Here is a 54,336-nt window from a genome sequence, read left to right on the forward strand (position 1 = left end):
ACAAGCAGTCCTCAACGCAATCCGGAACCCGCGGGCAAGGCACTAAACCAAATGACCGAAGTCAGGTCTTACAACTCAGTTCGAGACCCTCCGAATATATCGCGCAGTGGATTGCTCGGCGAGACACGCGATACGGACATCTCGGACAACCACCCAGCTGACAGGTGCTACAGGTAGCCCTTCACGCTGGCGCGAAGAGCGTCAGCGTGTTCGTAAATGTCTTCAAGGGAGTCGATGGGAACACGCCGCTCCTCTTTGTGTTCGTCGAAGAGCCCGATGTACTTCTGTGTTCGGTTGAAATGCAGGCGCGCTATCGGCCTGCGGTTATTGTCATCTAGGAGTACGGCGAAGTACGACTTGGCGTCGCGCTGGAAGACCCTTGAGGGCTTTACGTCGCTGCAAACGATCGCCCGGACAATCTGGTAGCCCTCGATTTCTTCGAGTGTGGTCTCAATACCATCGGCCTCGGCGAGGTCGGATTCAACCACCGGCTCACTCGTCACCTTCGGAAGAATTGCCGAATCGTCGATCTGCGTAAAGGTCTGAGAGCCGAGGGCTTTCTTAAGACGTTCATTGGCCTGATCGTTGAGAAACTGCTTCGATGCCTTTTTGACTAGCGAAGTGAACTGCTCGCGCACACGCTGCGTATATGGGCCGGTGTACACACGTGTTGTCAAGAACTTGACCCACTCGTCTTCAGGCTCGCGGAACTGGGCGGCCAGTGTCCGTTTCAGCTCGCCGATGTATTTCAGTTCGCCAGCTGCGTTGATGATCGAGTCAAGATCGAAGACATCTTTTGAGAGTTTCTGGAGTTCCGGCAGGAGCGAATCATCAATGTCATTGAGATCCAGCACCAAGAACGGCTTTTCGTCCATACGGTTCGGAGCATCGAGATCAGTGAAGAACTGATACACCTCGCCGTTGGTGAGTATGGCAATCCGCGCATTTGTGACTGCAAAGTAGCGGAATAGTTGGGAAGCGTGTTCGATCCTTACCGGTCCAATGGACTTCTTGCACTCGATGAGGATCTGTATCTCGCCATCCTTCACGATGGCATAGTCGATCTTCTCGCCTTTCTTGATCCCCACATCCGCTGTGAACTCCGGCACGACCTCAAGAGGGTTGAAAACGTCGTAGCCGAGGATCGTTGAGATGAACGGCATGACGAATGCGTTCTTCGTTGCTTCCTCGGTCTGAATAGCCTCGCGCTGCTGACGCACCTTTGCGGCAAGCGCCGAGAGCCGTTCCGCGAATTCCATGTGTCCCCCTTGACCAATCCGACATTGAGCCAACCGTAGCCCCGCGGCAGCAAGAGATCACGGAAGTCGGGCGTGTCTGTTTACATGCCACCTAAGCGCCCAAGGCCCTCCCCAATCTCCCGCCCGATCCCGCGCAACAGCTCCGCAGACAACACAGGATCCCTCGACGAGTCCAGATCCGTGTAGTCCGCCAGCGTGTAGACGTACGAAAGAGACATCTCGGACCACCGCTCCCGCCGCAGCAACGAACGGCCAGCGACGGCGATGATCGGCCGGGTGCCCGAGCGGCGCGCGACGGCGGCCGGCAGCTTCCCAGCCAAGGTCTGCTCGTCGATGCTCCCCTCGCCGGTCACCACAAGATCGCACCCTTCCTTGCGGGTGTCGAAGTCCAGGAGGTCGAGGAAATAGTCCGCTCCGGAGACCTGGGAAGCACCCAGCAGCATGCACGCGAAGCCGATCCCACCGGCGCTTCCAGCACCGGGATGCTCGGCAAAGGAAACTGCGTCCTCAAACGCGCCCGAAGCGAGCACAGAGACAAAATGCGCCAGACCGGCGTCGAGCGCTGCAACATCCGCAAGCGATGCGCCCTTCTGCGGACCGAACACCGCAGGTGCACCGTCCGCCCCGCACAGCGGGTTATGCACATCGCTCGCGACAATCAACTCCACACCAATCAGCCCAGGAGGCGCATCCGCAGAATGAACCCGGCCAAGATTCCGCCCGTTGCCCTCCAAAGAACGGCCGGAGGCATCCAGGAAGCGGAAGCCCAATGCGGTGAGCATGCCCATTCCGCCGTCTGTGCTCGCGCTGCCGCCGAGCGCCAGCACGATCCGAGCCGGCCTCAACGAAAGAGCAAAGACAACAGCCTCGCCGAACCCGCGGCTCGACGCATCGAGCGGCAAAAGCCGTCCGTTCGGCAACAGCCCCAGCCCGCAAGTGTTCGCGACCTCCACAACAGCAGTGACGCCGTCGAACGCGATGCTCGCCTGCACGGGCTGTCCGGTCGGGCCGGGGACTACGACAGCGTGGCGGACGAACCCGGAGGCGACGGCGGCATCGACGCTGCCGTCACCTCCGTCCGCCAGCGGCAGCAGCTCACAATGGACCGCTCCGGCGGAACGGAGCCCGATCGCCAGGGCGTCCGCCACCTCGCTGGCGGTGAGGCTGCCTTTGAACTTGTCGGGCGCGATGAGGACGGTCTTCGGGGCCATTGCGTTGGTCATGTCAGATGGATTCCGAGTAGGCGGGGTGGCGGTCGGCAGGCTGAAAAGGCTCGACGGCGGCAGCGGACGCCGGAAGGTCAGCCACCTGAATCGGCTCCACAACTTCGCCCGCGAAGACGCGGCGGACGCGGTCCGCGTCGAGGGTGCGGTCCCACCAGGCGATGAACAGCGTCGCGACAGCGTTGCCGGTGAAGTTCACGAGGGCGCGGCATTCAGACATGAACTTGTCGATGCCGAAGATGAGCATGATGCCCGCAGCCGGGATGGTGCCGATGGTGGCCAACGTTGCGGTGAGGGCGATGAAGCCGCCGCCTGCGACCCCGGCAGCACCCTTGGACGTGAGCAGCATGACGGCGATGAGGCCCAACTGCTGGCCGATGCTCAAGTGCGTGTTCGTCGCCTGGGCGATATATACGGCGGCCAAGGAAAGGTAGATCGCTGCGCCGTCGAGGTTGAAGCTGTAGCCGGTGGGGACAACGAGCCCCACAGTCTCTTTCTTGACGCCGGCGTGCTCGAGCTTCCGCATCAGACCCGGCAGCGCGGGCTCGGCGGTGGAGGTGCCCAGGATGATCAGGTATTCCTCTTTGAAGTGCCTGACCATCGTGAAGATATTCAGCTTCAGGAACGCCATGACGGAGCCGAGGACCACCACCACAAAGAGGATCGAGGTGATGTAGAAGAGCGCGATCAGCCCACCCATGCTGCTCAGCGAAGACACGCCGTACTTGCCGACTGCAAAGGCCATGGCACCGAAGGCGCCCAACGGCGCGGCTTTCATGATGAAGCCCAGGATCTTGAACATCACGCCGGTAAGCCGCTGCACGCCGTCGAGCACGGGGGCGCCGAGCTTACCCATCGCGTTCAACGCAATGCCGAAGACCACCGCGATGAAGATGATCTGGAGAATATCGCCCGCAATGAAGGGCTGGACGATGCTTGTGGGGATGATGTTGGTCAGGAACTGCCACCATTCCTGGTGCGCACCTGCGTCGATGAGCTTCGCGGCGGCATCAGTGGTCTTGATGGTGCCGGCAGAGGCATTGACGCCTTCGCCCAGCCGGAAGATGTTGATCGCTACAAGGCCGAACACGAGCGCAAGAATGGTGCCGAGCTGGAAGTACGTGAGGGCCTTCAGGCCCGTCATCCCGACCTTCTTCAGGTCCGCGACGCTCGCGATCCCGCCGACGATGGTCAGGAAGACGATCGGGCCAATGAGCATCCTCATCGCATTGACGAACGTGGTCCCGATCGGTTCCATGGCAATGCCCGCGGTCGGCGAGAGCCAGCCGAGCAGGATGCCAATGAGAATGGCGGTCAGAACCCAGAAATACAGTTGCCGGTACCAGCGTTTTTTGGGGGCCGGAGCTGCGCCGGCGGTCGATGTGTGTCCCATGTTTCCTACCTCATTGTGGAAAATCTCTGGAGAAAGCTGAAAGGGTAAGCGGCGTCCCGAGGGTCCCAACGCGAGCTCGCGAGTGTTGGGGAGGGACCTCCGCGTTAGACGGCGGCCGGGAAGCCGCCGTCGTACGTCACTGGATGCTAGACGGCGGCCAGGGTGTGGCTCAGGGCCTTGATGATCGCTTCGGTGACGTCGTCCGTGGTGGCTTCGCCGCCGACGTCGCGGGTCAAGAACCCGGCGGCGGTGGTCTGCTCGATGGCCGCCTCGACCAAGCGGGCTTCTTCGTGCAGGCCGAAGTGGTCCAGCATCAGGGCGGCGCTGGCGATGGCGCCGATCGGATTGCTGATGCCCTTGCCTGCGATGTCCGGCGCGGAACCGTGGACCGGCTCAAACATCGACGGGAAGCGGCGCTCCGGGTTCAGGTTGGCGCTCGCGGCGAGGCCGAGGCTGCCGGCGAGTGCCGAGCCGAGGTCTGAAAGGATGTCGGCGTTCAGGTTGGACGCGACCACCACCGACAGTTCCTCGGGGTGCAGGATGAACTTGGCGCTCATTGCGTCAACCAGCACGCTCTCGGTCTGGACATCCGGGTAGTCGAGGGCGACGCGATTGAAAGTTTCGTCCCAGAGGACCATGCCGTACTGCTGGGCGTTGGATTTGGTGACGGATGAAACCTTCTTGACCGTGCGGGTCCGGGCGAGGTCGAAGGCGAAGCGCATGATCCGCTCGCAGCCTTTCTCGGTGAATAGTGCAGTCTGGAGCGCGACCTCGTTGCCCGGCCCGCGACCGCTCAAGTTGCGACCGCCGAGACCGGCGTACTCGCCTTCGCTGTTTTCGCGGACAACGATCCAGTCGAGCTCCGTGTTGTCAGCCTTCCGGAGCGGGGACTCGATGCCAGGGAGGAACTTGACCGGCCGGATGTTGGCCCACTGATCGAAGTTCTGAGTAATGTTCAGGCGCAGGCCCCAGAGGCTGATGTGGTCCGGGACGTTCTCCCAGCCGACGGCTCCGAAGTAGATGGCGTCGAAGTCCTTGAGGGCATCGAGGCCCTTGGGGTCCATCATCTGGCCGGTCTTCTCGTAGTAGCCGCAGCCCCACGGGAATTCGGTCCATTCAAAGGCGAACTTGCCGTCGGAGTTCGCGGCCACGGCGTCCAGGACGCGGCGGCCTGCGGAGACAACTTCTTTGCCGACGCCATCGGCGGGGATCGATGCGATGCTGAATTTCTGGGTGGCGCTCATGCCTACCTCCTCGTTGAGTTTGTTAGCAGAGTCACACTGCCTTCCTCTTCAAGTAGACGAGCGGCAGGTAGGCGGCGTCCAAGACTTAGTTTCGATACGACTAATAGGTAGCGCCTATCCTTTTCTAGCTGTTGGTGCGCTCGGTGTGTTCCGCAGCGACATTCAAGAACGCTTTGGCTGCGGGGGTGAGGTTGTCCTTACGGCTGAGCACCGCGACGTCCAGATGGCTCACCGGTTCGATGAGCAGGGTGCGGAGCCCGGCTTTGTGCGCGGTGGGAGCCCACGACGACGGCATCACCGCGTGCCCGACGCCTGCCAGAACGAGGGGCAAGATGGAGGTCCGGTGGGCAACTTCGACGACGATCTCCACCTCGACCCCGTGCGCCAGGGCATCGTCGACGAGCCAACGCATGAGGGAGCCTCGCTGGCTCGCAATGATGCGCTGGCCTCCGAGATCCTCCCGTTGGATGGCCGTTTGCTCGGCGCCGAAGGTGTCGGCCTGCGGGTTGACGATGAGGATGAGCGGTTGTTTTTCGAGTTCGAGGACCTGGACGCCCGGTACCAGTATCGATGTGGGGGAGCCCGCCAGTCCGATCTCGGAGCTGCCATTCCGGACTGATTCGATCACTTCCTCGGGCGTGAAGGCAGCACTGACGTTGAGCCGGACTGCGGGGTAGACCTTGGTGAAGGCAGCGATCATGGACGTCAACGGCTCGATGCCGGGGGAAGGCATGGTGATGATGTCGAGCCGGCCACTCCTGATTCCACGCAGTGACTGGACGGCTGATTGCGCGGCGTCTAGATCCCGCATGACGAGGCGCGCCGGGCCGATCAGCTCCTTGCCGGCTTCGCTGAGGACTGCCCTGCGGCCGATGCGATGGAACAATGGAACGCCGAGCTCCTTCTCGAGGCTCGCGATGGTCTGCGAAAGCGAGGGCTGGGCGATCAGCAGATGCTCGGCGGCGCGGTTGAACCCGTCGTGGTCGACGACGGCGAGGAAGTACTTCAGTTTTCGCGTGTCCACGATGGGGCTCCTCTGGCTGGACTTCCGAATCGATCGATAGCCTACGCCTATCAGTGGCTTGAGTGAGGGCCGGGCTGTCTGGTGTCCTTCGCTGGCCCGCCCCAAAAAACCGGGCCTCTTCTCAAGATTTTTCGCCCGGGCGTGGTTCTCGGGCCCAATAATGTCAGACCCCTTTGCGAAGCTTTTCCTATGGACGGCAATCGGGGAACGCAGCTGATCGGAGCGGTCGCGCCTTCGGGCGGCGCGATTCCGGAGGCTGCTGGCCCGTGCGTCCAGGGGCCGCGCCTTCGGGTGGAGGATCTGGTCGACGCCGTGAGATCGCTTCGCCCGGCCGCTGCCTTTGCGCTGGTCGGCGGCACCGACCTCGCCGACCGTGCTGAACTGATAAACCAGTTGCGTGCCCTGGAGGATCTGAAGTCCGCGGCCGCGGCTGCACAGGCCCGGATCGCCGTCGCGTTCGATGCCGCCCAGCGCAGCGCCGACGCCGCGGCGGGCGTTCCGGCCGAGGAACAGGGACGCGGCGTCGGAGCGCAGGTGGCTTTGGCCCGGCGGGAGTCCCCGGCGCGCGGATCCCGGCTCTCCGGACTGGCGAAGGCGTTGGTCACAGAGATGCCGCGCACCCTGGCCGCCTTGGAATCGGGACGGTTGAACGAATGGCGGGCCACCCTGCTGGTGAAGGAAACGGCCTGCCTGTCCGCCGAGGACCGCTGCGCGGTGGATGAGGAGCTCGCAGCAGACACCGGAGTCTTCGACGGCGCCGGAGACAAGACCATCATCGCCGCGGCTCGAGCCGCGGCCTACCGTCGGGATCCCCGCTCGGTCACCCAACGTGCCAGCCACGCCGCCACGGAACGGCACGTCAGCCTGCGCCCGGCCCCGGACACCATGACCTATCTGACCGCCCTGCTCCCGGTCGCGCAGGGCGTGGCCGTGCACGCGGCCCTGTCCCGGCATGCAGACTCGCTGCGCTCCGGCGGGGACGCCCGCAGCAGGGGGCAGGTCATGGCCGATGCCCTGGTCGAACGCACCACCGGCACCCCAGGAGGGATCAGCGGGGTCGAGGTGCAGCTCGTCATGACCGACCGGACCCTGTTCCAGGGCGATGCCGAGCCGGCACGCCTTCCCGGCTACGGCATCGTGCCCGCGGGTTGGGCCAGGACACTACTCGCCGGGAACCAGAACCAAGCCGAGCCCGGGCAGGACCAGGACCAGGACCAGGACCTGAAGCTCTGGCTCCGGCGTCTCTTCACCGCCCCCGGGACCGGGGAGCTTGTCGCCACTGATTCCCGGGCGCGGCTCTTCCCGGCAGGGCTGCGGCGCTTCATCCAGGCCCGCGACGACACCTGCCGCACCCCGTACTGCGACGCGCCGATCAGGCATGTCGACCACATCGTCCCCTGGCACCATGGCGGCACGACGAGCCTGGCCAACGGCGCCGGCCTGTGCGAAGCCTGCAACCACACCAAAGAACTCACCGGCTGGACAGCAGCAACAACACGCCCCGGGACACGGCACGTCCTAGAAATCCGCACCCCCACCGGACACACCTACCGATCAACCGCCCCGCCGCTGCCCGGAACGCAACTGAACGGAGACCCGCCCGCCATGGCGGCACACTATTTCGGGGACCTGTTTCGCCGGCGCCAAGGACGCGAACTACGCCAGCCAGCCTAGGCAAACAAACCCGGCGGAAGGATCGTAGGCTCAAGCTATGGACAGCAAGAGCAGCCACAGCACCAGCTTGTCCCGCATGCTCGATTCGGGTGCAAACCTGACAGTGGATGGTGCACTCGCCACCGAGCTTGAAGCACGCGGCTGCGACTTGGACGATCCGCTATGGTCGGCCAAGGTCCTTTTGGAACAGCCTCAGTTGATCAAGCAGGTACATCGCGACTATTTCGACGCCGGCGCCGAAATCGCCATCACCTCGAGCTATCAAGCCTTGCCCCAGGGCTTTGCCCGGCGCGGCATTGCCGAGGCGGAAGCCTTGAAGCTGGTGGCGTTGAGCGTTCGCTTGGCCGATGAGGCCCGGGGAGAGTTCTTGGTGGAAAACCCGGATGCGGGGCCTTTGCTGATTGCCGGATCTGTTGGCCCCTATGGTGCCTATCTCGCGGACGGTTCCGAGTATCGGGGCGACTACCTCCTCACCCAGCGCGAGTTCAAGGAGTTCCACCGGCCGCGCATCGGGGCGCTCGCAGGGGCTGAGGTGGACCTGCTGGCCTGTGAGACGCTGCCCTCCTTCGCGGAGGCTGAGGCGCTTTTGGCGCTCGTGGAAGAGTTCGACGTCGAATCCTGGTTTTCCTTCACGCTTCGGGACGGCGGACACATCAGCGACGGCACGCCCCTTGCTCGGGTGGCGGCGCTTTGTGGAGCCCAGCCGCGTGTGGCGGCGATCGGCGTGAATTGCGTGCCGTTGAACTTGGTCTCCCCGGCGCTTGAGGCCCTGCGCTATGCCACGGACAAGCCGCTGCTCGCGTACCCGAACTCGGGCGAAAGCTACGATGCTGTCACCAAGACGTGGGGACCTGTCGCCGGGGCAAGGGCCGGAGGCCCGTCAAGCCTCGCCGAAGGGGCTCGCGCCTGGCACGACCTTGGGGCCCGGCTCATCGGGGGGTGCTGCCGGACAACGCCGCGGGATATCGCTGCCGTGGCAAGGCTGTCGATGAAGCACTAGCAGGCAGATCCACTCAGAACGTGGGTCCTCCCGTTTCGCCCAGTGGGTACTCCCGCTGGAGTTCGGCAACCTTGGGATCGTCCTCGTCCGCTCCGTAGTCCGAGTTTCGGGTGATGTCCAATCCGTCGGGGAGCTTCATCGCGCGGAAGACCAGCGACAGGACGGCGGCAACGATGAGGTTGATTGCGAAGGCCACGACGGCGATGTAGACCTGAACGTTGGTGCCGGGGATGGCGGCGATGGAGCCGCCGAAGTTGGCCTTGGTCACGGGGTTGACCACGTTGTACGCAGCGACGGTTCCGTAGATGATCCCGGCGACCCAGCCTGCGAACAGCGCCCAGCGGTGGAACCAGCGGGTGTAGAGTCCTGCCACGATCGCCGGGAAGGTCTGCAGGATCCAGATACCACCGAGAAGCTGCATATTGATGGCGGCCGACTGGTCCATCGCGATGACGAAGATCAGCGCCCCGAACTTCACCACGAGGGAGGCGATCTTGGAGACCTTCGCTTCCTGCCGCGGGTCGGCGTCGGGCCGGATCAGGTCGCGGTAAATGTTGCGGGTGAACAGGTTGGCGGCAGCGATCGACATGATGGCGGCGGGGACCAACGCGCCGATGGCGATAGCCGCCAAGGCGATCCCGGCAAACCATGCGGGGAAGTTGTCCAGGAACAGCTGCGGAACCACCAGTTGCGGATTGACGGTACCGTTCAGGTCAATGGGCTTGGTGCCCGCCGAGATGGCCGCGTAACCAAGAAGGGCAAGGAATCCCAGCATCAATGAGTACAGGGGAAGAACCGCGGCGTTCTTGCGGATGGTGTTCCTGCTCTTCGTCGCCAGGACCCCGGTGACCGAGTGCGGGTACATGAACAGCGCCATGGCCGAGCCAAGGGCCAGCGTCCAGTACGCCGAGTAGCTGGCGGCACCCGGGATGAAGACGCCGGCCGGCTTGCCTGTTGCCGGGCTGATGGCGTCGAGTTTCGTCTGGGCCGCACCGAAGATGTTGTCCCAGCCCCCGAACTTGATCGGCAGGTAGATCACAGCAACGATGACAGCGAGGTAGATCAGGAGATCCTTCACGACGGCGATGAGCGCCGGCGCCCGAAGGCCCGAGGTGTAGGTGTAGGCGGCCAGGACCACGAAGGCGATGATCAGCGGAAGGTCAGTCAGCAGCACATTCTGCGCGCTGCCCAGCCCCAACACCGTGAGCACGGCTTTGATGCCGACCAGTTGCAGCGCGATGTAGGGCATGGTGGCGACAATGCCGGTGAGGGCCACCGCAACCGTCAACGCCCTGCTTCCATAGCGCCCGCCAACGAAGTCAGCCGGCGTGACGAACCCATGCCGGTGCGAGACCGACCACAAACGGCTCATCAACAGGAACACGATCGGGTAGAGCACGATCGTGTATGGCACCGCGAAGAAACCGCTCACGGCGCCTGTGGCCCACATCGCCGCCGGCACCGCCACGAACGTGTAGGCCGTATAGAGGTCCCCGCCGAGGAGGAACCACGTCACCCAGGTTCCGAAACCGCGTCCGCCGAGTCCCCACTCATCGAGACTGTGCAAGCCTGTCTCCTTGCCCGCGCGCCAGCGTGCGGCGAAGAAGCCCAAGACCGCCACCAGGATAAAGAGGACGACGACGACGGTGAGCGCGACGCCGTTGACGGGCCGGTCCGCCGTGGTCGCCAGCGGGACGGCGAGCCCGCTCATTGTTCCTCCTCCCCAGTGCGTGCGCCCCGCGCGACCTCGCGGCGGCGGCGGTCCTCCTTGGTTACCAGCCGATAGGAGACGCCCACCATTCCTGCCGTGATCGGGACCCACAGCATTTGGTACCAGTAGAAGAACGGCATGCCAGCGAGCCGCGGCTGGTCAATCGAATACACCGGGACAAGCAGCGGAACCAGAATGGCGATGGCCAGCAGGATTCCAGCCACAATATACGGACCGGGCCTTGCGGGCCCCCGGGTCGGCACATCGGGAGATGACATGGACGCCTCCTCATAGAGACGGCCCCCGGAGCGGGATGGGCTTCCCGGGACGTGCCGGTGGCCTGACAGACCGTACATGTACCGGTCCACCAACAGAATAGAGTCTGGATTAATTCTTTGACAGGGGAAGTGGTTCCGTTTTTTGAAGCGCGCTCAGCACTGGAACAGCGGAGGGCGGCCACCGATGCCGGTGACCGCCCCTGCCAAATAGGATCTGGCTAGCCGTCGGGATCCTTCGCAGCCGGCTGGCTGCTGGAACCTGAGCCGGAACCGATCACGCTGTGCTGGGGTTCGGGCATCTTCGAGTCAGCTCCGTTCACTGACTGCCAGATGGACTTGTTGAAGAGTTGCTCATCAATCTTGTCTTCGGTGGCAGTGTCCTGGGTGGCTACCTGAGGGGCCATCGGAGCGTTTGCCCCGTTGACGGTGGTCATGTCGTAGCTGGGCTTGAGGGCGGTGTACGGCGTGTTATCAGGCTTGGCTGTGAACGACGCGTTCATGGGAGTAGCGAAGGCGTCGAACTGGGTCAGCGGGCCGATGCCGGCGATGAGGCCGATGGTGCGGACCATCGAAGCCGTGCTGTAGAAGGTGGAATCGACTTTCCCCGTCTGGGTGTAGGGGCTGATGGCCAGCGCCAAGGTGCGGTGCGCATCCACGTGGTCCGGGCCGTTCTGCGCGTCATCCTCCGTGACGAAGATGGCGGTGTCCTTCCAAGCGGAAGAGTGGGACACGGTGTCCACCAGCTTTCCGAGAGCGTAGTCGTTGTCGGCGACGTAGGCCTTCGGAGTGGGGGCGCCAACGCGGGTGGCCTGGGTGTGGTCATTGGGCAGCCGGACGAACTGGACCGTGGGAACGGTTCCGGATGTCACTTGGGACTGGAAGTCCTTGGCCCATTCTTCAATGCGTGGGGTACCGCAGCCAGGCTTCAGCGGTGCGAACGAACCGGCCGAATCAGGGCAGTTCAGGTCGTAACCGTGGTAGTTGTGGTCGGTCTGCGCATCCAGAACCGGGTCCGCGGCGTTGAACGTGCCGGCGGTGTTGGAAACGTAGAAGCCGTAGTTGCGGAAACTGACGCCTGCCTTGGCGAGCCGCTGCCAGACATACGTGTTGTCAGGCTGTTGGGCCGCGATTTCAGGGGCATTTCCTTCGCTGGGATACGGTGCCTTGCGGCCCGAGTAGTTGGCCGGCCACATCTGCTCTGCGTACGGGTTCGAGTTGGCAGAGGCAACCCAGTTCCAACCGTTGGCGCTGACTTCAGCATCGGCGTAGAAGTTGTCAATGGTGGTGAACTTCTTGGAGAGGGCCCGCATATTCGGCGCAGACTCGTCGCCGAAGAGATTCAGCGAAGGATCTCCATTGCCCTTGCCGAGGCTTCCAAGCACCTGGTCGTAAGTGCGGTTTTCCTTGACCACGTAAATCAGGTGTTTGATGGGACTCTCTTGACCTGGTTGGCGCGGGATGATGTTGCCACCTGCGGTGTCCGGGCGGTTGTTGTTCTTGACCTGCTCGCTGGCCTTCTGCAACTGGCCGCCCTCCGGAACGCTGAAACTGCTCAGCGTGCCAACGATCATCGATCCGCTGTATTGGTTTTCGGCGGCCGGAGCGGTTGATTCCGGGTTCGGGTGGCCCGGTCCGTTGTTTGGTCCGGCGCCGAGCCCCTTCGCGTTGGTGACATGCAATGTCCCGGCGCTGAAGGCCAACGAACTCGGGTACCAGCCGACAGGCACCACACCGGCCACTGCGTTCTGGGCAAGGTCGACGACGGCGACGTCGTTGTTACCGGAGTTGCTCACGAAGAGGCGGTGCCCGGCTTCGTCCAGGGCCAGTCCGGTGGGATTGGTTCCCACCGGTGCGCCCTTTTCAGGTGCGACGCTGACACTCGAGCTTGTGCCCGCGGCGGTATCGACAACCGAGACGGTGTCGTCGTCGCCGTTGGCGACATAAAGCGTACGGCCGTCCTTCGACAGGACGGACTTATTGGGGTGGAGACCCACCGTGACGGTGCGGGAAACCTTCGGTTCGGCGCCTGTGATGTCCACCGCAGAGAGGTCCGAGGCGCCCTGGTTGGTGACGAACGCCGTCGTGCCATCCGGGGAAACCGTGACCGAAAGCGGTCGGTGACCGGCCGGCGTCGTCGAGACATTGCCGGTGGAGAGGTCGACGACGGACACGGCGTCAGCGAGCTGATCTGCAACAACCAGCCGCTTGCCGTCGGGCGTGATCGCCAATCCGGCCGGGAAGAGGTTGAGTGCCTTGCCCGCGGGCGTCGTGGTGGGAAGCTGGATGGGCGCACCTTCTGCCAGTTTGCCGCCGGAGTAGCTGTAGGTCCGGATCTTGGAGTTTGCTGCTGCGCTGGCGTAGAGCTTGGTGCCGTCAGGGCTCCACGCCAAGCCCATGTAGAGGGATTCCGGGGACTTGTAGGAGATGGTCTGGTCTACCTCGTGGTCTGCGAGATCGACGAGTTGCAGTGACTGCGTACCTTGACCGTTGTTGGTGACCGCGAGCCGCTTGCCGTCGGGAGAAATGGCGGAGTTGAGCGGGAGGTCTCCGAGTGAGGTCTGCTGTCCGGTTGGCGTGACGCGCATGCCGATTGACGTGACTGCCGTTCCGTCCTCGTGGGGGCCGGCGAACGTGGAAACCGCCGCGAACGCGGCGCCGCCGACGAGCACACAAGACAATGTTCCGATGATGACCGGGATTGTTTTGAATTTCATGGTCCAAAGCTAGGAGCCGTGAAACACGTTGGCCCGACTCACAGGGAACCATCAGCTAAATCGTCAGTGAACTGATGAAGCGGTGGCCGGACAGTGTGGCTTCGCCAGGGGCGACGATCCGGTTTCATCGTCCAGCCCCGCCGGGGTCTAGGCTCGGCCTCATGACAGCTGACAAACCGATGCCGCCGGATCCGATGCAGGACCCGCAGCGGAGGGGGCCGACGTCGCACGCCGGGTCCGGTGCCGAGGGCAGCTTCCGGAGTGAGTTGAAGCGCGGGGAGGACGTCATCGACCCGATGACTTTCGCCGGTTCGCTTCCCCAGGATCGCGGCATCGCCCCGCGTATTCGGATCAGCCCCAGCAAGTGGTTCAATCTGCTCTGGTTGATCCCGATCGGCTTCGTGCTGCTCATCGTCGCGGTGGCCGTCGCGAAAGGGATCCGGGGGTTGCCACCCGTCGAGTCGTTCCTGAAGACCTATCCGGGAGCCTCAAAGCTGCCGTACGACGCCCCTGCGGGGTTTCCCGCCTGGCTGGGGTGGCAACACTTCCTCAACATGTTCTTCATGATCTTCATCATCCGTTCGGGTGCACAGATACTTACGGATCACCCGCGACTGTATTGGACACGGCATTCGACGCCGGGACGGGATTGGTTCCGGGTACAGAAGCCAGTACCCGAAGATCCTTTGTGGACGGCTAAGAAGGATTCGATCAGCCTCCCTCGGCAGGTCGGCTTGCCGGGGCTTCGGCACTCGATCGGGCTCGCGCGCTGGTGGCACCTTGGGATAGACACGCTATGGCTGGTCAACGGAGTCGTCTTCTTCGTGCTGTTGTTCGCGTCGGGCCAGTGGATGCGTGTGGTCCCGCTGAGCTGGGACGTCATCCCCAACTCGATCTCGGTTGTCATCCAATACCTTTCCTTGGAATGGCCGACCGAGAGCGGATGGACCAACTACAACAGCCTGCAACTGATCGCCTACTTCATCACGATCTTCATCGCCGCACCCCTGGCCCTCATCACCGGGCTAGGCATGTCTCCGGCACTCTCCACGCGTTTTCGGCGCATCAGCTCGGTCTTCAACATCCAGATGGCACGTTCCTTGCACTTCCTGGTGCTGTGCTGGTTCTTGTTGTTCATCGTCCTTCACGTGGCTCTGGTTCTCACTACCGGGGCGCTGGAGAACCTCAACCACATGTACGCGGGGCGCAACGACCAGTCCTGGACGGGGTTCTGGATCTTCGCTGCCTCGATGGTGGTCCTCATCGTCGGCTGGGTGGCTGCTACTCCGCTCACCATTCGGCATCCGCGGCTCATCCAGAGGGCCGGTTACGCCCTGATCGGCCCGGCACAGCGGCTGTTCGAGCACATCGACTCACGCCCGGGGCAGTACACGGAGAAGGACATCTCGCCGCGACTCTGGCTGAACGGCCAGTATCCCGAATCGGACGAGTACAAGAATCTCTTTGAAAACGATTTCCGGGATTACCGCTTGCGCATCAACGGGCTCGTGGGCAATCCGGTCGAGTTGAGCCTCGCCGAGCTGCGAGCAATGGATTACCACGAGCAGATTACGCAACACTTCTGCATCCAGGGCTGGTCGGGAGTAGCCAAATGGGGAGGGGTGTCGATGCAGGCCATCCTCGACTTGGTCAAGCCGGCACCCGAAGCAAAGTGGGTAGTGTTCTATTCCTTGGGTGAGGGACCGGATGAGGGCGACTACTACGATGTGCATCCGATCGAGCAGATGGGCTATCACCTCACCATGCTCGCCTACGATATGAACGGTACGCCGCTTTCGTACGGACACGGGGCGCCACTTCGGCTGCGCAACGAGGTGCAGCTCGGCTTCAAGATGGTCAAATGGATCAAAGGCATCGAATTCGTTGAGAACTTTTCCGACGTGGGCGGCGGCTTCGGCGGCTACAACGAAGACCATGAGTTCTTCGGATACCGGCAGTCGATCTAGAAGGCCTCAGCGGGTGGGCGCGGCAATCAGCCCGCGAGCTCTCCTCTCCGGAACCTCAACTCCCGCAGGGCGCCTCGGAGCGGTGACCCAGTAAACGGTAGGTCCTCCAACTTGACCTTCCCAGAGGCTGACAGGGCCAATGTATTTGCGGCGGTTGCGGCGCGTTGTGGTAGGCCGAGGGCCAACGCGAAATCGGCCCAGTGCTTCGCCTTGAGGTTTTTGGTTTTCCCGGACAACGGCAACGCGAGCGAGTCGTCTCCGTATAACAGCGTGCATGGAATGTCATAGATCGGGGCCATAACGAATCCTCCGTGCCGGTCCCCGAGGATCGAGAGATTCTTGGCATGGAGATCGCCGTTCCCGGTCAGCCAGGCAAAGACAAACTGCAGGTACAGATTGCGGCTTGCCACGAGTGGGGCCTTGCACTGCCCGGCCAGCGCAGCAGCGACGTCCTCCGACGTCACGGAATACTTGGAAGCCGGTGGCAGACCCATGACCTGGGCTCCGTCTTCCATGGGCAGGCGCACCCAGGAGCGATCCTTGTCCTGCACGCGGTCGAAGCGTTCCACCAGCAACCCAGGCAGCCCGTGCATGTCGGCGATGATATGGCTCTTCGCTACAGGGATCTTGAGATCCTTGGCGGCGGAAAGGTGCAGCGCTTCGTTTACCAGCAAGTGTGCGTGGTTGGGCGGGTCGAGTTTGAGCAGATACCGCTGCCCCCGGAGAGACAGTGGTGTGGTCAGCATGGAGGCACTTGCCTTGTCCTGCACTCCGGGGATGGCATGGCGGTCCACTGCATTGGCGAGGGCGGCAAAGTCCAATTCCTCGGGCCTGGATGTGTCGGCAAGGGGTGCCGGTTCGGTGGGAATTTCGCCGCTAGGGACCACTTGGACGTCTCCTGGCACGTCGGCGCCGACTGCGAGCAGGAGGGTGAGTTCGTCGTCGAAGCTGGTTTTGGTGGCGTCCCTGAGCACGCTCAGCCGATGCCCCTCCGGCAGCAGGCCCGCGAAGAACGGCGGAAGAGCGCCAGCGGGAGTCTCGACGGGATGGTCCGTCACGGGCAGCGAACTGGCAACCGCGGGCAAACCGGATGTCAGGTACTCCGCCGCGTAGGAAAAACTGACCCCGCCCGGGCCAGTGCGGGCAAGGTGGCCCGCCAGGACGCCGCCTTTGTGAACGTCCGCTGCACGAACGAACTTCAACTCCTCGAAATCGTCGGCCATCAGACTGCTGCCATGTGCAGGCCGACGGCGTTGGCTACGGCCACGACGGCCCCCAGCGAAGGATTTCCGGTGGCGGTCTCAATCGCCCGCACGGTCCTTTCGGAAGTCCCGGCAAGGTCGGCAAGGTCAGCTTGCGTGATTCCGGCCTCTTTGCGTGCTTTCCGGATGGTGGCCGCAATCGCCGCTAGGTCTTCCACGAGTCTCCGATGATCCGGCACGATGTTGCCGATTTGACAGTATTCTTAGTAAATTCTGAACCATTTTGCCAAAATCGGCAAGATGCTGCCGAAAGTAATGATTTTGCTTGCTGTGAAGCCGTCAAAACCTCATTTCGGCAAGATCTTGCCGATCTCCACCCAACGCGCCTCGCGTCCGCCAGCTACGTCCCCGCCAGCCATTCCGGCTCGAAGTCCGGATGGTCAGAGTAGGGCAGCGCGAGGGCATTCAAAGATTTCGTGGTCCATTCGATCGACTCCGGGATCCACTGCGGGGTCTCCCCAAGCGTGCCGCGAACCATCGTGGCCAAGGCCGTCTGCCGTGCGGATTCTACGATCCTGAGCAGCCTTCTCTTTGATTCGCATTCCAGAAGGAGGCGCCGCTCGTACCATTTGCCCGCCTCGGAGACGGAACGATCGCCGAGGAGTCTCCGCGCCGCGGCCTCGTCCTCGTCCAGGCGGTCCGAGAGGAAATCGACGATATCCACAAATTGAGCGTACGCGTCCCTTGCGTCCGCGGAAATGCCCGCATTCGCTAGGCGGGGTCTGCTTGCGTATCGCGTTGGAGCTCGACGGCGGGAGTGGCAGCGGGGGACGATGCGACGGCAGCAGCACGGGCTGAAACCGGGACGGCAGCGGCGGCTCGGGCCGAGACAGGGATGTTGACGTGGGGAATCGCGGCAACGTGCGGAAGGGCGTTGAAGTGGCTCCGGGACATGCTGCCGAACTCGTACGCGGTCTCGGCGTGCTCGGACAAGTCCACTCCGGCGAGCTCCGCCTCGTGGCTGACCCGGAATCCGACGGTCTTGTGGATCACAAGGGCAATGATTGCTGTCATGATTCCAGACACTGCAAGGGTGACAAGAATGGCGACGATCTGCGCCACGAGCTGCTGGAGTCCGCCGCCGTAGAACAATCCCCCACCCTTGCCGTTGACGGGTAGCGCGATGAATCCGAGTGCGAGCGTGCCGACAAGCCCGCCACCAAGGTGGACACCCACGACGTCGAGGGAGTCATCGAAGCCGAACTTGTGTTTCAGGTCGACAAACACGGCGCAGGCGGCGCCGGCCACCAGCCCCAGGCCGAGGGCTGCAGCGGGAGCCACGTTGGCACAGGCGGGGGTAATAGCGACGAGGCCGGCGACGACGCCGGATGCGGCGCCCAAGGATGTCGGGTGGCCGTGCCGGATCTTCTCGGTGACCAACCAGCTGAGCATGGCCCCGGCCGGGGCTACAAGGGTGTTGACCCAGATCAAGCCGGCCTGCGCCGACGTCGTTGCCGCGCCGGCATTGAAACCGAACCAACCGAACCACAGGAGGCCGGCGCCAAGCATGATGAAAGGGAGGTTGTGCGGGCGGTGGTTCGGGTCTTTTCCAAAGCCGTGGCGCTTGCCAAGGATCAATGCCAGGACAAACGCGGCAGCGCCGGAGCTGATTTCCACCACTGTTCCGCCGGCGAAATCAATCACCTGACCGAAGACCGAACTGATGGCTCCACCGGGGCTTAGGAGGCCGCCGCCCCAGACCATGAAAGCCAAGGGGCAGTACACCAGGGTGATCCAGATGGGGACGAAGATGACCCAGGATGAGAATTTGGCGCGATCGGCGATGGCGCCGCTGATCAGGGCCACGGTGACGATGGCGAAGGTGGCGCTGAAGCCGAGCTTGATGAGATCGGTGGAACCGACCAGGTCCGCCGAGCCGAAGCTGGTGAACGGATTGCCGAAAATCCCCAGGACACTCTTGCCGCTGATCATCGAGTAGCCCCACAGGATCCACACGGCGCCTACGATGCCCGCGGAGATGAAGCTCATCATGATCATGTTGAGGGAGGCCTTGGCCCGCGTCATGCCACTGTAGAAGAGGCCGAGTGCCGGAGTCATGAGCAGTGCAAGTGCCGCCGACACCATTACCCAAACGTTTTCCGCAGTGATATTCACGTGCGCTTCCCTTCATATCGGAATGCTTTAGGAGACCGCCGCAGCTTGGTCCCGTTCTTCCCCTGCTCAATGTTTCCGGTTCCGTGTTTCAAGCAATGCGAGGAAAAATTGCGGGGACGTTACATAACCGGGCTTGGCGTGAAGAACGCATGACGGGCGTGTTTCGGGAATGTTAACGCCGCCCCGGCACAGGCGAGTGGTCGCCCGGGACAGGTGCCAAAGACCCCAGTGATTCCGCGGATTCCTGGGCCAATCGAGGTGAAATCCTTCCATTCCGCCCGAAATCCGGACATTTCTTCCACGTGAACGGCGGCTCACCTCCCCTCGATGCCATGTTTCAGCCGAATGCTGGCGCGCCACGGGCACCGGGCGCACACTTAGCCTGTGAAGCCGTTTCTCCTGCTCGCATCTCGCGCCGAAGACGCCGCCGCCGAGGAAGAGTACCAGGCGTATCTTCGTTTTGGAGGGCTCGTTCCCGAGGAGCTACAACGCATCCGAATGGAGGCGGCGCCCCTGCCGCCGCTTGAGCTCTCCGACTATTCCGGCGTGATAGTGGGTGGCAGCCCCTTCACTTCGAGCGACCCGCCGGAACACAAGAGCCCGGTCCAGAAACGGGTGGAGAAGGAACTCGCGCAACTGCTGGACACGATTGTTGCCGCCGACTTTCCCTTTCTGGGGGCCTGCTATGGGGTCGGAACCCTCGGGCTTCACCAAGGGGCTGTGATCGATCGTACCTACGGTGAAGGACTCGGCGGGGTGACCATCAAACTCACAGCGGAGGGCCTCCAAGACCCGCTCCTCGAAGGCATGTCCGAGCGCTTTGTCGCCTTTACCGGCCATAAGGAAGCCTGCACGGTCCTGCCAGGACACGCGGTGCTGCTTGCCAGCTCGGCAGCCTGCCCGGTGCAGATGTTCCGCATCAAAACGAACCTTTACGCCACCCAATTCCATCCGGAGCTCGACTCCGAGGGGCTCGTCACGCGGATCGACACTTATCGCCATGCCGGATACTTCCCGCCGGAGGCTGCTGAGCAGCTGATGGCTGACGCCCGGAAGATCACGGCGACCGAACCAATGAAGATCCTCGGCAACTTTGTTCGCCGATACGCGACTCCGCAATAACGTCGGAGGGATGAAGCACAATGGGCCCATGACTTTTGCAAATGTAGGAAGCCTCGGCACAAAGCCTGGCCAACGCGACGCCGTTATATCCATCCTGCTCAGACCGAAACCGGAGCTCCGGGGCGCGGGCTGCCTGCTCTACGAGGTGGGCGTCAACGAAGAATCGCCGGACACGGTCTTTGTCTGCGAACTATGGGAATCGGCAGAAGCACACCAAGGATCGCTGAAGCTGGACAGCGTCCGGGCCGCGATAAGTGAGGCAATGCCGATGCTGTCCGGAGAGATGGGTGGCACCCGGTTCACGATATTGGGCTCACCGATCCGTGACGCCTGATATTCACGCAGGCGACACGTGGCTGACGGACAGGATTTTCATAGCTCTTACATAGCTGCAGTAGCTACGGTTGGTTCATTATGGAAGAGCAAGAGCCCCGTCGTCCCGGCCAAGGGTCCGGACGAAAGAGAAGTCGGTGGAACAGCTGGAGTCCCCGCCGACGTCGATCGGCCTTGCTGACAGCCTTCGCGGCCATTCTGGCCTTGACGCTGACCGTCACGGTCTACTCGGCTGCGCACGCCCGTTCATCCGTCTCCCATAAGGTATCGGGGATGGCGAGCGCCACGCCGTCGGCAGCTGTTCCAGCCGCAACACCGTCGACGGCGGCCACGACGACGGCGGCCGCCGCACCGTCGTCGACGACGGCCGAGGCGCCAACTGCCGCTCCAGCAGTCGCAGCTCCCGCAGTCGCAGCTCCCGCAGCCGCAGCGCCGGCTGCGCCAGCTACCGGCGTGACCCCCGCCTTGGACGCCGAGATCAACGGCATCATCGACGCGAACGGCCAGTACCAGATCGGCGTCACCCTGATCGATCTATCCGACGGCTCAAGCCATCAGTACGGGGTCCAGGCGCCATTCGAGGCAGCAAGCACGGCCAAGGTCCTGGCTGCCGCTGCGTACTATCACCTCGTCGAAACGGGAGCCGTGTCCCTTGACGACCCCTTGGGCGACTACACGGCTGGATTCCAGATCAAGGAGATGATCCAGGACAGCGACAATGACTCCTGGTCCTTGGTCATGGACGCTGTCGGCTATTCGGAACTGCAGTCCTACGCCGCATCGATCGGCGTCAGCTATGACCCCATGAACAACACGCTGACTCCAAGCGAAATGGCCAGCATCATGGCCGGCCTTTACGGCGGGAAGCTGTTGAACCAGCAGGACACCGCGCAGTTGTTGTCCTACATGCAGAACACCAACTATGAATCACTCATCCCCGCCGCAGTGCCGGCCGGAATCACTGTTTTCCACAAGTACGGACTGCTCGACGACGAACTCCACGACGCCAGCATCCTCACCAACGGGACCGACTCCTACGCGTTCGTGGTCTACACCAAAGGCCAGGACGAGAGCGATATCCCCGCGCGCACCGACATCTTCCACCAGCTCACCCAGGCTGTGGTGAACGGCCTGTTCTAAAGGGACCTTGTCCTATCTTCAGCATCACGACGCCGGCCGCGCAGTCAGATTGACTGCGCGGCCGGCGTCCTTGTTCCCTTATGGGCGCTGAGCGCCTGTCGCGATGTTATCTATATACCTCCCTTCTGCATGGGGTCGGGCCAATTTCCTATGATTCGGCAGGATGATGTCTTCGTGGCTCGGATTGCTTGGTTGCTACTGGTTTGGACTTGCATTGCCTTCTCCTGACTGAGACTTGGTCCCGCGCTGTTTGGCGCAGGTGGTCGTGCCTGCCATGGGGGCAGGGTTGACCTGTTCAGTCGGGAGTTGACCCCGGATCGAATGCAGGTTCGGCCGCGGGGGCTTGCCCGCCGTCGGGGACGGGGCTGCCGTGGAACGGTGGTGCCAGTGCACGTTGTTCAGGGAGGTCCGCCGCGCCGTTGGCGGCCGAGCCACCTTGCGATTCCGACGTCGAGCCAGACTCTTGGGGCGGTGCCACCGGAGGGACCTGTTTGCCGGGCGGAGGGCCGCCCGGAACCTGTGGCATGTCCGTCGTCGCCAGCGCGGCCGGGGGCAGGACAACAAGGTCGGCCAGAATGAATCCGGGGATCCGTGTGCTCGTCGCCGTTCCGCGTCCGGGGGCTGGCGAAAGCGTTCCGGCATGGAGAAATTTGGGATCATTCGGCACCAGTGCTTCGGTTCCGGTCCGAGCCCTCACCGGAACGGTAGGGACTGCTCCGATCGGAAGGCCTGTTCCCGGAGGATCCAGGACCCCGGGCAATGGCGGCAACGGCGGTAATGGGGGAGTCAAGGCCGGCAGTGAGGGCAGTTGGGGCACCGAAGGCAGCCCGGGCAATGCCGGAAGTGTGCCGACCGCCGTATCAACCAAGGAACTCGCGGGATCGGTGATCCCGGTGACAAGAGGAGCCACCGTAGAGCCCTGCAGCTGGCTGACCACGGTTCCGGGAAGGGCAGCCACTTGCGTCGGACCTGGAACCGCGGACTGGACGTGGTTGACAAGCGATCCAACGGGATCCGTGAGGGGAACCGGGGGCAGTGAAACCGACGGTGACGGGACAGCCGGAATCGTCGGCATGACGCTAGCGGCCTGCGAAGGGCCGGCCAGCCATAGCAACCACGCCAATGCGCCTAAAACGGCGAGAAGAACGGGGTGAAGCAAAGAAATGCGACGGCACCCCAGAAACCCAGCCAAACACTCCACCTCCCCAGTGCGGTGTCTGGATATTAAGCTACTCCCGTCCTGTCCGGACGTCCAGAGCTAAGCATGCTTAGTGACCGAACTCCGGAAGGATCGTCAGGGTTCGATGAGGCGGTTGATCATCCTCAGCGAGGTTGTTTTGCCACAACCGGACGGGCCAACCAGGATGGTCAACTTGCCGGTGGGCGCCTCGAGGTTCAGGCCATCGACGGCGACCGTCCCGTCCGGGTACGCCTTGGTGACATTTCAAACTTGATCATTTCTTTTCCATGCTTTCCTGGGGCACTTCATGGTCTCCGGAGGGTTCCACGAGGATGCTGTTCGCCACCCTCCCCAGTTCCTCGCCAAATGTCTGGGCCTTCGCTTCGCCCAAGCGGTAGCTCGGTGCGACGATACTGAGGGCTGCCACGGTGCGACCGCCGATCACGATGGGTGCGGCGACGGCCGTAATGTCGTCTTCTACGCCGCTTCGCACGATGGCGAAGCCGCGGCCGTTCTGCCCGCCAGTCAGGACCTTCCCGGCGGCGGATCCTTCCAGCGGAATGCTCCTGCCGACCCAACTGGTGTGCCGGACAGAGTGCGTACCTTCGACAATGGCGATGTAGATTCCGGTTTCCCCAGGACCAGGAATGCTCAAATAGCAGGACTCGCCCGTTTCGGCCACCAGCCTCTTCATATGCGGTGTGCATAGAGACACGAGGGATTCCTGTCCCAGCGCGAGTGCTCCCAACTGGATCACACTGGCGCCGGGCCGGAAGTTCCCGCTCGGGTCCCGCTTCACGAAGCCGCTGCCTTCCAGAGTGCGGAGGAGACGGAGCGCGGTGCTGGCTGACAAGTCAACAACGCGTGCGGCGTCGCTCAAGCTGATTGCGCCATCGGTACAGACCGCGCTCAGGAGTGCCAACGCCCTTTCGACCGTCCGGGTGGAAGAGTCTGCTGCCACTGACTGACCTGCTTTCAAGTGGTCCGAATCACCATGTTTTGCCACTTAGTAAAAATCAACTTTCATCGAATGGCAATAGATTTCGTGAAATTACCTGAGATTCCGGGATTTGAGACGCCTGGTGGGAACAAGCCGTTTCGATGGCGTTTCGGGCCTGTTGATTGTCACGGTTCTGCGCTCAGGGTCTTGTCATGGGGTGACAAGTGGTTTTTACTTGGTGGCAGTCTTCATTCATCGGAGGAATACGTGGAAACCGTCAATCAGCTCCTTGACTCGATCAAGGATGTGGGCCGCGATGCGGTGCGCGGAGGATACTCAAGGGCCGTCTACTCGACGCCCGAGCTTGACCTCAGGCAGTGGTTCATCGAACAAGCCCAACGGCGCGGCCTCGGCGTCGAGACCGACCGCAACGGCATTATCTGGGCCTGGTGGGGAAAGCCCCAGGACGGTGCGCTCGTCACCGGCAGCCACCTCGACTCCGTCCCGGGAGGAGGGGCCTTCGACGGGCCGCTCGGAGTCGCGTCCGCACTCGCCGCCGTTGACGTCCTCGTTTCCCGCGGTCTAGAGCCGGGGCGTTCCGTGGCCATCACAGTCTTCCCGGAAGAAGAAGGATCCCGCTTTGGCGTAGCCTGCCTGGGCTCGCGGCTCCTGACCGGTGCCATCGACGTCGACAAGGCGCTGAACCTGCGCGACGTCGACGGCAACACTTTCGCCGACATTGCCCGGAGCAATGGCCTGGATCCCCGGCACGTCGGTCCCGATCCGGAAGCCATGGCGCGAATCGGCGACTTCGTTGAACTGCATGTGGAACAGGGGAAGGGGCTGGGCCGGAGCGGGCCGGCCATCGCCGTCGGAAGCTCCATTCTGGGCCACGGCCGCTGGAAGCTGAGCGTCAGCGGCCAAGGCAACCACGCCGGGACCACCCTCATGGCCGACCGCGCCGATCCGATGGTCGCGGCCGCGCAGATCGTCGTTGCCGTCCGCGACACCGCGGCGAAGCAGCCGGATGCGCGGGCCACGGTCGGCCGCTTGACCCCGGTACCGGGAGGCACCAACGTGATTGCCTCCAGGGTCGATCTGTGGCTCGACGCCCGCCATCCCGACGACGCCGTCACGGCGCAACTGATCGAGTCGATCTACCGCGCGGCCCGGGAAATCGCGGCAGGTGAGGGGTGCACTGTCAGCCTCACCGAGGAGTCCTACAGTGACACCGTGCACTTTGATCCCGAGCTGAGCCGACGCATTGGCGAACTCCTGCCGGGCGCGCCGGTGCTGGCAACCGGCGCAGGGCACGACGCCGGAGTCTTGGCTGGACATGTCCCCTCGGCGATGCTTTTCGTCCGCAACCCGAGCGGAATCTCACACTCCCCGGAAGAGTACGTCGCCGACGAGGATGCCTCCGCCGGCGCGGTTGCCCTCGCCGACGTTCTGGAGGGACTCCTGTGAGTGGGTTCTGGTGCGAGGCGGCGCTTGTAAACTCCGACGGCGCTTCTGTCCCGGGCGGCGCGGTTGTCGCCACCGGCGTTCGGCTGGAAGTGCACGAGGGGCGCATCTCCCGGATCGCCGCCGGCGTCGAGCCCGAAACGGGTGACCAGATACTGAACGGCGTCGTCTTCCCGGCCGCGGCCAACGCCCATTCGCACGCTTTTCACCGGATCCTTCGCGGACGGACGCATGACGGGCGCGGTGACTTCTGGGTCTGGCGGGAGCAAATGTACCGGAGCGCTGCGGAACTGACGCCGGAGAAATACGAGAAGCTCGCCACCGCAGTCTTCACCGAAATGGTGGTGTCCGGCTTCAGTAGCGTGGCGGAGTTCCACTACGTCCACCACCAGCCGGAAGGAACTCCGTATCCCGAGCCGCACGCGATGGAACTGGCGTTGGCCAGGGCTGCCATGGCAGCCGGGATCCGTTTGACATTGCTTGACACCCTGTACCTCGCGGGAGGGATCGGGACTCCGCTCAGCCCGGAACAGGCACGGTTTGGCGACGCTGATGCGCAAGCCTGGTTGGACCGGCTTGCGTCACTGCGGGCCGAGGTGGCTCGGACTTTCCCTCCGGACAGGGTGAGTGTGGGAGCCGCACTGCATTCCGTCCGCGGCGTACCGGAGGAGGCGCTCAAGACCGTCGCCCGGCAGTTGCCCACCGACATTCCGCTCCACATCCACCTCAGCGAACAACCGGCGGAGAACGAGGCCTGCCTGCAGGCTTACGGTGTCACACCGGCCGGACTTCTTGCCCGGCATGGCCTACTGTCCGGGCGGCTTTCCGCCGTCCACGCGACCCACCTGACGCCGGACGACATCCAGCTCCTCGGGGATGCTGGATCTACTGTGGTGATGTGTCCCAGCACTGAGGCCGATCTCGCCGATGGCATCGGGCCGGCACGCGCATTGTCCGACGCCGGCTCCACCATCGCCCTGGGCACGGACCAACACGCGGTGATTGATCCCTGGGTTGAAATGCGCACCTTGGAACACGGAGAACGCCTCGGCTCCGGCCAGCGGGGCAGGTTCTCACCCCAGGAACTGCTGCACGCGGCCACCATCGGCGCAACCGCATCCATGGCCACGCCCATAGGGTCTGCACTTGAGGTAGGTGCGGTGTGCGATCTCATGGCCGTGGCTCCGGACTCGGTGCGGACAGCCGGTTCCATGCCGCAGCAGTTCGCGTTCAGCGCGACGGCGAGTGACGTCACCGCCGTCGTGATCGCTGGCGAACTGGTGGCTTCGAACGGTGTCCATGTCCGGCTGGGGTCTCCAGGTGGGCTGCTCACCGAGGCGCTGAAGGAGTTTTCCTAGCCGCTTTCCTAGGGTGATATTACCGGGACTCCTTGGTTTAACTCGCTCACCCAAGACGCTCGCTCACTTATGTGGTTGTTTTCCGGATCCCTCGCTCACATCTAGTGAGCGAGGGTTCGGGGCGGGGGGCTACTTCAACCCCGAACGGACGAACGCATCCACGACGTATCGCTGCAGGAAGATGTAGATCAGGAAGATCGGCAGGCACGCGAGCGAGGACGCTGCCATGATGGCGCCCCAGTTGTTGCCTTCGGCGCCCAGGAAGCCGCGGATGCCTACCTGGATGAGGGCATCGGACTTCTGCATAATTAAGGAAGGCCACAGGTATTCGTTCCAGGCGCTGATGAACAGCATGATGCCAAGGGCCGCCAGCGCTGGCCGCAGGTTCGGAACCACCACTTCCCACAGCGTCCTCCATGACGACCGTCCATCCATCTGGCTCGCATCCACGAGGTCCTTCGGGAATGCCTCCAGGTGCTGGCGCAGCATCATCACCGCAAAGGCCGAACACAACTGAGGGATGACGACGCCGGTGATGGTGTTGAGAAGGCCCATCTGGGACACCAGCAAGTAGTTGGGAATCATGGTGACTTGGAAAGGCACCAGCCAGGACCCCACAAACAACAAGTACAAGGCCTTCTTTCCGGCAAAGTCCCAGCGCGCGAAGCCGTAGGAAGCCAGGATGGCCACGAGCAATTGGGACACCGCCAGCGTCAGTGCCATGCCGAAGGTATTCGCCAGCATGCCCGCGATCGGGATGGTCTTCAGGACGTACTGGAAGTTCTCCAGGCTCAGCGGCCCCGGCAACGGGTTGGTGGACAAGGCGTCCGACGGCGGCCGGAAGGCCGTGACGAACATCCAGTAAATGGGGAAGATCGAGACGATCGCCAAGGCGATTAGGAGAACGTGGCTGGGTACTAACCGCAATGACCCAAGCCGCAACGACGCAAATCGCATGCGTCCGCGCCCAGCGTCAGGCGCCGGCGTTGGCTCCGAAACTTTCGTCCGCACTGAAGGCAGAGCATCCGAGGAACCAGGCTGGGCCGGCGGGGCGATGGTGATGAAGGCCATGGTGGTTCTTTCTAGTTGTCGTAGAAGCTGAGTCGCTCCGAGAGTTCCACGAAGACCAGGGCAATCAGCCCGAATCCGAGGAAGAAGAGCGTGCCCGCCGCGGAGGACAGGCCGGCGTCGAAGTTCCTGAAGCCGAACTGGTACAGCAGGTAGTAGATGTTGGTGGACGAATTGCCCGGGCCGCCCTGCGTCACGAGGTCGATGATGGGATATGTCCACTGCGCGGACAGCAGGATGGTCATGAGGGAGAGGAACACCAGGCTCGGCGAAAGCAAAGGGATGATGATCCGCCACGTGATCTGCCTGCCGCTCGCGCCGTCGATCGACGCGGCTGCTGCATAGTCCGGGCTGATGCCCGCCAGCCCGGCCGAAACAACCAGCACTCCGAAGCCGAGCATTTGCCAGCCGACAATCACGATCACCGCGATCATCGAACTGTCGGGATCGCGGAACACATTGCCCATCGGCGCGCCGAGGGCGGCGGCGATCGCGGGAATCGTTCCGCCTTCAGGCGCGAACAGCCACCGCCAAATGGCGCTGCTGGCCACGGGCGTGATGAGGAAAGGAACGAAAATCAGGGCCTGGTAGGCAGTGCGGGCCTTGCCCTGGACCTTGCGCGAGAGCAGCGCGAACACGAGCGGCAAGGCAACGGAAATGCCCAGGAACGCCAGGATATACAAGCCGGTGTTGATCAGCGCCTGGTGCAGTTCGGGCAGGCTCAGGACCTTCGCGTATTTCTGCACGTCAACGTATTGCTTGGGCTTCGTGGGGATCAGGTTCCAGTCGTTGAAGGACAGGTTGACGGTCTGTCCCAGAGGCCAGTAGGTCCACACAAGAAGCAGGACCACGGCGGGCAGGATGTAGAGGTAGGGGCTCAGGGCGCGGCGCTTGGGGCGCCGGTTGGCCGGGAGCCCCGCCGGGCCGGCAGGGGCAATGCCCGTTGCCGGCCCGGCGGTCTCGATGAACATTCTTTCGGCTTCCTTCCGGTGCTGTGGCTGCTTAGCGAACGCTTTCGGCGAGCTCGCCGTCGGCCGCTTCGGCAGCGCTGGAGGGCTCGACGTCGGACTCCTCGCCGGGAGCGGTCATCGCGGTGGTCGCCTCTTCGAGGGTCATCCTCTCGAAGGCGGCCATCTGCTCAGCCGTGACGGAGTACACCGTGGAGAACTCGCCGATCGGCACAACGGAGCTGAGCATCTTGTTCTGGTAAAGGTGGATCAGGTTGAACGCCTGCGCGCCGTTCTGTCCGCGCATCGACTTCGGCGCGACGTTCAGGTCCTGCGTGTAGCACGTGGCCGACGCAACCGTCACGGGAGCGCCGCCGAAGGTGCTGAACGTGGAGTAGTGCAGGTGGCCGGCCAGGATGCCACGGACGTCCGTGCCTTCGATAACCTTCTCGAAGCGGCTCTGTTCACGCAGTTCGAACATGGCCATCATCTCCAGCGGGCTGGGAACCGGCGGGTGGTGCAGGGCGATGAGAGTGCCGTGCGGGGCCGGGGTGGCCAGGACATCGGACAGCCAAGCGAGCTGCTCGTCGGAGATTTCGCCGTGGTGCTTGCCCGGAACCGTGGAGTCCAGGGCGATGATGCGCAAGCCGTTGACGTCGTGGACCATGTCCACGGATTCTTCGCCCGCGTCGGAGTCAAGGAGGCCCGAGCGGAAGGCGGTGCGCGCGTCGTGGTTGCCCATGACCCAGATGATCTTGGCGCCGAGCTCCTGGGCCACGGGCTCCACGATGTTGCGGAGGCGGACGTAGGCGTCGGGGCGGCCAGTGTCGGCGAGGTCGCCGGTGAACACCAGCGCTTCGGGCTTGACCTGGGCCTTGACGAAGTCGCGGAACAGTTGGCGGAGGTTCTCGTCGCTGTCCACGCTGCCGTGCAGGAGATCGTTGTCGGCCACGAAGTGGGTGTCGCTGATGTGCAGGATGAAGTGCTCGGGGGCCGGGTGCTGGAGTTCGGTGTTCATGGTCTTGTCTCCTTGTAAGTGAGTGGCTCTTAGCGGGTGGTGCTGATGGTCAGGACGTCCCTGAGCCGTTCGAGGTCGGCGTCGCTGAAACCGTGTGCCCGGAGCAGGCCGGTGGCGCTGCCATACAGTTCGTCCACGAGGTCCAGCGTGGTTTCCAGGACGGTGGCGGGGCTCGCGGAGACGATTTCCCGGAGTTCCTCGCCGATGCCCGCAAGGCCCGGGTGGCTGGAGGCGGCGGCCATCATGGCCTCGCTCCATTCGCCGCGCAGGTTTTCCTCGCTGGCTGTGTAGTCGAGGATCACCTGCTCGCGGTCCACGTCCGCCGCCAGGAGGGCCAGGGCAATCACGACGCCGGTGCGGTCCTTGCCCGCGGTGCAGTGCACCAGGACAGGGTCAGTCCCGGAGTCGGCTATGAGGCGAACGGCGTCGGCAAGGCGCTGGGCGTGGCTCTGGATCATGAGCCGGTAGATGTGCGCCAGGGTGGTGATCTCCGCGGTAGCGGGGACGTTGCCCGCTTCGAAAATCGGGTTGTGCCTGGTGTCGACGGCGAGTCCGTCAAGGTTGCTGGGCGACTTCGCCAGTTCGGTGCGGTCACGCAAGTCGATGACCAGACGGATGCCGAGCTCGGAGAATTGCCGGCGTCCGGCGTCGGTCAGCCCGTGCAGTGCGTCCGAGCGGTACAGCTTTCCTTCGCGGATGGTCCGCACGACGGCGGCATCGCCTGCCGCGGCGGCGGGAGCATCGGCGGCGGGATAGCCCGCCGTGCTCCGGAAGTTGTAGGTGCCCTCTACGGGGTAGGGGCGGTTGCGGGTTCCGAAGACTGCGTCCTCGGCAGTGGTTGTCACAGCTGGTGTCCTTCCGGATGGGCCGGGGAAGATGGGTCTGGGAAGTTAGGGGATCAGGTCCTGGGCGCGCTTCTGGGCGTCGGCCATGGTGGTTTTTGCGTCCTTGCCGTAGTAGACGACGTTTTCGACAGCCTTGCCGAGGATGTCGTCGATCTGCACGTAGCTGTTTCCCGGGTAGGAAACCCACGGCTGGAGGCGGTCAAGCTGCGCGAGGTTCGGTGCAAGGAGCGGGTTCTTCTGGGCCCAGTCGTAAAGGGAACCACCGGGAGCGGTCAGCGAGGTACGCAGGGGCAGGTAGCCGATCTTGGTGGAGATCTGCTCGTAGGCGTGGTCGCTGGTCATGAACTTGATCAGTTCCCAGCCGGCACGCTGTTTCGCGGGATCCTGCGAGAGTACGAACAAGGCCGAGCCCGAGTTGGTGGGCACGGCAGGCTTGCCGCCGAAGGAGGGCATACCGGCGGCCTTGAGCTGCCAGCCACCCTTCGTGGCGGCCGACATGAAGGATCCCTGGAGCGCCGAAGTGGTGAGGATGAAGGCAGTGTCACCCTTTGCAATGCCTTCCGACTGGGCGCTGCTGTCAGCATTGCGCAGCACGCCGTCCTTCGTCAGTTGGGCCAGCTTCGTGACCGTGTCAACGGCCGCGTCCGAGCCGAATCCGATGGTCTTGCGGTCATCGGAGAGGACCTGGGCCCCGTTCGACTTAAAGACGCCCTGCATGCACCAGTTGCCCCCGATGCTTGCGCACGAAATGTCCAGGGACGGTTTTCCGGTTTTCGCGGAAACCGCCTTTGCGGCTGCCTCCACCTTGTCCCAGGTGGAGAGGTCCGGGTTGGTGATTCCGGCGTCGGCGAGCTTGGTGGCGTTGTAGAAGAGGACAGGCGTGGAGAAGACGTAAGGAATGCCGTAGGTCTTGCCGTTCCAGTCGGCGAGGTGCTTCGCGTTGGCGTGGAACGGGTGGGCACCGCCGAGAGCGTCGTCGACGGCTTTCTGGCCGACCAGGTCGCTGATGGGCTGGGCGCCAAGCTGGGTGGCGGCGAAGTCGAGGGAATCGAACGTCAACTGCGCGACGTCGGGTGCGTGTCCGGCGAGGAGCTGCGTCTGGACGCTGCTGACCGTGTTGGATCCGACGGCGCCGCCGCCCTGCGGCGCCTGTGCAGTGACATGGATGTTCGGGTGGGCCTTTTCGAAGTCGGCTACCAGGCCTTTGACGGTATCGGTCCAGACGCCGGCCTGGGCCAGGTTGTAGCTTTCGAAGGTGATGTTGACTTGCTGGTCTGCCGTGAGTTCCGGGATGACCTGGTTGCTCACGGTGCTGGCCTGCGAGGTGCCGGAACAGCCAGCGAGGGCCAATGCGGCGGTGCCAGCGGCGATGGTCAGTGCAATTGAACGGAGAGGGCGCACAATATTTCCTTGATTGCTGGGATGGGTGGGTACTGCAGGTTCCGGTTTGGGGCCGGAGTCTGGGGGAAGAGTGGATGTCAGGCCGAGGCCGCTGGCTGCGCCCAGCTGGCAGAGGACGCATGCTTCGCGTCCTCCTGCCATTCGAGGCGCCGGCCGCTTACGCGGTCAAAGAGGTGGAGGTTCCTGGCGTCGGCACTGAGTACGACGGCGTTGCCCGGCTCCCAGTGCATACCTCGCGGGGCGCGGACGGCCACGCGGTTCCCGCCGACCCGGCAGTAGATGACTTGTTCGCTGCCGAGGTTTTCGCTCAGGTCAACGATGCCCCGAAGGGCTGCCCCGGAGCTCGGCGCGGCTGCGGAAGAGCCGGGCGCGTGGATGCTCAAGTGTTCCGGGCGGATGCCCAGCACAACGTCCCGCTGCGGTGTTTGCCCGTCCCACAGCACGGCTTCCAGAGAGGGTGCCATGACGGTGATGGAGCCGTTGCTGGTGGAAAGTTCGGCGTCGATCAGGTTGGTGGCCGGGGATCCCAGGAAGCCTGCGGCGAACACGGATGCCGGCTTGTCGTAGAGCTCTTCCGGTGTGCCGAGTTGCTCGAGCTGACCTCCGTTGAGCAGCGCGATCTTGGTTGCCATGGTCATGGCTTCCACTTGGTCATGCGTGACGTAGATGAACGTGGCACCGAGGCGCTTGTGTAGTCCGGCCAACTCCTGCCGGGTTGCGGTGCGGAGCTTGGCGTCCAGGTTGGACAGGGGCTCGTCCATGAGGAACGCCTTGGGTTCGCGCACCAAGGCGCGGGCTACTGCGACGCGTTGGCGCTGGCCGCCGGACAGTTCCTTGGGCTTGCGGTCCAGGAGGTGGCCGATCTCCACCATTTCGGCCACGGCCTCCACGCGCTTCTTGACTTCCTGCTTGTCGGTGCGCCGCACGTGGAGCGGGAAGGCAAGGTTCTTCGCGACGCTGAGGTGCGGGTACAGGGCGTAGCTCTGGAACACCATCGCCAAATCGCGTTTCTTGGATGGAGCGGCGGTGATGTCCGTTCCGTCCAATTCGAGCGAGCCCGACGTCGGTTCCAACAGGCCCGCGATCATGCGGAGCAGAGTGGTCTTGCCGCAGCCGCTGGGACCGAGCAGGACCAGGAAATCACCGTCTTCAACGGTGAGCGATACGTTCTTTACCGCCGACACGTTCTTGAATGAACGCGACAACTGGTTGAGCACAAGTCGGCCCACGAGCACCTCCGGGGAAACGATGTTTCCTAAATCGAATTATTTAGGAAACGTCTTACCCTTGAAGGGTGGGGCTCGATTATTAACGGTCGGTGCGGAGTTGATGAACTCCCCGTACGCGGACAGGAAACAGTTGAAACCGCCCGCGTTTCGCGCCACAAGCTATTCGGTGTTTTCCACCATATGGAGGACTTCTTCGAACACGGCTGAGCGGGCGCGCTCAACGTCGGGAGAATCTGCAGTCACCGCGGCGTGCAGGGCGGACAGCACCAGCATCTGGACGATATTTCCAATAGGCAGCTGCTCGTTCCATGAATGGAATTCCGCCCCGGCCACTAGTGAGTGGGTCGAGAGAGCGGCGAGCTCGGATTTCGCATAGCTGGTTACCCCTATCACCGTGGCCTTGCGTTCGGCCGCGATCCGCGCCGAGCCAATCGTGAAGGAGTTCATTCCGCTGTCGCTCACGGCGATGCAGACATCGCCTGCCGAGAGGAGCTTGGCGGAGATGTGCTGCGAGACGATATCGGACGGCGCCTCGCATTGCACTCCGGCGGATAGGAACCGCAAGGCAAGGGATTGTGCGGCAGCGAGGGACGCCCCGTTGGCCACCACCAGCAGGCGCCCGCCCTGGCGAATCGCCCGGACCGCGGCGTCGAAGGCCTCGAAGTCCAGTGAGCCCAGAGCTCCCCGGATGTCGTGGGATGCCCGGGAAAAGATCCCGGAAACCAGGTGTTCGGAGGATCCTGGTTCGCCGGTTGCCCCTGAATCTTCCTGCTGGATGCTGTCCCGTGCTGCGGCGCCCAGATCGCGCAGCAGGACTTGGCGCAGGTGCTGGAATCCGTCAAAGCCCAAGCTCTTGCACGCCCGCACGATCGTCGCCGGCGATGTCCCCGTCTGGGTGACCAGATCCGCTACAGACATCCTGGCCACGGTTTCGGGGGAATCAAGACACAATTGCGCCACGCGCTGTTCGCTGGGGGCCAGCGACGGGAAAATCGACTTGATGTGCGCGCGGGAACCGCCCAGGGGCGGTTCGGATTTGTACGGGGTCATTCGCCTTTCATACCAGATTCACTTGAATAGCGAACCAGCAGCGCCGAAACCGACGACGGCGGGTGCCCGCCGCCGTCGGGCATCGACGCGTATCAGTCGAGCGGCAGGGTGACGGTGACGCAGGTTCCGTTCCCTGGACTGGAGACGATGGAGACATCGCCGCCGACTTCGCTGACGGCGATGGACATAAGGCGGAGCCCGAATCCGTGGTGTGCGCCCGCGGGGGTTGCCTTGTTGTCGAAGCCCGCGCCGTTGTCGGTGACTGTCAGCCGGATCCCGTGGTAGACGGCGGCGAGCCGGACGGTGACGTCGTGGGCATGCGCGTACTTGAACGCGTTGCTGAGGACTTCCTTGGCAGCGTGGTAAAGCAAGGAAGCGGAGCCGGACGAGATTTCGACGCCATGGTGCGGCGTCTCCCAATGGATTTCGGTCCCTTGGCGGCGGAGCGGTGCGGCCAAGCGGTCGATGCAGCCCGCGAGCCCCAAAGCGTGGAAGTCAACGGGTTGCTGATCGGTGATCACGCCGTTTATGGCGGTGACTTCGTCCAGGGCTGTTGTTGTCTTCATGGCCGGTCCTGCTCCCCTTGCAGCTTTGGTGCTTTCGCCGGCGGATGGGTTCCGCCTGTGCTTGCATTAAGACTGGACCAGAGGCGTTAAGGTTCCCGCGATATTCAGTTAGTTTCGTCCTAATTTTTTGTCAGGAATCCCTACTTCCCGAGGAAACCGAGCAGTGCCTGGTTGACCTCGGCGGCGTGTGTCCACAGCAAGCCGTGCGGGGCGCCGTCGATCTCCAGGTAATCGGCGCCCGGGAGTGCTTCGGCGAACCTCCGGCCGGTAACGTCGATGGGGAGGATGTTGTCCGCGTTGCCGTGCACGATCAGGGCGGGAACGTCGATCCTGGGGATGTCCGCCCTGAAATCGGTAAGCCACGTGGGCTGCGCGGCCACCGAAGCGTAGGCACCTGACTGGGCTGCCAGGTTCCAGCTGGCGGCGACTGCTTCGTGGCTCAGGCGGTGCGTTCCGAGGAAAGTGGGGGCGTTGTAGAAGTTGTTGAAGAATTCGGTGAAGAAAGCATAGCGATCGGAAATGACGGCTTCGGAAAGTCCGTCGAACACGGACTGCGGGACGCCCCCTGGGTTGTCCGCGGTCTGCAGGAGGAACGGCTCCAAGGACGCAAGGAACACGGCTTTCGCCACCCTCGCCGAGCCGTAAGTGCCAAGGTAGCGGGCCACTTCACCGGTCCCCATCGAGAAGCCCACCAGTACGGCGTCGTTCACATCGATGGTGTTCAGGAGGGTGTTCAGGTCCGCGGCGAAGGTGTCGTAGTCGTAGCCGACGGTCGGCTTGCTGGACTTGCCGAAGCCGCGGCGGTCGTAGGTGATGACTCGGTAGCCGGCGTTGAGCAGGGCGGCGGTCTGCTTCTCCCAGGACGAACCATCCAGGGGATAGCCGTGGATGAGGACCACTGCCTGGCCGGTCCCGTGGTCCTCGTAGTAGATCTCGATCTCGGTGCTGTTTTCGTTTCCAACGGTGATGTAAGCCATGACTACGTCCTTTCGTAGCGGATTTTGCCGAGCGTTTCCAGCCTACTGTCCGGGTACGATCGCGGCACGCCCTCGCCATCAAGACGCTCGCTCACGTATGTGGGGGTTGCGGTGGACGCTCGCTCACGTATGTGGGGGTTGCGGTGGACGCTCGCTCACGTATGTGGGGGTTGCGGTGGACGCTCGCTCACGTATGTGGGGGTTGCGGTGGACGCTCGCTCACTCACGGCTTCGGGAATGAATCCAAATACGCGGCCATCGCTCGGGAAACCACCAACCTTCGGCTGGGTACCGCCGTCACGGTTCTCTCCACCCAGGACCCTGTCCGGCTCTTCGAGCAGTTCTCCACGCTGGATCTAATTTCGGGCGGGCGGGCAGAGATCATTGCCGGCCGTGGCGCCTTTGTGGAGTCGTACTCCTTGTTTGGCCACAGATTGGAGGACTATGACGAGCTGTTCGAAGAGAAGCTGAACATGTTGCTCGCGCTGCGTGACAACGACAACCTTCGCTGGGAGGGAAGCCTGACCCAAACCGTCTCCGGGATGGACATAGCGCCCCGTCCGATCCAGGAAAAGTTGCCCATCTGGGTGGGCGTGGGTGGTACTCCGCAGAGTTTCGTCCGGGCGGGGCGGTTGGGCCTGCCGTTGTTTATCGCTCTGCTGTCCGGGCCGGCACGATTCCGCCGGCTCGTGGAACTGTACCGGGAGACCGCTGAAAACGCGGGACACGACGCTGCCGCCCTGCCAGTCGGCGCGGGTGGCCATTTCTATGTGGCGCCGACGTCGCAGCAGGCCCGGGACACCTTCTACCCCTACTATCGCGCCTACTTCGAGCAGAACATGCCCCGGCCAGTTGACAATTTCCCGCGGAACACCTTCGATGAATGGACCGAACCGGGTGGCGGCCTGCTTGTGGGGAGCCCCCAACAGCTGGTCGAAAAGCTACTGGAAATTCATAGCGCCCTCGGTAACACGCGGTATCTGGCTCAGGTCGGTCTCGGCGGCTTGCCTTTCGCTGAGACGGCGCGGTCCATCGAGCTCCTGGCCAACGAAATCATCCCTGCAGTGAATCGCGAGATCGGCGTTGCTCTTGCGCGGTAAGCCTCACGATCTGAGCGAGGGTTGGGGAAAGAAGCCCCATAGCTGAGCGAGGGTTGCACCTGATCACCCGCCACACTTCGCCCTGAGGGAAAGCTCTAGTTGCCCCCAGCAACCAGTCGTAGACTGGCCTTCGAATCACTACGTGAGTTGGAGAACGATGCTCTGGAAACTTCTCGTTCAGTACCTGCGGCCACATCGGCAGCTGCTGATCGCCGTCGTCATTTTCCAGTTGGCGCAGTCCATAGCGTCGCTGTACTTGCCCACACTGAATGCCGACATCATTGACGAAGGCGTGGCCAAGGGGGATACCGGGTACATTCTGGGCACCGGCAGCCTCATGTTGTTCATCACGCTCCTGCAAATAGCCTGTTCGATCACGGCCGTGTACTTCGGAGCGAAAGCAGCCATGGGCTTGGGACGGGACCTGCGCGGGGCCATTTTCACCAGGGTAGGGGAGTTCTCCGAGCAGGAGGTCACCCGTTTCGGCGCTCCCTCGCTGATCACGCGTTCAACCAACGATGTGCAGCAAGTCCAGCAGCTCGTCCTGATGTCCTGCACCCTCATGGTGGCGGCGCCTATGCTCAGCATCGGCGGTGTGATCATGGCCGTCCGGCAGGATGCCCAGTTGTCCTGGCTGATCGCCGTGAGCGTCCCCGTGCTGCTCGTTGCGGTGGGCCTCATTGTTAGCCGGATGGTACCGCTGTTCCGCAAGATGCAGGTCCGGATCGACACCGTGAACCGCGTCCTCCGCGAACAGTTGGCCGGCATCCGCGTGGTGCGCGCGTTCGTGCGCGAGGACATGGAGACGGAACGCTTCGCATCCGCCAACCACGACGTCACCGAGATGGCGTTGCGCGCGGGGCGGCTCATGGCGCTCATGTTCCCCGTGGTGATGCTGGTACTCAACGTCTCCAGCGTGGCCGTGATCTGGTTCGGATCGTTCCGGATCAACGACGGCTCCATGCAGGTAGGCACATTGATCGCCTTCCTGAGCTACCTCATGCAGATCCTCATGTCGGTCATGATGGCGACGTTCATGGCCGTGATGATCCCGCGAGCTGCTGTTTCAGCGGACCGCATCGGGCAGGTGCTGGAGACCCCATCCAGCGTGCGGCCTCCCGAGAACCCAGTGACGGAGACGGCTGGCCGCGGTGAGCTGGAATTGCTCGACGTCGGATTTGCCTACCCCGGTGCCGAGCAGCCCGTCCTCAGCGGCATCAGCTTCCGGGCACGCGCAGGCCAGACGACGGCGATCATCGGCAGCACGGGCGCAGGCAAGACCACCTTGGTGAACTTGCTGCCACGGCTCTTCGACGCGAGCAGCGGCTCGGTACGGATCGACGACGTCGACGTCCGCGAACTGCACCCGGACCTCTTGTGGGGGCACATCGGACTGGTACCGCAAAAGCCCTACCTGTTCTCCGGCACGGTCCGCAGCAACCTGCTCTACGGCAAGCCCGACGCCACCGAGGAAGAACTCTGGCGGGCCCTCTCCATTGCACAGGCCCAGGACTTCGTCGAAGAGATGGAGGGTGGCCTTGACGCTCCGATCTCCCAAGGCGGCACCAACGTTTCCGGCGGCCAGCGCCAGCGCCTCGCGATTGCCCGGGCGCTCGTGAAGCAGCCCGAGCTCTACATCTTCGACGACTCGTTCTCCTCCCTGGACACCGCCACCGACGCAAGGCTCCGCCAGGCGCTCAAGCGCCACACTTCCGGTGCCACCATGGTCATCATTGCGCAGCGGGTATCCAGCATCGCGGATGCAGAGCAGATTCTAGTGCTCGACGACGGGCGGCTGGTGGGGCGCGGAACCCACGAAGAGTTGCTTGAGACTTCGGAAACATACCGGGAGATAGTTTCCTCCCAGCTGGCAGCGGAGGAGGCGGCATGAGCAGCGCGGCTCCCAATCCCGGCACAGCAGGTACCGCCAACCGCCCGCAGCGTCCCCCGATGGGACCAGGCCGTGGCGGACCGTTCGCGGGAATGAGCATCCCGGCCGAAAAGGCCATGAACTTCCTGCCCTCGGCCAAGCGGCTCTTAGGCACGCTGCGGCCCGAGCGCTTGTGGCTGACTCTGGTTCTCTTCCTCGCGGTGGCAAGCGTGACCCTGTCCGTCATCGGCCCCCGGCTTCTCGGTGAGGGCACCAACCTGATCTTCGCCGGCGTCGTGTCCAAACAACTTCCCGCCGGGGTGAGCAAGGAACAGGTCATCGACGGGCTGCGCGCTTCCGGCCAGGGCTCCAAAGCGGACATGCTGAAGGGCATGGACTTGACTCCCGGCGTCGGAATCGACTTCGGGGCGTTGTCCTCGATCCTGCTGTGGGTGCTGGTCTTGTATGTCCTTGCCTCGGCGTTCGGCTGGATTCAGGCCTACGTGCTCAACGGCGTCGTGCAGCGGACCGTGTACCGGCTCCGCGAGCAGATCGAAGCGAAAATCAACCGGCTTCCGCTGCGCTACTTCGACTCCGTGCAGCGCGGCGAACTGCTCAGCCGCGTGACCAACGACGTCGACAACATTTCGCAAAGCCTCCAACAGTCCATCAGCCAAGCGGTCACGTCCCTGCTCACAGTGGCCGGCGTCATCTTCATGATGTTTCTGCTCTCCCCGATTCTGGCGTTTATCACGCTGGTCACGGTGCCGTTGACGCTGGTCACCACCGTGCTGATCGCCAAGCGCTCGCAGAAGCTGTTCGTCGCCCAGTGGAAGAACACCGGCGAGTTGAACGGGCAGATAGAAGAAACCTACACCGGCCACGCGCTTGTGAAGGTGTTCGGCCGCCAGCGCGAAGTGGAGGAGCGCTTCCGCGAGAAGAACGCAGAACTGTTCTCGGCCAGCTTCGGGGCCCAGTTCATCAGCGGCTTGATCATGCCGGCACTGACATTCATCGGCAACCTGGTCTATGTCGGGATCGCGGTGGTGGGTGGCCTTCAAGTAGCTTCGGGCGCGATGCAGTTGGGCGATGTCCAGGCCTTCATCCAGTACTCCCGGCAGTTCACGCAGCCCTTGGCCCAGCTCGGTTCAATGGCCAATCTGCTCCAGTCCGGTGTCGCGTCCGCCGAACGCGTCTTCGCGCTGCTCGACACCGAGGAGCAGAGCGCCGATCCCGAGCCTTCGGCTGTTCCCGACGTGACGCGCGGGCGCTTGGTGTTCGAGAATATCTCCTTCTCCTACTCGCCGGACAAGCCGCTGATCCAGAATCTGAGCCTCGTGGCCGAGCCCGGCCAGTCCGTGGCGATCGTTGGGCCCACAGGAGCAGGCAAGACCACGCTTGTGAACCTCATGATGCGCTTCTACGAGCTCGACGCCGGGCGGATAACTCTCGACGGCGTCGACGTCGCCTCGATGTCCCGCTACGAACTGCGCTCGCGGATGGGCATGGTGCTTCAGGACACGTGGCTGTTCGGCGGCACGATCAGGGACAACATCGCCTACGGACGGCCCGACGCTACCGAAGCCGAGATTCTGGAGGCCGCACAAGCAACGTACGTGGATCGCTTCGTGCACTCCCTCCCTGAGGGCTACGACACAGTGCTCGACGACGAAGGCAGCAACGTTTCCGCCGGTGAGAAGCAGTTGCTCACCATTGCCCGGGCTTTCCTGGCCCGTCCGTCAGTCTTGATTCTGGACGAGGCCACGAGCTCCGTGGACACCCGGACCGAGGTTCTGGTGCAGAAGGCCATGAATGCCCTGCGTTCTGACCGGACGAGCTTTGTGATCGCGCACCGCCTGTCCACGATCCGCGACGCCAACCTCATCCTGGTGATGGAGTCCGGGCAGATCGTGGAGCAAGGCACCCATGCGGAGCTCCTGGCTGCTGGTGGCGCCTACTCGAGGTTGTATGAGGCCCAGTTCGCGGCGCCGGTGGCGGAGGTCTAAGGGGTCTCGACGGCGTGGGCTACATGGACCTGTTGCAGCTCCGTTGACACCCCTGAGCCATCGGAATATCATACAACCAAATGGTTGTAGATCAGCTCAGCGAAACCGAACTTGACCGCCTCTTCCAGGCGTTTTCCGATGCCACGCGCCGGGACATCGTCCGTCGGGTAACGGTCGGGGAGTATTCGGTGTCCGGTTTGGCCGCCCTCTACGCCATGAGTTTCGCCGCCGTCCAGAAGCACGTGGCGGTGTTGGAGCGCGCGTCCCTTGTAACGAAGGAGAAGCGCGGAAGGGAGCAGATCGTGCGGGGCAACCATGATGGCTTGCAGAAAGCCCGCCAGTTGCTCGATGAGTACGAGGCGATCTGGCGGCAGCGCGTCGATCGGATCGCAGACATCCTCTCCGGAAAATAGGAAGGGTTCCGCAATGACGGTTATCAGTTCCACCAAAAATCCCGAAGCGTTGAGCTTGACGCTCGTCGCCGAGTTCGATGCCAGCGCTGAACAGGTCTGGCAAATCTGGGAAGACCCGCGCCAGCTCGAACGCTGGTGGGGTCCACCCACGTGGCCAGCCACGTTCGAGCAGTACGAGTTCGAGCCGGGCGGGATGGCCAGCTATTACATGACCGGTCCCGACGGCGAGAAGCCCCGCGGCTGGTGGCGCATCACGTCGGTCGAAGCTCCGAACAGGCTGGAGTTCGACGACGGCTTTGCCGACGAAAATGGAGCTCCCGTCGAGGAGATTGGGGCCGGCCACGCGACCGTGACCCTCGAGGAGATCGGCGACCGCACCCGGATGACCATCCTGTCCACGTTCGAATCAGAAGAGCAGATGAAGATGATGATCGATATGGGTATGGAAGAGGGAATGAAGGAGGCCGCCGGCCAGATCGACGCGCTCCTTTCGGAGCACTCCCGCGCCTGATTGTTCCGGACGGAGAACACCGGATACGCGAACGACGGCGGGAGGTGACTCCCGCCGTCGTCGTGTTGCGCCTGAGGCGTGCTGTTACAGGGAGTGTGCGTCGAAGGCGGTGGCCTTGGCCGCGCTGCCGTTCAGGCTGACAGTAAAGGTGTTAGGCCCGCTGCAGGTGACTGCGATGCTGGCCTTGGAGGTGTTGTGGCGCACCGAGAAGTCGTGCACCAGCGCGTCCAGCGTGTGGTGGGTGGTTGAGCGGTCCCAAATCTTGAGGGTTACGGAGTCGGCAGTTTCAAACGTCATTGTTCAGTGCTTCCATTCATGAATCCGGATATCCGGCTATCGCGCCAGTGCGAAAGCCGCCGTACAGCTTTTCCATAGTGCACAGCGAGGCGCGGACTGCTCAAGCCAGAACGGCGTTTGTTGCTAGTGAGACTCATCACAGCGGCGTCTAGTGGGATGCAAGATGCAGTGCGCCGAAGACCGGATCCTGGCTGAGAACCTGTAATGTGTCGAGGCCTCGAGCAGCAAGGGCTATCCGCATGGCCGCCTGCAAAGTGGGTTGGTTCATCCCGAGGCCACCACCGAGGACAATCGGCCCCTCGATGTTCAATTGCCCAGCGCATTTCGCCGCCAACGAGGCAAGATCGGCCCCTGCCTGGAGGATCATGTCCAAGGAAGCGGTATGCCCCGAGGCCGCGCACTCAAAGACAATCGGTGATTTCGACGCCCAAAACTCGCGTCCCGCGTCGCCATGGAAGAGGGCGATCAAACCTTCCGGGCCGAGGAGTCCACAAGATTTCACAAGCGCTTTCGTCAGTTCGTCGGGGCGCAGCCCGCTGTTCATGCGTTCGAGGCTGTGCCTCACCGCTTCTCGACCGAACCAGTATCCGCTGCCTTCGTCGCCAAGCAAGTAGCCCCAGCCGCCCGCGCGCGCCTCGTCCTCGCCGTTAGTGCCCCAGGCCGCGGATCCGGTGCCGGCGATCACGGCGATTCCCGTGCTGCAACCTGCGGCGGCCAGCAGCAGGCGCGTGTCATGGACAACGGAGACGACGGCGCGGGGAGCCAATGGTTGGATCAGGTCCGTCAGTGCGTTCGCATCTTCGAGGGTGTCGATCCCTCCGGAACCAACCACCACCCGCGCAACGGACCCGCCCTGGAGGGTGGCGAAGACGCCCTCCAGGTTGCTGCGGGCCTCGGCACGGCTCACGTTCTGGACGTTGGCGCTGCCGCCGGAAGTATCGGCAACAGGGGTGCCATCAAACCATTTGATGCCGCGGGTCTTTGAACCCCCGATGTCCAGACCTACGACTGCGCCGACGGTGCTGGGGTGTGTCATTGGAATGATCCTTCTTCGGTTGAGTTCGAGAGTGCGAAGCCGGCGGCCGGCAAAATGCTGTCGTGGCGGATTCCAACTCCCTGCAGTACCGGGTACCGCGACCATGCGTCGAGCCCACACTCCCCGGCACGATCAGCCGTGGCGACGTGGAAAGTATGGCTTTCGCCGGGTAGCAGTGAAACGCATTGTTCCGAGACGGTCGCCTTCGGGTCGAGCCGGTCCGCCTGCAGAACCAGATCGCGCACGATGGTCTCGGCGGTGACAGTCACTTCAATGCCATCGGGGACTTTCGATGCCCAGGCGGTGATCCGCGCTGGTTCCTTGATGCGGTCCTTGTCCTCGGCGTAGAAGTGGAGGATTCGGTCCCCGTGCCCGAGCCCTTCACCGCGGGCGACGAGGACATCGGTCAAGGGTCGGTCAGTCTCGCGCAGGTCATGCGGGAGGCCGATTTCGCTCTTGCCCCGGGGTTCGACGTCGAACATGAATTGATGTGTCGCGTCCAGCCGGAGCACGGGCGGGACAGTCTCCGTCGAAGGAGCTGTGCGGAGGCGTTCCACAGTGAGTGTTCCACTCCAGGGCTCTGCGGAATCGTTGACCAGGACGACGGCGAGCCCGTCGCTGCGGGGCTGGATGGTCGCCAGTCGCGGCCGGTAGGCCTCACGGATTGCGTACCACAGCGGTTTCAGCTGACCGTATCCATCGATAGCGGCCCAGGAAGTGACGGGCCAACAGTCGTTGAGCTGCCAGACAATGGATCCTGCGCATACCGGCGAGCCGGCGCGGAAGTGTTCGATCCCGAATTGGATCGTGCGTGCTTGGTTTACCTGGGTGAGAAAGTGCCATTCCTGGAAATTCGCGGGCTCGGGAAGATGTGCGGCGAGTGCTCTCTGCAGCTTCGCTGTTCCGTCTTCGGCCTTTTGGTGCTGGAGGAATGCCGGGGATTCGAGATCCAGGTCCGCTGGTTCCAGGACGCGGGTGAGGGTAGACCAGCTAGGGGGACCTTGGAACCCGAATTCGGAAACGAACCGCGCATTCCACTCCGCGTAATGCGAATAGTCCTTTTGGTTCCAGACATCCCAGATATGCACGTTCCCGTGCTTCGGATCGTTGGGATGCAGTTCGGGATCTCCCGAATATGGGCTGCCGTTCCCGTACGGGCGGGTGGGGTCCAACTCTGTTACCAAGGCGGGCAGGAGCTCGGAATAGTAATCCCAGCCCCAATTTCGACCGTCGAGCTGTGGCTTCCAACCCCAATCCCAGAAGCCCCAAACGCATTCGTTGTTTCCATTCCAAAGCATCAGGCTCGGGTGGCTCATGAGCCGTGTCACGTTGTCGCGGACCTCGCCGGCGACTTCTTCGGCGAGCGGCCCATCCTCCGGGTAGCCGGCGCACGCGAAGAGGAAATCCTGCCAGACGAGAATCCCCATGCGGTCGCAAAGCTCGTAGAAAGTGTCCGACTCGTATATCCCGCCGCCCCACACGCGCAGCAGGTTCATGTTTGCCGCGGTGGCTTGGGAGAGGCGCTGCCGGAGCTGGTCTTCGGTGATTCGTGACGGGAAGCAATCGTCGGGGATCCAGTTGGCGCCCTTGACGAAGATGTCGGTTCCGTTGACGGCAAAGACAAAGCTGGTTCCTGCTTTGTCCTGTTCGGTTTTGAGTTCAAATTGCCGAAACCCGATGCTTTTGGACCAGACGTCAAGGTCATGCCCGTCAGCGTCGAGCGTCACCGTAAGTTGCGAGAGCGGCTGGGCGCCCATATCGTGCGGCCACCACAGTTCGACATCCTCGAGATCCACTACTATCCGGGCCTTGTTGGAGCCCTGCGGGATGGAGACCGATTCAGTCTTGCCCAGGATGGCGACGTTGAGTCCGAGCTCGCCTGAAACGCCCGGGGCCCGCAGAACCTCGACATCCACTTCCAGGCGGGCATGTCCGTTGATGGGGAGCGTTCCTCGCCCGGGGCCGGATACAACGGTGGTGGTGACCGACGGACGAACTGACTGCAGCCGTGCCGTCCGGTACCGCCTGATGCCCACAGGTTTCCATGGTCCGGCCGTCACGAGGTTCGGGCCCCAGTCCCAGCCGAAATTGCAGGCCGACTTGCGCACATACTGGAATGGCTCCGGATTGCCGTTGGGTAGATCCCCTACGGACGCCCGGATTTGTTCGGCATAATCGCGCACATTCTTGAAGGCCATCGTCAGGTCATTGGCGCCCGGCCTGATGACGTCGGAGACGTCCAGAACGTAGCTGCGATGCTGGTTGTACGTGTGCGCAAGGTCGTGGCCGTTGACCCGGATGACGGCGATGGTGTCCAGGCCCTCGAAGACGAGCTCTGTCCGCCGGTCTTCATTGCCGTCATGGTTGAAGGTTGTGGAGTACTCCCACTCGCTCCGGCCCACCCAATGCTGGGACTCCTCGTTTTGCCCCAGATAGGGGTCAGGGATGTGCCCGTGGTCCATGAGGACCGTGTGCACAACCGACGGAACGGTTGCCGCGAGCCTCCAGCCTTCGGCCCCGGAAGGGGCGTCCGGGGCCGGAGCGGTCGCTCTTAACGTCCAACCCTTGGCGAGGTTGCTCATCTCAATCATGGTGTGTGCCTTATCAATCGAACGTCTGTCGCCAAGGGCGGATACGGTCGTTGGCTGGCGGTGCTTAGCCCTGGTCTGCCCGGTAGAAATACATCTCCCGCGATCCCGAAGGGGCATCCCAGCCTTGGGCGAACATCCAGCTTCCGTCGAACTTGAGCAGGCCGCCCCAAGCCAACGAGCCTCCTCTGTGCACGGCTTTCTGGGTGAAGGGTTGGCCTATGTCGTAGAGCGCCTGCGCGGCGGAAAATTGGCCGTCTGCATCGCCGTAGAAGAAGTCCAGGACCAGCTTGCCGCCGTCAGTCCCGGTGGCGTCGCCGTCGTCAACAATGGCGCAAGCCACTTCGTGCAGAGAGCCGCCCAGCGGCCCAAGGTCCAGGTACTCCTGCGGTTCAAACGTCCAGTCGACCATGTCGGTGGACCGTCCCACGTGGGTGGTTCCGCCGCAGCCCTCGGACAGATACATCAGGTAGTGGCCGCCGATCTTGACGGCCTCGCCCTGGGCGTTCCGGGGGATGACGGCCCCCTTGGCCCAGAACCGCGAAACCTCGTAAGGGACAGCCAGGCCGAGCTTTTCCCAATGGATCAGGTCGTCGGACACGGCGACATTGATGTCGCAGCCGACGTCGCCCAGGGGATAGACATCCGGGTCTTGGCCAGCCTGCTCCTCGCTGCGGTCGATCGTCCAGATCCCGTTGTAGAACATGTAATAACGTCCATTGGCCTGGTACACCTTGGGATCTTCGCAACCAAGGATCTCATTGTCCTGGGTGGGGTAGATCACCGGATTGGACGGGCTGTCCCGCCATCCGGTTTCGGGATCGTAGACTGCGACGCCGATGCGGCTGGAGACCGATTCCTTGCGGGGGGATGCGCGGTAGAAGAGGTAGAGCTTGCCCTCGCGTTCCATGACCGAGGGATTGAAGATCGAATCCGCGGTCCACCCGATGCCGGTTGGATCGGCCCAGTCCTGGACCTGCCGGAACGTCAGCGAATCGTCCTTGCGGAACGGGCCAACAGCCCATTCCGGGTGCTCAGGATACTCGGCGGAGAACTGGTCGGTGGAAATGGTGTCGGTCAGCGGATTGCTGAACGTAAGTGCTCCCTCGTAGCTGTGGAGCAGGGCTTCTTTGGTGATTTTCTGCATGGGTTCTTCCTGTTGCGAAGGCTGGGAGCCGGTGGGGACTAGTTGCGGACCAGGGTCACCCAGGTGAAGCCACCCGGGGCCACGGTGACGCGGCCGGAATGGTCTGCCCCGGTCTGGTCAGGACCCGGTGCGACGGGCTGCCCGGAAGCATCAAACGCCTGCTGGCTCAAATGGAACCCTTGCGGCATGTACACTTTTCGATCGGTGCTTCCCGACGCGGCGCTGATGTACAGGGTCGATTGGCCGGCGGAGCCGGAGACGGAAACCGAGGAGATCTGCGGCTGGAGCAGCACGCCGTCGACCGACACGTCGCTTCCGGCCTTGGCGGTCAAGGTGTCCTGCCCCGCTGGGAGTGCGTGGTCAAGGGAGAACGGGAAGAGCTTGCCCGGGGCTGCGGTGATGCCTTGCTCGCCGGCGCCACCGTTGGGCGTGGTGCCGAGGAGAGTGCTCCCGGATGTCCACGACGTCGTTCCGGCGGCTTCGGGGCGCTGGTTCACGATCGGGTATGCGTTCCGTGCCTGGTCCGAGACCGGGACTGTGATCTTCAGGGTGCCGCCCGCGTTGAGGGCGACGTATGCGCCGCCGGACCAGTTCGCCTCACCGGTCCATGCGGAGGCAGGCTTGACGACTGCGCCGCCGGTGATGGTCCCGGTTTCGGCTTCGGCCACCTTGAGCCCGTCCGTCCCCACGGTGCTGCTGATCCCCAGGGCCTTGGCCTTGAGCTCCGGATTGGCATCCAGAGCGAGCATGGACAACAACGTGTGAATGGTGGATTCCGCCCCGGAGTTGGGGTTGACGCGGCCGTCGGTTTCGATGCCGTCGATCGCGGTGCCTGTTGCCGGGTTGTAGGCGGGCCTTCCGCTGCGGTTGGCACCGAAGTACCAGCCTGCGGCAACTGCTGCGACGTCCAGCAGGCCCGGAGCATTTGCAGCCTTGGCAGTCGCCACGAGTCCTTCGACCCGTGAGTCCACGCCGTAGGCTATCTGTGCCTCGCCCGGGGTAGGGCTCCAGGCATTGTCCGGTCCGCCCGCGGCGAGGAGCTGTGGAGTGAATTGGACGGAGTCCTTCACGGCGGCGGTGAGCAGGTCAGGCCGATGCAGTACCGAAGACGCATTCGCGACGGCGGCTGCGGCCATTCCGCCCCAAGCGTGCCACAGGGTTCGGGACTGGTTCCACGGAAGAATCGCGCCGAAGGGCCATTGCTGAACCGATCCCGAGGACATCCCGGCGACACCTTCGGTGAGCTGGCTCAGCGCGGTGGCGGCAGCGCCGTCGTCGGGCGCGGCTTTTGAGTAGGCGGAGAGTCCGAGCACGGCTTCCGCCGAGGCATCCGCCCCTCCGGTGATGAGCCAGGCAGGGACCTTGGCGCCGTCGGCAACGTCGTACTTCCCGTACTTGGCGAGGGATTGCTTGTTCAGGGACCCGACGGCGAGATCAAGCCTGGACTGCAGGAAGGCGGCAAACTGGGGATCGGCAGACTTGAACGCCGCATACCCTTCGCCGAGCGCCCACACGGTCCGGGCAAGCCAGTAGGACTCGGCTGAGTCGCTGGGGTCGGGAAGTTCCACGGGCTTGGCGCTTGGCGTCAGTGTGCCATCGGCTTGCTGCCACAAGACCACGTTGCCGGCATTGGGGCCGGAAGATGTCTGCAAATACGTCAGCTCACGCAGCATGTCGAAGGCACGGGTTCGGCTCGAGGCGTCACCGGTCTGCTGCCAATGGCGCAAGTAGACGACGGCGGTGCGTGCGATGTCGTCCGCGTTGAAGGCCCCCTGGCTCCAGTTGCCTGTGGCCGGGTCCTTGGAACCTCCGCCTACCCGCGTGTAGCTCCCGTCGGCATTCTTGTTGGCGTAGGTCCACGGTGCTTGTGCTGCGGGGTGTTCACCGATCTGGTACGTCGTGTGGCCATCCACGGGGTGCAGGGGAACGGTGTCCAGCAGGAAATTCAGGTGGGACAGATTGGTCAACGGCGCCTGGGACGCCGTGGCCGGCGCCTGCGACGCAGCGGCCTGCGTCACCGTAGCTTGGGCCGGTTGCGTCGCTGAGGCCACGCCTGCCCCGGCCAGGAGCATCGACAGCGTTGCAACAACTGCGACCGGGGCGGATTTCAGCCGTGCATAAGCAAGGGGAGGTGTCATGTCTAACTCCTAGGGGGGGCATGGAAGAAGGGCTGGACTACTGGGGCCGGCCGCTACCTAAGGCGCGGTCCGGTCCTCGCGGTACTGCTTTTAGGCGCGGTCCAGCCGCGCCACGCCGATCTTCGAATCAGCCATGCCATAGAAGACGAACAATTGCTCGCCGATCTTCTCTATTGCCGTGGGGAAAACGACGTTGGGGACGATGCCTGAGATCTCGTCTTCCGTTTCCGGTGCCAGGAGCGGCTTGTCGCTGCGGGCGATCACGATGGAGGGATCGTCACTGTCGAGGATCATCGCAGCGGCGGTGTAGTTGACGTTCTGCTGGTGGTCGAAGGCAGACTTTTCCATCGACCCGGAGACGCCGTGGTAGATCAGGAGCCAGCCCTCGTCGACCCGGATCGGTGCCGGTCCGCCGCCGATCTTGAGTTCTTCGAAGGGAAACTCGCTCAGGGCCACGAGCTTGTGCTTGCGCATGTGGACGAGGTTGCGGATGTCCTTCTCGACGTCGGCAACTGCGACGTAGGAAATCCAGATACCCGGACGGTTGTCATCGAGGCCGGCCGGCAGGTGCTCGCCTTCGCCTTCGCGGATCCAACCCAGGTCCCACATGGGGCGGTGCAGCAAAGCGTAGGAGGGAACGCCGTCGGGATCGTTGACCGGTTCCGGGAAGAACACGGCGTCCTTGTTGGCGAACAGGTTCAAGTCCATGGACAAGTCCGCCTGGTACTCGAAATGGCAAGGCCCCAGGCGGTCCCACGTGCGCAGGTCTTCGGAATGGGCGAAGGCCAGTCGGGGACCAAGCGGTCCGTAAGCAACATAGGTCATCAGGTGGCGGCCGAGGGACGGCACCCAGGTGACGCGGGGATCTTCCGTTCCCGCGTTGTTGAGGCCCCGTTCCCACCCTTCGTCCGGTGCCAGGACAACGCCTTGGCGTTCGACGCCGGACGGCACGCCGTCGTCGCCGATGATCACCTTGGCGAGCCCGACGCGGGAGACATTGCCCTTAGCCACGAGGCGCGGCAGGAGGTACAGCTCGCCGTCAGGTCCGCGGCCGCTGGCCGGGTTGAGGACGCCTTCGGCTTCGAATTCGTTCCCGTCCTCCGGGGTCATGATGACGCCGGCGCGGGTGAGGGTGAACGGGACGGTGGGGAGTGCTGAAGTTGAGGAAGTCATAGAGCTTAGCCCTTTACGCTTGAACCGATATTGGTGGAAATGAACTGGCGCTGGAAGAAAATGAACAGCGCGACGGCGGGAGCCGCGAGAACGCAGGCACCGGCAAGGATGGCGCCGAACGGGTTGGATGCCGTGGCGGCGATGTTCGAGATGTAGTTCGCCAGGGAGACGGCGAGAGGCTGAATGGCTTGGTCCTTGGTGACGAGGAACGGCCACAGGAACTCATTCCACGGGCCGATGAAAGTCAGCAGGACTGCCGTGACAATGGCGGGCCGGACCAAGGGGATCGCGATCTGCCAGAGGATCCTCAGTTCGCTGGCTCCGTCGATGCGGGCGGCCTCGAACAAGGTGGAGGGCAGCTGCATGAAGTACTGACGGAAGACGAACACTGCGGTGGAATTGATCGCGAACGGCAGGATCATGCCCAGGTACGTGTCCGCGAGTCCGTAGTCCCGCACGATCATGACGTACAGCGGGATGAGCAGGAGCTGGAACGGAATCATCTGCACCAGCAGCATCATCCCGAAGACGAACCCTTTACCGCGAAATTGCATCTGGGCGAGCGCGTAGCCCACCAGGAGCCCGAACACCACGGTGAAGAAGATGACGCCGCCGGTGAAAACACCCGAGTTGACCAGGCCTTTCAGCAGGTCGATCGAGTTGTTGATGTTGCTGTAGTTCTCACCGGTGATGTTTGCCGGGCTAGGGAACGCTCCGCCCACGGAAGTGTCCGGGGAAGTCTGCAGCGAGCCGATGAACATGTAGTAAAACGGGAAGAGGAAGACGAACGCTCCGAGTGCCAGCAGCAAGAAGCTGCCCACGCCCAGGTTCTTGCGCTTCGCCACGGAACTGCCCTTGCGGGAGACCGCGGATCCCGGTGCGTCAGCACTGGAAGCAGCTTCGGAGGCCGCTCTTTCGGAAGCGCCGGCACGTGGCCGGCGGTCGTCGTCGTCGTCGTTCCTGAGAGGCGCTTTATTGAAAATCGACACGTCAGTCCTCCTTCCCGCCTACGAGGCGTTTCTGGATCAGGGCGATCAGCAACACGCCGATCACCAGCACCACACCCAGCGCTGCTGCCACATCGGGATTCCCTTGCAGGATTCCCTTCTGGTACATCAGGAACACCGGCGAGGTCGAGGCGCCGTCCGGCCCGCCTCCGCCCGTGAGCAGATAGGGCTCAGTGAACAGGTTCGCTCCGGTGATGGTGGCGAGCAGGGTCACCAGCACGCTGGCCGAGCGCACTCCCGGAACGGTGATGTTCCAGAACTGGACCCATTTGTTCCCGCCGTCCACCGAAGCGGACTCGTAGAGCTCGTCCGGGATGTTCTGCAGCGCGGCCAGGTAGAGCAGGATGAAGAATCCCAATTGCTTCCACGTCACGTACAGGGCCACGGTTGGCATTGCCAGCCAGGAGTTCGTCAACCACGAGGGGTTAGGGGCCAGCGGCCCCAGAATGGCGTTGACCAGCCCGTTCTGCTGGAACAGGAACAGCCAGACCCCGACGACGGCGACGCTCGCCGTGACGTACGGGACGTAGTAGCTGACCCGGAAGAAGGTCTTGAGCCGCGTCACGCGGTTCAGGGCATTGGCCAGGACCAAGGACAGACCCACGGTCAACGGCACGTTGATGATCAGGAAGACGCCGATATTGGCGAAGGAACGCTGTACTTCAGGATCGGACAGGACAGTGATGTAGTTGTCCAACCCCACGAAGGGACGGTCAACCTGCACGCCCGGAGCGGTGAAGAAGAACTGGTGGAAGGAGATGTAGACGGCGTACCCCAGGGGATATGCCAACACTCCAAGGACGAAGATGACGTAGGGGGCGCTGAACAGCAGTCCCAGCGGCTGGCGGCCCAGGAAGTTCTTGCGTTTCCTGGGCGCCTGCCGCTGGTCCACGGTCCGCCCGGCAGTGTCTCCCGTAGCGGGACCCCCAGCTGAGCGAAGTGACATGGGGATTCGCCTGCTACTTCTGGGCTGCCAGTTGGTTGATCTTCTCAGATGCGCCCTTGAAAGCGTCGTCGATGCTCTGGTTGCCGAAGATCACGGACTTGCTCCAGGCGTCACGGAAGGTCTGCCAGATCTGGACTGAGTTGGAGACGTTGGGGACTTCCACGGTGCGTGCGGCTTCGTCGGCGAAGGTCTTGTAGGCCGGGTTCTGGCTGAAGTAGTCCGCGTACGTGGTGGCCAAGTCCTTGCGCATGGGCATCTGGCCAGTACCGGAGAGGAGCTTGCCGTCTTGTTCCTTGCTGGTGGCGAACTTCATGACCTCCCACGCGGTGCCCTGGTTCTTGCACGAGGAGTACATGGCGATGTTCTTGGCGTCAGAGAAGGTGGAGCCGTTGGTCTGGGCTTGAGTACCCGGGACCGGGACCGTGCCCCAGTTCACCTTGCCCTTGTAAGCGGCGACGGCCCAGGGGCCCGCGAGGGACATGCCGGCCTTGCCGTCGGCGAAGGAATCACCCTTGTACGCTTCCTTGGAAGCCAGGTTCTCCTTGTAGAGCGTCTGGAACATCGTGGCGACCTGCTTGCCTTGATCGCTGTCAAAGGTGGACTTGCCGTCCTTAAGCAAGGTGGTGCCACCCGAACTGGCTGCATAGAACGGGTAGAAGTCGAACCAGGGCTGGTAGAAGTCGCTCGTGGGCGAAGGCCACACGGCGTTGGCAACCGCGCCGGACTTCACAAGGGTGCGGGCCGTGTCCAGGAACTCAGACTGCGTGGCAAGCTTGGGGTTTGCCGGGTCCAGTCCGGCCTTCGCGAAGACGTCCTTGTTGTAGAAGAGGACCACCGGGTTGGACTTCCAGGGAAGCTGGTAGGTCTTGCCGTCGGAGGACTTGTACTGATTGGCGAGGTCGCCGGTGCGGTCCTTGATGTACTGGGCGCCGTCCGGGAAGGAGTCCAGCGGGACCAGGCCACCCTGCTTCTGGAACTGCGGAACAGCTACAGGGGCCGTGTTGAAGACCAGACAGGGAGCGTTGCCGGCGGTAATTGCTGCCCCGATGACCTCTTCGGAGCTCTTACCTGCCGGGATTTCCTGTGCATCGACTTGCTGGTCCGGGTGGGCAGCGTTCCATGAGGCCACCATGTCCTTGCCCCATTTCACCTCGAACTCGTTGTTGGAGTACCAGATCTTGATGGGACCCTTGGCCGTGGTGGCAGAGTTCGCTCCAGAAGCTGTACCGCTGGAGGCGCCCCCACCGCACGCGGCCAGGCCGGCTCCGATAACGGCAATAGCGGTAAGGGAGAGGACTCTCGAACTAATTTTTCCGTGCTTCATTGCAACTCCTTTTGCGGGTGAAAACTGAATATGCGGCGGCGACATTGCCTTCAAACGGGAATGGCAAATAACCCCACCCAATTGCGGGTAAATCGGTATTCGTAAGGATTAGTTATTCGGCGTGCCGGGGGCAGGCCCGGTGGAGGCGCGGACTACCAGCTTCGGGGAGGGCAGATAGATGTCTTCCGCGGGAGCTCCGCCGAGGAGGCTCAGTAACTGCTGGGCGGCAACACGGCCCCAGAGCAACGGGTCAGCCGGGACAGTGGTCAACGGAGGGTTGAGGTACCTGGCGAGCTCGGTGTCGTCGTAGCCCGTGATGGACAAATCACCCGGAACAGCCAGTCCGAGGGACTGGGCGTAGGACTGTCCGGCAGTGGCCATCAGGTCGTTCGCGTAGATGATCGCCGTGGGCCGCTGGGCCGAGCGAAGCAGTTCCGCAGTAGCCGCCAATCCGCCGGCTGCCGTGAAGTCCGCCTCAATGAAGGAACCGGCCTCGAGCCCTGCTTTCGACATGGCATTTTGCCAAGCTAAGCGCCGGCTTCGGCCGTGAATGTAACTCTGCGGTCCGCCCACGTGACCGATTTTGGTGTGTCCCAGCGAAACGAGGTGTTCGACGGCGGCCGCGATGCCTTCGGTATCGTCCATGCAGACAGCAGGGAACGGCGAGGGGGTTTCGGGCCGATTAAGGGTGACGGCCGGAATCTTGAGGCTCTTCAACAAAGCGATCCGGGAGTCGTCAACCCTCATGTCCGTAAGGATGACTCCGTCCACGCGGCTGTCGGCAGCCAGCTTCCGATAGCCCAGTTCCTCGGCGTCGGCGCTGGCGGCGACCGTGAGGACCAAGACGTATTCGTGCTCAACCAACGTGGTCTCGATCCCAGCGATGAACGCGGGGAAGAAGGGGTCCGTTCCCAAAAGTCGGGGGTCCCTTGCCACGACCAGCCCGACGGCGAAGGCCTTGGCCGAAGACAGGCTCTTGGCGCGAAGGTTCGGCTTCCACCCCAGTTCCCTTGCTACCCTGAGAATGCGCTCCCGGGTGTCATCACTGACGCCGGGCTGCCCATTCAACGCGTACGAGACGGCACCCTTGCTCACGCCGGCTGCCTGCGCAACGTCGTTGATGGTCACTGTCATGTCTGCCTCATTGCCACTTGGTGATTGGGATCACTGAACCGGTTTTGTTATCTCTACTGAACCGGTTCAGGAGACTCTTGTCAAGAGCAAGCAAGAAATTGATGTGTATTCGCGGGTCGTTTCCAGCCGGCCGCCGACACTGGC

46 protein-coding genes and 1 pseudogene are annotated in these 54,336 nt (G+C 63.1%); 13 read left to right on the forward strand and 34 right to left on the reverse strand.

Annotated features, from left to right (window positions below):
* Nucleotides 1-167: 167 nt before the first annotated feature.
* The 5 genes from ABEA18_RS01020 to ABEA18_RS01040 all read right to left on the reverse strand — a co-directional run bounded on the left by ABEA18_RS01020 (nt 168) and on the right by ABEA18_RS01040 (nt 6,143).
* Complete coding sequence (locus ABEA18_RS01020; protein ID WP_307053944.1) at nt 168-1,259, reverse strand: type I restriction endonuclease; 1,092 nt, start codon at nt 1,257-1,259, stop codon at nt 168-170.
* Between the two features lie 80 nt (nt 1,260-1,339).
* Nucleotides 1,340-2,482 carry a glycerate kinase gene (locus ABEA18_RS01025; protein ID WP_345447068.1) on the reverse strand — a complete coding sequence of 381 codons (1,143 nt, stop codon included), beginning with the start codon at nt 2,480-2,482 and terminating at the stop codon, nt 1,340-1,342.
* 1 nt (nt 2,483) lies between these two features.
* Nucleotides 2,484-3,875, reverse strand: a complete 1,392-nt coding sequence (gene dctA, locus ABEA18_RS01030) for a C4-dicarboxylate transporter DctA (protein WP_345447069.1) — start codon at nt 3,873-3,875, stop codon at nt 2,484-2,486.
* A gap of 146 nt (nt 3,876-4,021) precedes the next feature.
* Nucleotides 4,022-5,119 (reverse strand): tartrate dehydrogenase, encoded by a 1,098-nt coding sequence (locus ABEA18_RS01035; protein WP_345447070.1) that lies wholly within the window; start codon nt 5,117-5,119, stop codon nt 4,022-4,024.
* Nucleotides 5,120-5,243: 124 nt separating this feature from the next.
* The gene (locus ABEA18_RS01040; protein ID WP_345447072.1) at nt 5,244-6,143 is read right to left on the reverse strand and encodes a LysR family transcriptional regulator; all 900 of its coding nucleotides are present in this window, start codon (nt 6,141-6,143) and stop codon (nt 5,244-5,246) included.
* 189 nt (nt 6,144-6,332) lie between these two features.
* On the opposite strand from ABEA18_RS01040, the gene ABEA18_RS01045 reads away from it, so the two are divergent.
* Both ABEA18_RS01045 and mmuM read left to right on the forward strand, forming a co-directional pair.
* A complete protein-coding gene (locus ABEA18_RS01045) occupies nt 6,333-7,817 on the forward strand; it encodes an HNH endonuclease (RefSeq protein ID WP_345447073.1) in 1,485 nt (494 codons plus the stop codon).
* A 37-nt stretch (nt 7,818-7,854) separates the two neighbouring features.
* A complete protein-coding gene (gene mmuM / locus ABEA18_RS01050; protein WP_345447076.1) occupies nt 7,855-8,817 on the forward strand; it encodes a homocysteine S-methyltransferase in 963 nt (320 codons plus the stop codon).
* A gap of 13 nt (nt 8,818-8,830) precedes the next feature.
* Here the strand turns inward: mmuM and mctP are convergent, their stop codons facing one another.
* The 3 genes from mctP to ABEA18_RS01065 all read right to left on the reverse strand — a co-directional run bounded on the left by mctP (nt 8,831) and on the right by ABEA18_RS01065 (nt 13,520).
* On the reverse strand, nt 8,831-10,528 hold the full coding sequence (mctP, locus tag ABEA18_RS01055) for a monocarboxylate uptake permease MctP (protein ID WP_345447077.1): 1,698 nt from the start codon (nt 10,526-10,528) through the stop codon (nt 8,831-8,833).
* Nucleotides 10,525-10,806, reverse strand: coding sequence for a DUF3311 domain-containing protein (locus ABEA18_RS01060; protein WP_345447079.1), 282 nt, complete (start codon nt 10,804-10,806; stop codon nt 10,525-10,527). The genes mctP and ABEA18_RS01060 overlap by 4 nt, the downstream gene beginning before the upstream one ends.
* Nucleotides 10,807-11,024: 218 nt before the next feature.
* Nucleotides 11,025-13,520 (reverse strand): alkaline phosphatase family protein, encoded by a 2,496-nt coding sequence (locus ABEA18_RS01065; RefSeq protein WP_345447081.1) that lies wholly within the window; start codon nt 13,518-13,520, stop codon nt 11,025-11,027.
* 161 nt (nt 13,521-13,681) lie between these two features.
* Between ABEA18_RS01065 and ABEA18_RS01070 the strand changes: the two genes are divergently transcribed.
* Nucleotides 13,682-15,487: a molybdopterin-dependent oxidoreductase gene (locus tag ABEA18_RS01070; RefSeq protein WP_345447083.1), complete on the forward strand. Its 1,806-nt coding sequence runs from the start codon at nt 13,682-13,684 to the stop codon at nt 15,485-15,487.
* 26 nt (nt 15,488-15,513) lie between these two features.
* Here ABEA18_RS01070 and ABEA18_RS01075 read toward each other — a convergent pair whose 3' ends face one another.
* From ABEA18_RS01075 to ABEA18_RS01090, 4 genes are all read right to left on the reverse strand, one after another.
* Nucleotides 15,514-16,710, reverse strand: coding sequence for a type II toxin-antitoxin system HipA family toxin (locus tag ABEA18_RS01075; protein WP_345447085.1), 1,197 nt, complete (start codon nt 16,708-16,710; stop codon nt 15,514-15,516).
* The gene (locus ABEA18_RS01080; protein WP_284992068.1) at nt 16,710-16,907 is read right to left on the reverse strand and encodes a helix-turn-helix transcriptional regulator; all 198 of its coding nucleotides are present in this window, start codon (nt 16,905-16,907) and stop codon (nt 16,710-16,712) included. Before ABEA18_RS01080 ends, ABEA18_RS01075 begins: the two co-directional genes overlap by 1 nt.
* Nucleotides 16,908-17,089: 182 nt before the next feature.
* Nucleotides 17,090-17,413, reverse strand: coding sequence for a DUF6221 family protein (locus tag ABEA18_RS01085; RefSeq protein ID WP_345447094.1), 324 nt, complete (start codon nt 17,411-17,413; stop codon nt 17,090-17,092).
* A 47-nt stretch (nt 17,414-17,460) separates the two neighbouring features.
* A complete protein-coding gene (locus tag ABEA18_RS01090) occupies nt 17,461-18,864 on the reverse strand; it encodes an ammonium transporter (protein WP_345447097.1) in 1,404 nt (467 codons plus the stop codon).
* 384 nt (nt 18,865-19,248) lie between these two features.
* Between ABEA18_RS01090 and ABEA18_RS01095 the strand changes: the two genes are divergently transcribed.
* The 3 genes from ABEA18_RS01095 (at nt 19,249) to ABEA18_RS01105 (ending at nt 21,459) form a co-directional block, all read left to right on the forward strand.
* Nucleotides 19,249-19,986 carry a glutamine amidotransferase gene (locus tag ABEA18_RS01095; RefSeq protein WP_345447100.1) on the forward strand — a complete coding sequence of 246 codons (738 nt, stop codon included), beginning with the start codon at nt 19,249-19,251 and terminating at the stop codon, nt 19,984-19,986.
* A 28-nt stretch (nt 19,987-20,014) separates the two neighbouring features.
* Nucleotides 20,015-20,320, forward strand: coding sequence for a putative quinol monooxygenase (locus ABEA18_RS01100; RefSeq protein ID WP_345447103.1), 306 nt, complete (start codon nt 20,015-20,017; stop codon nt 20,318-20,320).
* Nucleotides 20,321-20,493: 173 nt separating this feature from the next.
* Nucleotides 20,494-21,459 carry a serine hydrolase gene (locus ABEA18_RS01105; protein WP_345447106.1) on the forward strand — a complete coding sequence of 322 codons (966 nt, stop codon included), beginning with the start codon at nt 20,494-20,496 and terminating at the stop codon, nt 21,457-21,459.
* Nucleotides 21,460-21,754: 295 nt separating this feature from the next.
* Here the strand turns inward: ABEA18_RS01105 and ABEA18_RS01110 are convergent, their stop codons facing one another.
* The 3 genes and pseudogenes from ABEA18_RS01110 to ABEA18_RS01120 all read right to left on the reverse strand — a co-directional run bounded on the left by ABEA18_RS01110 (nt 21,755) and on the right by ABEA18_RS01120 (nt 23,645).
* Nucleotides 21,755-22,534, reverse strand: coding sequence for a hypothetical protein (locus tag ABEA18_RS01110; protein WP_345447109.1), 780 nt, complete (start codon nt 22,532-22,534; stop codon nt 21,755-21,757).
* Nucleotides 22,535-22,756: 222 nt separating this feature from the next.
* Nucleotides 22,757-22,917: pseudogene (locus ABEA18_RS24575) on the reverse strand (ATP-binding cassette domain-containing protein); the annotation flags it as partial.
* On the reverse strand, nt 22,914-23,645 hold the full coding sequence (locus tag ABEA18_RS01120) for an IclR family transcriptional regulator (RefSeq protein WP_425550460.1): 732 nt from the start codon (nt 23,643-23,645) through the stop codon (nt 22,914-22,916). The gene ABEA18_RS01120 and the pseudogene ABEA18_RS24575, both read right to left, overlap by 4 nt.
* Nucleotides 23,646-23,846: 201 nt before the next feature.
* On the opposite strand from ABEA18_RS01120, the gene ABEA18_RS01125 reads away from it, so the two are divergent.
* Both ABEA18_RS01125 and ABEA18_RS01130 read left to right on the forward strand, forming a co-directional pair.
* Nucleotides 23,847-25,046, forward strand: a complete 1,200-nt coding sequence (locus ABEA18_RS01125; RefSeq protein ID WP_345447115.1) for an allantoate amidohydrolase — start codon at nt 23,847-23,849, stop codon at nt 25,044-25,046.
* Entirely contained in the window at nt 25,043-26,401 is a 1,359-nt protein-coding gene (locus ABEA18_RS01130) for a formimidoylglutamate deiminase (RefSeq protein WP_345447117.1), read from the forward strand. The genes ABEA18_RS01125 and ABEA18_RS01130 overlap by 4 nt, the downstream gene beginning before the upstream one ends.
* Before the next feature lie 129 nt (nt 26,402-26,530).
* On the opposite strand, the gene ABEA18_RS01135 is transcribed toward ABEA18_RS01130, so the two are convergent.
* From ABEA18_RS01135 to ABEA18_RS01175, 9 genes are all read right to left on the reverse strand, one after another.
* Nucleotides 26,531-27,472, reverse strand: coding sequence for a carbohydrate ABC transporter permease (locus ABEA18_RS01135; protein ID WP_345447120.1), 942 nt, complete (start codon nt 27,470-27,472; stop codon nt 26,531-26,533).
* 11 nt (nt 27,473-27,483) lie between these two features.
* Nucleotides 27,484-28,440: a carbohydrate ABC transporter permease gene (locus ABEA18_RS01140; RefSeq protein WP_345447123.1), complete on the reverse strand. Its 957-nt coding sequence runs from the start codon at nt 28,438-28,440 to the stop codon at nt 27,484-27,486.
* A 31-nt stretch (nt 28,441-28,471) separates the two neighbouring features.
* Complete coding sequence (locus tag ABEA18_RS01145; RefSeq protein WP_345447126.1) at nt 28,472-29,434, reverse strand: phosphodiesterase; 963 nt, start codon at nt 29,432-29,434, stop codon at nt 28,472-28,474.
* 29 nt (nt 29,435-29,463) lie between these two features.
* Complete coding sequence (locus ABEA18_RS01150; protein WP_345447129.1) at nt 29,464-30,279, reverse strand: tyrosine-protein phosphatase; 816 nt, start codon at nt 30,277-30,279, stop codon at nt 29,464-29,466.
* A gap of 45 nt (nt 30,280-30,324) precedes the next feature.
* Complete coding sequence (locus tag ABEA18_RS01155; protein ID WP_345447132.1) at nt 30,325-31,680, reverse strand: ABC transporter substrate-binding protein; 1,356 nt, start codon at nt 31,678-31,680, stop codon at nt 30,325-30,327.
* Nucleotides 31,681-31,757: 77 nt separating this feature from the next.
* Nucleotides 31,758-32,909 (reverse strand): ABC transporter ATP-binding protein, encoded by a 1,152-nt coding sequence (locus ABEA18_RS01160; RefSeq protein ID WP_345447135.1) that lies wholly within the window; start codon nt 32,907-32,909, stop codon nt 31,758-31,760.
* 159 nt (nt 32,910-33,068) lie between these two features.
* Nucleotides 33,069-33,959: a MurR/RpiR family transcriptional regulator gene (locus ABEA18_RS01165; RefSeq protein ID WP_345447138.1), complete on the reverse strand. Its 891-nt coding sequence runs from the start codon at nt 33,957-33,959 to the stop codon at nt 33,069-33,071.
* Nucleotides 33,960-34,051: 92 nt separating this feature from the next.
* Nucleotides 34,052-34,525, reverse strand: coding sequence for a sensor histidine kinase (locus tag ABEA18_RS01170; protein WP_345447141.1), 474 nt, complete (start codon nt 34,523-34,525; stop codon nt 34,052-34,054).
* A gap of 140 nt (nt 34,526-34,665) precedes the next feature.
* Nucleotides 34,666-35,502: an alpha/beta fold hydrolase gene (locus ABEA18_RS01175; RefSeq protein WP_345447144.1), complete on the reverse strand. Its 837-nt coding sequence runs from the start codon at nt 35,500-35,502 to the stop codon at nt 34,666-34,668.
* A gap of 143 nt (nt 35,503-35,645) precedes the next feature.
* Between ABEA18_RS01175 and ABEA18_RS01180 the strand changes: the two genes are divergently transcribed.
* The 5 genes from ABEA18_RS01180 (at nt 35,646) to ABEA18_RS01200 (ending at nt 41,402) form a co-directional block, all read left to right on the forward strand.
* Nucleotides 35,646-36,602, forward strand: coding sequence for an LLM class flavin-dependent oxidoreductase (locus tag ABEA18_RS01180; RefSeq protein ID WP_345447147.1), 957 nt, complete (start codon nt 35,646-35,648; stop codon nt 36,600-36,602).
* A 157-nt stretch (nt 36,603-36,759) separates the two neighbouring features.
* Nucleotides 36,760-38,493 (forward strand): ABC transporter ATP-binding protein, encoded by a 1,734-nt coding sequence (locus ABEA18_RS01185; RefSeq protein ID WP_345447149.1) that lies wholly within the window; start codon nt 36,760-36,762, stop codon nt 38,491-38,493.
* Complete coding sequence (locus ABEA18_RS01190) at nt 38,490-40,478, forward strand: ABC transporter ATP-binding protein (protein ID WP_345447152.1); 1,989 nt, start codon at nt 38,490-38,492, stop codon at nt 40,476-40,478. Before ABEA18_RS01185 ends, ABEA18_RS01190 begins: the two co-directional genes overlap by 4 nt.
* 80 nt (nt 40,479-40,558) lie before the next feature.
* The gene (locus tag ABEA18_RS01195; RefSeq protein WP_345447155.1) at nt 40,559-40,891 is read left to right on the forward strand and encodes an ArsR/SmtB family transcription factor; all 333 of its coding nucleotides are present in this window, start codon (nt 40,559-40,561) and stop codon (nt 40,889-40,891) included.
* 13 nt (nt 40,892-40,904) lie between these two features.
* Entirely contained in the window at nt 40,905-41,402 is a 498-nt protein-coding gene (locus tag ABEA18_RS01200) for an SRPBCC family protein (RefSeq protein ID WP_345447158.1), read from the forward strand.
* An 84-nt stretch (nt 41,403-41,486) separates the two neighbouring features.
* On the opposite strand, the gene ABEA18_RS01205 is transcribed toward ABEA18_RS01200, so the two are convergent.
* The 10 genes from ABEA18_RS01205 to ABEA18_RS01250 all read right to left on the reverse strand — a co-directional run bounded on the left by ABEA18_RS01205 (nt 41,487) and on the right by ABEA18_RS01250 (nt 54,192).
* Nucleotides 41,487-41,699 carry a hypothetical protein gene (locus ABEA18_RS01205; protein ID WP_184741564.1) on the reverse strand — a complete coding sequence of 71 codons (213 nt, stop codon included), beginning with the start codon at nt 41,697-41,699 and terminating at the stop codon, nt 41,487-41,489.
* 148 nt (nt 41,700-41,847) lie between these two features.
* Nucleotides 41,848-42,735 carry an N-acetylglucosamine kinase gene (locus tag ABEA18_RS01210; protein WP_345447163.1) on the reverse strand — a complete coding sequence of 296 codons (888 nt, stop codon included), beginning with the start codon at nt 42,733-42,735 and terminating at the stop codon, nt 41,848-41,850.
* On the reverse strand, nt 42,732-45,326 hold the full coding sequence (locus tag ABEA18_RS01215) for a glycoside hydrolase family 2 protein (RefSeq protein ID WP_345447166.1): 2,595 nt from the start codon (nt 45,324-45,326) through the stop codon (nt 42,732-42,734). Before ABEA18_RS01215 ends, ABEA18_RS01210 begins: the two co-directional genes overlap by 4 nt.
* A gap of 64 nt (nt 45,327-45,390) precedes the next feature.
* Nucleotides 45,391-46,470, reverse strand: coding sequence for a glycoside hydrolase family 130 protein (locus tag ABEA18_RS01220; protein ID WP_345447169.1), 1,080 nt, complete (start codon nt 46,468-46,470; stop codon nt 45,391-45,393).
* Between the two features lie 38 nt (nt 46,471-46,508).
* Entirely contained in the window at nt 46,509-48,608 is a 2,100-nt protein-coding gene (locus ABEA18_RS01225; RefSeq protein ID WP_345447172.1) for a hypothetical protein, read from the reverse strand.
* Nucleotides 48,609-48,698: 90 nt separating this feature from the next.
* Nucleotides 48,699-49,781 carry a glycoside hydrolase family 130 protein gene (locus ABEA18_RS01230; RefSeq protein ID WP_345447175.1) on the reverse strand — a complete coding sequence of 361 codons (1,083 nt, stop codon included), beginning with the start codon at nt 49,779-49,781 and terminating at the stop codon, nt 48,699-48,701.
* 5 nt (nt 49,782-49,786) lie between these two features.
* Nucleotides 49,787-50,542: a carbohydrate ABC transporter permease gene (locus tag ABEA18_RS01235; RefSeq protein WP_234753454.1), complete on the reverse strand. Its 756-nt coding sequence runs from the start codon at nt 50,540-50,542 to the stop codon at nt 49,787-49,789.
* Between the two features lie 229 nt (nt 50,543-50,771).
* Entirely contained in the window at nt 50,772-51,734 is a 963-nt protein-coding gene (locus ABEA18_RS01240; RefSeq protein WP_345447178.1) for a carbohydrate ABC transporter permease, read from the reverse strand.
* A gap of 13 nt (nt 51,735-51,747) precedes the next feature.
* Nucleotides 51,748-53,058 carry an extracellular solute-binding protein gene (locus ABEA18_RS01245; RefSeq protein ID WP_345447181.1) on the reverse strand — a complete coding sequence of 437 codons (1,311 nt, stop codon included), beginning with the start codon at nt 53,056-53,058 and terminating at the stop codon, nt 51,748-51,750.
* A 108-nt stretch (nt 53,059-53,166) separates the two neighbouring features.
* Nucleotides 53,167-54,192, reverse strand: a complete 1,026-nt coding sequence (locus ABEA18_RS01250; protein WP_345447184.1) for a LacI family DNA-binding transcriptional regulator — start codon at nt 54,190-54,192, stop codon at nt 53,167-53,169.
* Between the last annotated feature and the right edge of the window lie 144 nt (nt 54,193-54,336).

It is taken from the genome of Arthrobacter gyeryongensis, assembly GCF_039543785.1.
Taxonomy (GTDB): domain Bacteria; phylum Actinomycetota; class Actinomycetes; order Actinomycetales; family Micrococcaceae; genus Arthrobacter; species Arthrobacter gyeryongensis.

Bases quoted from the DNA above. Each gene is read 5' to 3' on its own strand.
- ABEA18_RS01020 (WP_307053944.1), bottom strand. From the start codon at position 1,259: ATGGAATTCGCGGAACGGCTCTCGGCGCTTGCCGCAAAGGTGCGTCAG.
- ABEA18_RS01025 (WP_345447068.1), bottom strand. From the start codon at position 2,482: ATGACCAACGCAATGGCCCCGAAGACCGTCCTCATCGCGCCCGACAAG.
- dctA (WP_345447069.1), bottom strand. From the start codon at position 3,875: ATGGGACACACATCGACCGCCGGCGCAGCTCCGGCCCCCAAAAAACGC.
- ABEA18_RS01035 (WP_345447070.1), bottom strand. From the start codon at position 5,119: ATGAGCGCCACCCAGAAATTCAGCATCGCATCGATCCCCGCCGATGGC.
- ABEA18_RS01045 (WP_345447073.1), top strand. From the start codon at position 6,333: ATGGACGGCAATCGGGGAACGCAGCTGATCGGAGCGGTCGCGCCTTCG.
- mmuM (WP_345447076.1), top strand. From the start codon at position 7,855: ATGGACAGCAAGAGCAGCCACAGCACCAGCTTGTCCCGCATGCTCGAT.
- mctP (WP_345447077.1), bottom strand. From the start codon at position 10,528: ATGAGCGGGCTCGCCGTCCCGCTGGCGACCACGGCGGACCGGCCCGTC.
- ABEA18_RS01060 (WP_345447079.1), bottom strand. From the start codon at position 10,806: ATGTCATCTCCCGATGTGCCGACCCGGGGGCCCGCAAGGCCCGGTCCG.
- ABEA18_RS01065 (WP_345447081.1), bottom strand. From the start codon at position 13,520: ATGAAATTCAAAACAATCCCGGTCATCATCGGAACATTGTCTTGTGTG.
- ABEA18_RS01070 (WP_345447083.1), top strand. From the start codon at position 13,682: ATGACAGCTGACAAACCGATGCCGCCGGATCCGATGCAGGACCCGCAG.
- ABEA18_RS01075 (WP_345447085.1), bottom strand. From the start codon at position 16,710: ATGGCCGACGATTTCGAGGAGTTGAAGTTCGTTCGTGCAGCGGACGTT.
- ABEA18_RS01100 (WP_345447103.1), top strand. From the start codon at position 20,015: ATGACTTTTGCAAATGTAGGAAGCCTCGGCACAAAGCCTGGCCAACGC.
- ABEA18_RS01110 (WP_345447109.1), bottom strand. From the start codon at position 22,534: ATGCCGACGATTCCGGCTGTCCCGTCACCGTCGGTTTCACTGCCCCCG.
- ABEA18_RS01135 (WP_345447120.1), bottom strand. From the start codon at position 27,472: ATGGCCTTCATCACCATCGCCCCGCCGGCCCAGCCTGGTTCCTCGGAT.
- ABEA18_RS01140 (WP_345447123.1), bottom strand. From the start codon at position 28,440: ATGTTCATCGAGACCGCCGGGCCGGCAACGGGCATTGCCCCTGCCGGC.
- ABEA18_RS01145 (WP_345447126.1), bottom strand. From the start codon at position 29,434: ATGAACACCGAACTCCAGCACCCGGCCCCCGAGCACTTCATCCTGCAC.
- ABEA18_RS01165 (WP_345447138.1), bottom strand. From the start codon at position 33,959: ATGACCCCGTACAAATCCGAACCGCCCCTGGGCGGTTCCCGCGCGCAC.
- ABEA18_RS01170 (WP_345447141.1), bottom strand. From the start codon at position 34,525: ATGAAGACAACAACAGCCCTGGACGAAGTCACCGCCATAAACGGCGTG.
- ABEA18_RS01175 (WP_345447144.1), bottom strand. From the start codon at position 35,502: ATGGCTTACATCACCGTTGGAAACGAAAACAGCACCGAGATCGAGATC.
- ABEA18_RS01185 (WP_345447149.1), top strand. From the start codon at position 36,760: ATGCTCTGGAAACTTCTCGTTCAGTACCTGCGGCCACATCGGCAGCTG.
- ABEA18_RS01190 (WP_345447152.1), top strand. From the start codon at position 38,490: ATGAGCAGCGCGGCTCCCAATCCCGGCACAGCAGGTACCGCCAACCGC.
- ABEA18_RS01195 (WP_345447155.1), top strand. From the start codon at position 40,559: ATGGTTGTAGATCAGCTCAGCGAAACCGAACTTGACCGCCTCTTCCAG.
- ABEA18_RS01200 (WP_345447158.1), top strand. From the start codon at position 40,905: ATGACGGTTATCAGTTCCACCAAAAATCCCGAAGCGTTGAGCTTGACG.
- ABEA18_RS01205 (WP_184741564.1), bottom strand. From the start codon at position 41,699: ATGACGTTTGAAACTGCCGACTCCGTAACCCTCAAGATTTGGGACCGC.
- ABEA18_RS01210 (WP_345447163.1), bottom strand. From the start codon at position 42,735: ATGACACACCCCAGCACCGTCGGCGCAGTCGTAGGTCTGGACATCGGG.
- ABEA18_RS01215 (WP_345447166.1), bottom strand. From the start codon at position 45,326: ATGATTGAGATGAGCAACCTCGCCAAGGGTTGGACGTTAAGAGCGACC.
- ABEA18_RS01220 (WP_345447169.1), bottom strand. From the start codon at position 46,470: ATGCAGAAAATCACCAAAGAAGCCCTGCTCCACAGCTACGAGGGAGCA.
- ABEA18_RS01225 (WP_345447172.1), bottom strand. From the start codon at position 48,608: ATGACACCTCCCCTTGCTTATGCACGGCTGAAATCCGCCCCGGTCGCA.
- ABEA18_RS01230 (WP_345447175.1), bottom strand. From the start codon at position 49,781: ATGACTTCCTCAACTTCAGCACTCCCCACCGTCCCGTTCACCCTCACC.
- ABEA18_RS01235 (WP_234753454.1), bottom strand. From the start codon at position 50,542: ATGTTCATCGGCTCGCTGCAGACTTCCCCGGACACTTCCGTGGGCGGA.
- ABEA18_RS01240 (WP_345447178.1), bottom strand. From the start codon at position 51,734: ATGTCACTTCGCTCAGCTGGGGGTCCCGCTACGGGAGACACTGCCGGG.
- ABEA18_RS01245 (WP_345447181.1), bottom strand. From the start codon at position 53,058: ATGAAGCACGGAAAAATTAGTTCGAGAGTCCTCTCCCTTACCGCTATT.
- ABEA18_RS01250 (WP_345447184.1), bottom strand. From the start codon at position 54,192: ATGACAGTGACCATCAACGACGTTGCGCAGGCAGCCGGCGTGAGCAAG.